The 57671-nt window shown below is 73.2% G+C and carries 29 protein-coding genes (1 of these 29 running past the window's edge); 16 read left to right on the forward strand and 13 right to left on the reverse strand.

The features are described 5' to 3' along the window. The first annotated feature begins 224 nt into the window (after nt 1-224). The 4 genes from ACFY0P_RS25440 (at nt 225) to ACFY0P_RS25455 (ending at nt 5705) form a co-directional block, all read left to right on the forward strand. Entirely contained in the window at nt 225-2936 is a 2712-nt protein-coding gene (locus ACFY0P_RS25440; RefSeq protein WP_388918155.1) for an SDR family NAD(P)-dependent oxidoreductase, read from the forward strand. A 188-nt stretch (nt 2937-3124) separates the two neighbouring features. Beyond that, the gene (locus tag ACFY0P_RS25445) at nt 3125-3583 is read left to right on the forward strand and encodes a hypothetical protein (RefSeq protein ID WP_388917314.1); all 459 of its coding nucleotides are present in this window, start codon (nt 3125-3127) and stop codon (nt 3581-3583) included. 34 nt (nt 3584-3617) lie between these two features. Then, the gene (locus ACFY0P_RS25450) at nt 3618-4640 is read left to right on the forward strand and encodes a 3-oxoacyl-ACP synthase III family protein (RefSeq protein WP_388917317.1); all 1023 of its coding nucleotides are present in this window, start codon (nt 3618-3620) and stop codon (nt 4638-4640) included. A 39-nt stretch (nt 4641-4679) separates the two neighbouring features. After that, nucleotides 4680-5705, forward strand: coding sequence for an LLM class flavin-dependent oxidoreductase (locus ACFY0P_RS25455; RefSeq protein WP_388917320.1), 1026 nt, complete (start codon nt 4680-4682; stop codon nt 5703-5705). An 89-nt stretch (nt 5706-5794) separates the two neighbouring features. On the opposite strand, the gene ACFY0P_RS25460 is transcribed toward ACFY0P_RS25455, so the two are convergent. The 4 genes from ACFY0P_RS25460 to ACFY0P_RS25475 are packed head-to-tail and all read right to left on the reverse strand — an operon-like array spanning nt 5795 to nt 11081. Further along, nucleotides 5795-7642, reverse strand: coding sequence for a dipeptide ABC transporter ATP-binding protein (locus ACFY0P_RS25460; protein WP_388917323.1), 1848 nt, complete (start codon nt 7640-7642; stop codon nt 5795-5797). After that, on the reverse strand, nt 7629-8507 hold the full coding sequence (locus ACFY0P_RS25465; RefSeq protein ID WP_388917326.1) for an ABC transporter permease: 879 nt from the start codon (nt 8505-8507) through the stop codon (nt 7629-7631). Before ACFY0P_RS25465 ends, ACFY0P_RS25460 begins: the two co-directional genes overlap by 14 nt. Further along, nucleotides 8504-9442: an ABC transporter permease gene (locus ACFY0P_RS25470; protein WP_388917328.1), complete on the reverse strand. Its 939-nt coding sequence runs from the start codon at nt 9440-9442 to the stop codon at nt 8504-8506. Before ACFY0P_RS25470 ends, ACFY0P_RS25465 begins: the two co-directional genes overlap by 4 nt. 1 nt (nt 9443) lies before the next feature. Beyond that, nucleotides 9444-11081, reverse strand: a complete 1638-nt coding sequence (locus tag ACFY0P_RS25475) for an ABC transporter substrate-binding protein (RefSeq protein WP_388917331.1) — start codon at nt 11079-11081, stop codon at nt 9444-9446. 213 nt (nt 11082-11294) lie between these two features. Between ACFY0P_RS25475 and ACFY0P_RS25480 the strand changes: the two genes are divergently transcribed. Genes ACFY0P_RS25480 through ACFY0P_RS25505 form a run of 6 tightly spaced genes read left to right on the forward strand, consistent with a single transcriptional unit; the run spans nt 11295 to nt 39315 of the window. Next, entirely contained in the window at nt 11295-12395 is a 1101-nt protein-coding gene (locus ACFY0P_RS25480) for an alpha/beta hydrolase (RefSeq protein ID WP_388917334.1), read from the forward strand. A 53-nt stretch (nt 12396-12448) separates the two neighbouring features. Beyond that, nucleotides 12449-17971: a type I polyketide synthase gene (locus ACFY0P_RS25485; protein ID WP_388917337.1), complete on the forward strand. Its 5523-nt coding sequence runs from the start codon at nt 12449-12451 to the stop codon at nt 17969-17971. Between the two features lie 49 nt (nt 17972-18020). Then, nucleotides 18021-23054, forward strand: a complete 5034-nt coding sequence (locus tag ACFY0P_RS25490; RefSeq protein WP_388918158.1) for a type I polyketide synthase — start codon at nt 18021-18023, stop codon at nt 23052-23054. Nucleotides 23055-23081: 27 nt separating this feature from the next. Continuing rightward, complete coding sequence (locus ACFY0P_RS25495) at nt 23082-33239, forward strand: type I polyketide synthase (RefSeq protein WP_388917340.1); 10158 nt, start codon at nt 23082-23084, stop codon at nt 33237-33239. A gap of 37 nt (nt 33240-33276) precedes the next feature. Continuing rightward, on the forward strand, nt 33277-37866 hold the full coding sequence (locus tag ACFY0P_RS25500; protein WP_388918161.1) for a beta-ketoacyl synthase N-terminal-like domain-containing protein: 4590 nt from the start codon (nt 33277-33279) through the stop codon (nt 37864-37866). A gap of 18 nt (nt 37867-37884) precedes the next feature. Further along, nucleotides 37885-39315: an FAD-dependent monooxygenase gene (locus tag ACFY0P_RS25505; RefSeq protein WP_388917343.1), complete on the forward strand. Its 1431-nt coding sequence runs from the start codon at nt 37885-37887 to the stop codon at nt 39313-39315. 74 nt (nt 39316-39389) lie between these two features. Here ACFY0P_RS25505 and ACFY0P_RS25510 read toward each other — a convergent pair whose 3' ends face one another. Continuing rightward, nucleotides 39390-40430, reverse strand: a complete 1041-nt coding sequence (locus ACFY0P_RS25510) for an MsnO8 family LLM class oxidoreductase (RefSeq protein ID WP_388917345.1) — start codon at nt 40428-40430, stop codon at nt 39390-39392. Next, nucleotides 40423-41382, reverse strand: a complete 960-nt coding sequence (locus ACFY0P_RS25515) for an ACP S-malonyltransferase (RefSeq protein WP_388917348.1) — start codon at nt 41380-41382, stop codon at nt 40423-40425. Before ACFY0P_RS25515 ends, ACFY0P_RS25510 begins: the two co-directional genes overlap by 8 nt. Nucleotides 41383-41878: 496 nt before the next feature. Between ACFY0P_RS25515 and ACFY0P_RS25520 the strand changes: the two genes are divergently transcribed. The 4 genes from ACFY0P_RS25520 to ACFY0P_RS25535 all read left to right on the forward strand — a co-directional run bounded on the left by ACFY0P_RS25520 (nt 41879) and on the right by ACFY0P_RS25535 (nt 47813). Beyond that, nucleotides 41879-44650, forward strand: coding sequence for a LuxR C-terminal-related transcriptional regulator (locus tag ACFY0P_RS25520; RefSeq protein WP_388917351.1), 2772 nt, complete (start codon nt 41879-41881; stop codon nt 44648-44650). A gap of 147 nt (nt 44651-44797) precedes the next feature. Next, nucleotides 44798-46711 (forward strand): HAD-IIIC family phosphatase, encoded by a 1914-nt coding sequence (locus ACFY0P_RS25525; protein WP_388917354.1) that lies wholly within the window; start codon nt 44798-44800, stop codon nt 46709-46711. Next, nucleotides 46708-46935: a phosphopantetheine-binding protein gene (locus ACFY0P_RS25530; RefSeq protein ID WP_388917357.1), complete on the forward strand. Its 228-nt coding sequence runs from the start codon at nt 46708-46710 to the stop codon at nt 46933-46935. The genes ACFY0P_RS25525 and ACFY0P_RS25530 overlap by 4 nt, the downstream gene beginning before the upstream one ends. Further along, nucleotides 46932-47813, forward strand: a complete 882-nt coding sequence (locus ACFY0P_RS25535) for a 2-oxo acid dehydrogenase subunit E2 (RefSeq protein ID WP_388917360.1) — start codon at nt 46932-46934, stop codon at nt 47811-47813. Before ACFY0P_RS25530 ends, ACFY0P_RS25535 begins: the two co-directional genes overlap by 4 nt. Before the next feature lie 85 nt (nt 47814-47898). Here the strand turns inward: ACFY0P_RS25535 and ACFY0P_RS25540 are convergent, their stop codons facing one another. Beyond that, on the reverse strand, nt 47899-48636 hold the full coding sequence (locus ACFY0P_RS25540; RefSeq protein WP_388917363.1) for a thioesterase II family protein: 738 nt from the start codon (nt 48634-48636) through the stop codon (nt 47899-47901). Nucleotides 48637-48638: 2 nt separating this feature from the next. Then, nucleotides 48639-49403, reverse strand: a complete 765-nt coding sequence (locus ACFY0P_RS25545) for a BTAD domain-containing putative transcriptional regulator (protein WP_388917366.1) — start codon at nt 49401-49403, stop codon at nt 48639-48641. 203 nt (nt 49404-49606) lie between these two features. Between ACFY0P_RS25545 and ACFY0P_RS25550 the strand changes: the two genes are divergently transcribed. Further along, the gene (locus tag ACFY0P_RS25550; RefSeq protein WP_388917369.1) at nt 49607-50944 is read left to right on the forward strand and encodes a carotenoid oxygenase family protein; all 1338 of its coding nucleotides are present in this window, start codon (nt 49607-49609) and stop codon (nt 50942-50944) included. Nucleotides 50945-51013: 69 nt separating this feature from the next. Continuing rightward, the gene (locus ACFY0P_RS25555; RefSeq protein WP_388917372.1) at nt 51014-52597 is read left to right on the forward strand and encodes an acyl-CoA carboxylase subunit beta; all 1584 of its coding nucleotides are present in this window, start codon (nt 51014-51016) and stop codon (nt 52595-52597) included. Nucleotides 52598-52616: 19 nt separating this feature from the next. Here the strand turns inward: ACFY0P_RS25555 and ACFY0P_RS25560 are convergent, their stop codons facing one another. From ACFY0P_RS25560 to ACFY0P_RS25580, 5 genes are all read right to left on the reverse strand, one after another. Beyond that, complete coding sequence (locus ACFY0P_RS25560) at nt 52617-53555, reverse strand: glutaminase (RefSeq protein WP_388917375.1); 939 nt, start codon at nt 53553-53555, stop codon at nt 52617-52619. A gap of 36 nt (nt 53556-53591) precedes the next feature. Further along, the gene (gene aspA / locus ACFY0P_RS25565; RefSeq protein ID WP_388917378.1) at nt 53592-55007 is read right to left on the reverse strand and encodes an aspartate ammonia-lyase; all 1416 of its coding nucleotides are present in this window, start codon (nt 55005-55007) and stop codon (nt 53592-53594) included. A 162-nt stretch (nt 55008-55169) separates the two neighbouring features. Further along, nucleotides 55170-56186, reverse strand: coding sequence for an asparaginase (locus ACFY0P_RS25570; protein ID WP_388917381.1), 1017 nt, complete (start codon nt 56184-56186; stop codon nt 55170-55172). A 43-nt stretch (nt 56187-56229) separates the two neighbouring features. Then, nucleotides 56230-57669: an amino acid permease gene (locus ACFY0P_RS25575; RefSeq protein ID WP_388917384.1), complete on the reverse strand. Its 1440-nt coding sequence runs from the start codon at nt 57667-57669 to the stop codon at nt 56230-56232. Beyond that, nucleotides 57666-57671, reverse strand: partial view of a FadR/GntR family transcriptional regulator gene (locus ACFY0P_RS25580; RefSeq protein WP_089105704.1) — the end only. Its footprint extends 672 nt past the window's final position; the window shows 6 of its 678 coding nt (coding positions 673-678); its start codon lies beyond the right edge, outside the window — the gene reads right to left on this strand; its stop codon occupies nt 57666-57668. The genes ACFY0P_RS25575 and ACFY0P_RS25580 overlap by 4 nt, the downstream gene beginning before the upstream one ends.

Genomic DNA, 57671 nt, shown 5'->3' on the forward strand with positions numbered 1-57671 from the left:
TCATCCACCAAACCCTCGACAACCCCACCACCATCACCACCCACCAACACCTCACCACCACCCTCGCCCACCTCCACACCCACGGCACCCCCATCAACTGGAACACCCTCCTCCAGGGAGCCACCCACACCGACCTCCCCACCTACCCCTTCCAGCGTCGGCGGTACTGGCTCGACGCTCCGCCGCCCGTTAGGCCGAGTGGTTCGGGGAACGGCCATCCGTTGTTGGACGGGGTCGTGGAACTGGCGGCGCCCGGCGGCGCGTTGTTCACGGGCCGGCTGTCGGAGGCGTCGCACGGCTGGCTCGCCGACCACACGGTGCTGGGGACGGTGACGGTCCCGGGCAGTGCGCTGGTGGACATGGCGTTGCAGGGGGGCGGCGTTCTGGAAGAGCTGACCCTCGATGCTCCGCTGGTCCTGTCCGGTGACGGTGGGATCGACCTCCAGGTGGCGGTCGGGGTAGCCGACGAGGCGTCCCGACGGGCGGTCTCGGTGCACGCGCGGCCGGTCGGTGGCGCCGAGCCGTGGGTGTGCCACGCCCGCGGTGTGCTGGGGACCGCTGCGCAGATCGGCGGCGACCGGCCGGACGCGAGCGGTTGGCGCCCCGGCGACGGCGTGCCGGTGGACGTCGACGCGCTGTACGGGGAACTGTCCGAGCGCGGTCTGGAGTACGGTCCGTCGTTCCGGACGCTGCGCAGGGCCTGGCGGCACGGCGCGGACCTGGTCTTCGCGGAGGTTGCTCTCCCGGAGGGGCTCGACGCGACCGGGTTCGCACTGCATCCGTCGCTGCTGGACGGGGCGCTGCACGCCATCGCCTCGGACGGTGACGGACGGCGAGCCCAGGTGCCGTTCGCATGGGACGGGGTGTCGGTCTCCGATGCCCTTCGGCCCGTGCGGTCGGCGCTCGTGCGGATCACGCGAAGCGGTCCGGGACGCTGGGAGCTGGACTTCGTCGACGAGGAGCGCCGGCCCGTGGCGGGCGTGCGGGGGCTGGTCGTGCGGCCGTTGGCCGCGGTGGCACCCGATGCGCTGTTCGGCCTGCGCTGGGTGCCGGCGCCCGCGGTGCTCGGGGAGGCCGGCCCGCCCTGGGTGCTGTTCGACGGTGCCGGGCGCGCGCCGACGGCGTTGGCAGGTGCGCGGCGGGTGGCGGAGCTGCCCGTGGCGGCCGACGGTCCGCTGGTCGTGTTCGCCCCGGTGGGGGGCGGGGGGACGGTCGCCGCATCGGCCGTGCCTGGGCAGCCGGTGGCGCGGGCGCACGAGCTGACGCGTGAGGTGTTGGCGCTGCTCGGGTCCTGGCGGTCGGCCGGGCGGTCACCGGATGCGCGGCTGGTCGTGGTGACCGGCGGAGTGGCCGGGGACGCGCCGGATCCGGCGGCGGCGGCCGTGTGGGGGCTGTTGCGCTCCGCGCAGGCCGAGGATCCGGGGTGCGTGACCTTGCTGGATCTGGACGACGGTGCCGGGGCGGACGCGGTCGCGGCGGCGCTGGCCACCGGGGAGCCCCAGGTGGCGGTGCGAGGTGCCGAGGTGCTGGTGCCGCGCCTGATGCCGGAGCGGCCGGAGGGCGAGCCGGACGGTGGCGCCCTCGACCCCGCGGGCACGGTGCTGGTGACCGGGGCCACGGGCGCGCTGGGCGCGGTGGTGGCGCGGCATCTGGTGGCGGAGCACGGGGTGCGCAGGCTGCTGCTGACCGGCCGACGGGCGGTGGACCGCGCGTTGGTGGCGGAGTTGACCGCGGCCGGCGCGGAGGTGGCCACGCGGTCGTGCGACATGGCCGACCGGGCGGCGGTGGAGGAGTTGCTCGCGGCGGTGCCGGCCGGACACCCGCTGACCGCCGTCGTCCACACCGCCGGTGTCCGGGACGACGGGGTGGTCGGCGTGCTGACCCCGGAGCGGCTCTCCGCGGTGCTGCGGCCCAAGGTGGACGCGGCCTGGCATCTGCACGAACTCATCGGCCCGCGCTGCTCGCTGGTGCTGTTCTCCTCGCTGGCCGGCGTGGTCGGTACCGCGGGGCAGGCGGCGTACGCGGCCGGCAACGCCTTCCTCGACGCCCTGGCCCAGGCCCGGCGAGCGGCGGGACTGCCCGGTGTGAGCATGGCGTGGGGCCCGTGGGCGGAGACCGGCATGGCGGAGTCGCTCGGTGCGGCGGACACGGCACGGCTGGCTCGTACCGGTGTGCTGGCGGTCTCCCGGGAAGAGGGGCTGGGCCTCTTCGATGCCGTCCTTGCGGCGCGGGCCGCGGCCGTGGTGGCACCGGTGCGGTGGGACCGCGCGGTGCTGGCCGACCGGTTGGCCGACGGCGGTCTGGCCCCCGTGCTGCGCGGTCTTGTGCGGTCGGCGCCTCGGGGCGGTGAACAGCCCTCCGGTGACGACGTGTTGCGGCGGACTCTGGTCGGACTCGCCCCACCGGCCCGGCGGTCGGCGCTGCTGGAACTGGTGCGGACGACGGCGGCCGAGGTGCTGGGGCACTCGTCGACGGCTCTGGTGGCGGCCGAGCGCGGTTTCACCGATCTGGGCGTCGACTCGCTGATGGCGGTGGAGCTGCGCAACCGGCTCAACGGTGCGGTCGGGGTGCGGCTGCCGAGTTCGGCCGTCTTCGACCATCCGACGCCGGCCCGGCTGGCCGAGCAGCTGGCCGAGGAGATCGGCGCGGCCGAGGGAGCACCGAAGGACGCCTCGCTGCTGGCCGAACTGGAGCGGATGGAGGCGGTGTTCGCCGCCGCTCAGGATCCGGGCGTGTCGGAGGGTGCGCGCAGCCGGGTGGCGGCGCGCCTGAGCCGGCTGCTGGCCGTGCTGGAGCCGCACGGCGGTCCGGCGGGCTCTTACGCCGATGGCGCGGACGGCGCCGACGAGACGGACTCGTCGCTGCTGTCGCGCATGGACGACGCGTCGGACGAGGACATCTTCGCCTTCATCGACGAGGAGCTCGGCTCCGACTGATCTGCGGCGGGGCCCGGCAGCCCGGGTCCCGCCGTCCGGGGCGGGCCGGTCCGGTGGTCGATAGCGGTTCCCAAGACCGACTTTAGCTCCGTCTCCCAAGATGGCTGTGCCTGCTCCGTCGCAACGGACCGACCGAGGCGGACGCCCGGTGGGCGGCACAGTCCGTCACAACCCAGAGAAGAGGGATCATGGCAGTTCAGACGACCGATCTCATCGTCATCGGCCCGCTGACGGAGGTGACGCAGGAACTGAAGATGGTCAACAGCGTCGACCAGGACGCCGTCGAGGGCGGGGACTACAACAGTGTGAAGATCGGTGACTTCGGCACCTACTACGACCACCTGATCGACGCCGACGGGAAGAAGGTCGGCGAGGTGCAGGGTCGCGCGGAGGCCGTCTACCAGCGCGAGTCGGACGGGCACTTCTTCAGCTGGTACCGGGAGGAGATCACCCTCCCGGACGGCACCGCGGTGTACGAGGGGCCGTTGGACACCACGCAGGCGATCCAGGGCGGCATCACGCGGGCCCCCATCATCGGCACCGGCGGTGCTTACAAGGGTCTGCTGGGGCTGCGCGAGGTCCGGGTGGCCAACGCCAAGCTCCTGACCGATGTGCGGTTCGTCTTCTTCCCCGGTTACGAGGCCTGACCGAGTCCGGTCCGATCAAGGAGGCGATGGGGACGTGGACACGCATCTGCTGGGTGTGGGAACGGCGCTGCCCGGTCCCGCGCTGGACAATTCCGTGCTCGCCCGGTTGTTCCAGGTCGGCGAGGCGTGGGAGCAGTGGGTCGAGGCGTTCATCGGTACCAGGACCCGGCATCTGTCGGTGGATCTGGAGACCGGTGAGGTCGACCAGTGGCTGGCCGACCTCGGGACGACGGCCGGGGCCGGCGCCCTGTCCTCCGCCGGGGTCGAGCCGGGTGAGGTCGATCTGGTCGTGATGGGCACCTCGTCGCCCGACCAGCTGATGCCGGCCACCGTCAACGTGATCGCCGACCGGCTGGGCATCGACGACGTGCCCAGCTACCAGCTCCAGTCGGGCTGCTCGGGTGCCCTCCAGGCACTCGACGTGGCCCGGCAGTTGCTGCTCGCGGGCCGGCACGACACGGCTCTGGTGCTCGGTGGCGATGTGTGCGCCAAGCACTACGACCTGTCGGTCGACCCGCGCAAGCTCGACCAGGCCGAACTGGTCAACGCCGTGATGTTCGGCGACGGGGCGGGCGCGGTCGTGCTCGGCCGGACCCCTCGGGAGGACTCCGTGGTCCTGCGCGAGGTCCGGGTCCGGCTGGCCGGCGGCGGCCGCCCGTCGGGGCACATGGTGGACTGGTTCGGCGTGGCCGACCGCCACCGGCTGAGGTCCGGGACGACCGAGGACTACAAGGCCATCGAGGCACTGGTGCCGGTGCTGGCCGTGGACGTCCTGGGCGAACTCCTCGACGAGCTGGGGTGGAAGCGCGACGACCTGGACTATCTGCTCCCACCGCAGCTGTCGGGACGGATGACGGTGCGGATCGTCCAGGCCATGGAGGTGCCGAGTGCGACCGAAATCAGTGTGGTCCGTGACATCGGCAACACCGGCAACGCCCTGCCGTTCTTCCAACTGGAGCGGCTGCTGCCGCGGATGACCTCGGGTCAGCGCGCGGTGGCGGTCGCCGTGGAGTCCAGCAAGTGGATCAAGTCCGCGTTCGCGCTGGAAAAGTCCTGAGCCGCTCATGAACCGATCGCAGAAGGAAATAATCCCCTGATGAGCCAGTTGAACCGCATCCGGTACTCGGTGCTCGACATAGCGCCTGTCATGTCTGGTTCCAGCAGTGCGCAGGCACTGCGCAACACCCTCGATCTGGCCCGGCGCGTCGAGGAGCTCGGCTACCACCGTTACTGGCTCGCCGAGCACCACAACACCGGGAGCATCGCCAGCTCCTCCCCTGCCGTGCTGGCGGGGCAGGTCGCCGCGACGACCGCGTCGATCAGGGTGGGCTCCGGTGGTGTGATGCTGCCCAACCACCAGCCGCTGGTGGTGGCGGAGCAGTTCGGAACGCTGGCGGCCCTGCACCCGGGCCGGATCGACCTGGGCCTGGGCCGGGCGCCCGGTGGTGACCCCGTGACCGCACGGGCACTGCGCCGTGACGCACGGGACGGCGCGGATTTCCCGGACCAGGTGCGGGAGATCCTGGGCTACGCCACCGGGGAGAACCCCATCTCGGCCAACCCGATCCCGGACGAGTGGCCGCCGGTGTGGATCCTCGGCTCGGGGGGCGGTGGACGGATCGCCGCCCAGCTCGGTCTGCCGTTCGCGTCCGCGCACCACTTCACCCCGCACAACACCGTGCCGGGACTGCAGCTCTACCGCAGGTCCTTCCGGCCCTCCCAGTGGTTGCAGGAGCCGTACGCGCTGGTGGCGGCCGTGGTGGTGCTCGCGGACAGCGATGCCGAGGCCCAGCGGCTGGCCGCCTCCCTGGAGATCGCGCATCTGAAGATGCTCCGGGGCAAGCTCGGCCCGTACGTGAGCCCGGAGGAGGCCGAACACGAGCCGTTCTCCGCGGCGGAGCGGCGGATGGCGAAGGACTCCTTCGTACCGCAGTTCATCGGCGGGCCCGACACGGTGCGGGAGTCGCTGGGAGCACTGGTGCGGGCATCGGGTGCTGACGAGATCATGGCGCTGACGATCGTGCACGACCACGCGGCGCGGGTGCGTTCGTACGAGTTGCTGGCGGAGGTGTGCGCGTCGCTGCAGGTCTCCGCCGAGTCGGCGGTGGCCGGCGCGGAGTGAGGCGGGCGTCCGTACGGACGTAGGGCGAAGGGCGGTGCCGTGGCCGGGGGCGACTTCCGGCCGCGGCACCGCCCTTGTGCTGGAGCCCGTCACCCCGCCAGCCCGTCCTCGGGGGTGGGCAGCGCGCTGAGCAGTTCCCGGGTGTAGGGGTGTTCGGGAGTTCCGTAGACGCGCTCGACCGGGCCGTGTTCGACGATCTCGCCGGCCCGCATGACCAGCACCCGGTCGCTGACGTGGTGGATCACCCCGAGGTCGTGCGAGATGAACAGGCAGGACAGGCCCATCCCCTCGCGCAGGCCGGTCAGCAGGTCGAGGATCTGTGCCTGGACCGAGACGTCGAGCGCGGAGACCGGCTCGTCGCAGATCAGCACGTCCGGCTCCGGAGCAAGGGCGCGGGCGATGGCGACGCGCTGCCGCTGGCCTCCGGAGAGCTGCGCGGGCCGCCGCTGGAGCAGGGCGGTGTCCAGCCCGACCAGGTGCAGGAGTTCGCCGATGCGGTCGCGGTTGCGGCGTGCGGACCAGCGGCCCGACGCGCCCAGTGCCTCGCCGACGACGCGTTCGACCGTGTAGCGGGGGTCGAAGGCGCTGAGCGGGTCCTGGGGGACGAACTGCACCCGGTGGCGGTCCGGTCGCCGTACGGCCTCCCGCACCCCGGACCAGGGGCGGCCTCGCAGCCGGACCGTGCCGTGGTCCGGTTCGAGCAGGCCGAGCACCATCTGGGCCACGGTGCTCTTGCCCGAGCCGGATTCGCCGACCAGGCCGAGGGTTTCGGCCCGGCGCAGTGTGAAGGAGACCGAGCGGACGGCGGGGCGGAGCTCGTGGTCGGGGCCGCGGAAGGACTTGCCGACGCCGTCGGCCTCCAGTATGACGTCGCCCGGTGTGCTGGTACGCCGGGCGCCGGTGCGGGCGGGGGGCTGCCACCCGGCGTCGGTGCGCAGACAGCGTGCCCGGTGGCCGGCACCGACGGTGACGCTCCGGGGGGCCTCGGTGCGGCAGCGGTCGGCGGCGAGCACACAGCGGTGGGCGTAGGGACATCCTCGCTGTTCCCGGTCACCGGCCGGGCGGACGACGGTGGCGGCCAGCAGGGTGCCCCGGGTGTGGGTGGCGGGCACCGCGGCGAGCAGTTCGCGGGTGTACGGATGCCGGGGCGCGCCCAGCACCTGGGCCGCAGGCCCCTCCTCGACGATCCGTCCCGCGTACATCACGGCGATCCGGTCGGCCAGACGGGCCACGACGGCGAGGTCATGGCTGATCAGCAGGATGCCGGTACCGGCGCGTTTGAGGTCACCGAGCAGGTCCAGGACGCGTGCCTGCACGGTGACGTCGAGAGCGGTGGTGGGCTCGTCGGCGATGAGCAGGCCGGGTTCGGCCGCCAGGGCGGAGGCGATCAGGGCCCGTTGGCGCAGTCCGCCGGAGAGCTGGAAGGGGTACTGGCGCGCCCGGACGTCGGGTTCGGGCATGTGCACGGCGTCGAGCAGGGCGTGGATCCGGGCGGGCGAGGAGTCCAGGCGGTGGGTGCGCAGTGGTTCGGCGATCTCGGCGCCGACCCGGCGCAGTGGGTCGAGTGAGGTGAGGGCGTCCTGGACGACGAGCCCGACGTGGCGTCCGCGGATCCGCCGCCAGTCGGCCGCGCGGAAGGCGGTGGCGTCCTCGCCCGCCACGGTGAAGGAGTCGGCGCGAACGTCGGCGTGCGGTCCGGCGAGCCCCACCAGGGCGCGTGCGGTGACGCTCTTGCCGGAACCGGACTCGCCGACGACCGCGAGGCATTCGTCGGCCGCCACGTCGATGCTGACGCCCCGGACCGCCTCGACGGGCCCGGCGGGACCGGGGAAGGCGACCCGCAGCCCGGTCACGGAGAGCAGTGCGCCGCCGGGCCGGGCGAGGGTTCGGGTACCGTCCGGCGGACGTTTCCCCAAGGTCGCGTCACGGTCGTGCATGAAGGTCCCTTCCGGCCAGGCGGCGCTGGAGGTCGCGGCCGACCACGTTGACCGCGACGACCGTCGCGGTGACGGCGAGCCCGGGGAAGACGGCCACCGCCCAGGAGACGGCGAGGAACGGTTCTCCCTGGGCGAGCATGGCGCCCCACTCCGGGGTCGGGGCGGCGGGTCCGAGCCCGAGGAAGCTCAGCGAGGCGCCCGCGATGATCGACACGCCGACGTTGATGGTGGCCAGCACCAGGAGGGGCGGCAGCGCGTTGGGCAACAGGTGCCGCAGATAGGCGGCCGGCCTGCCGCAGCCGAAGGTGACGGTGGTGCGGACGTAGTCGGCGTCCCGGATCGCCAGTGCCTGGCCGCGTACCAGCCGGGCGAAGCCGGGGGCGGCGGACAGGCCGATGGCGATCAGAGAGTGACCGGTGCCGGGGCCGAGCATGGCGACGACGAGCAGCGCCAGCAGGGTTCCGGGGAAGGCGAGCAGCACGTCGGTGAGCCGCATGAGTGCCTCGTCCGCCCACCGGCCGCCGAGGGAGGCGAGGCCGCCCACGACCGTGCCGAGGCCCAGGGCGAGCAGGGTCGAGCCGACGCCGACCTCGACGGAGATCCGGGCGCCGTGCACCACCCGGGTGTAGACGTCCCTGCCGAGCTGGTCGGTGCCGAACAGGTGGCCGCCGCCGGGTCCGCGCAGGGCCTCGGTGACGTGTGTGGCGTCAGGGTCGCCGGGGGCGAGCAGATGAGGCCACAGGGTGGCGACGGCGACCAGGGCGAGCACCAGCCAGCACAGGGCGAGCCCGGGGCGCAGCCCGCGCAGCCGCCCGGTGCGCGCGGGCGAGGCCGCGGCGGTCGGCGCGACGGTGGTGGCGGTCATGGCGCGACCTCCCGCAGCCGCGGGTCGACCACGCGGTAGAGCAGGTCGACGGCGATGTTGGCGAGAGTGAAGACGACGGCCGACACCACGGCGATCCCCGTGACCAGGGGAAGGTCCCGTCCGGTGATGGCACCGGCCATCACCCGGCCGATGCCCTGCCTGCTGAAGATGGTCTCCACCAGGACCGATCCGCCGAGTAGGGCGCCGACGACCCAGCCGGACAGGGTGATGACCGGCAGCAGGGCGTGGCGCAGCGCGTGCCGCAGCCGGACGGTGGTCTCGGTGCTGCCGCGGGCCCGGGAGCTGAGCACGAACGGCTCGGTGAGGACCTGGTCCAGGCCCTCCCGCATCACCTGGGCGAAGGTTCCCATCAGGCCGAGTGCCAGGGTGACGGCCGGCAGGACCAGCCCGGAGGCGCTGTCGCCGGAGACCACCGGGAAGAGGCCCAGCCGGAAGGAGAACACGGACAGCAGCAGCACCCCGACCCAGAAGCCCGGTGCCGAGATCATCAGCAGTTCGAGACCGGCGCCGACCCGGCGCAGCACCGGGTGCCCGGTGCCGGCCAGGGCGAGGACCAGCGCGCCCGCCAGGGCCAGGGTGAAGCCGACCGCGGTGAGCTGGGCGGTGGGCCACAGCTGTTCGGCGATGACCTTCCCGACCGGCTGATGCAGCTGGAACGACTGGCCCAGGTCACCACGTGCGAGGTGGCCGAGGTAGTCGAAATACTGGACGGTCACCGGGCGGTCGTAACCGAGTTCGTGACGGGTCTGGGCGACGACCTCGGAGCTGGGTGTGGAGCCGCCGAGAAGCACCACCACGGGGTCTCCGGGCACCATGTGCAACGCCGCGAAGGCGACGGTCGCGGCGCCCCAGACCACGAGGACTCCGGTGCACAGCCGGCGGGCCAGCCAGCGCAGTAGCTGGACGCGTCCCATCTCAGCCGAGCCACAGGTCGTAGAAGCTCAGCGTCGAGTCCGGGTTGAACGCCACGCCGTGCACCTTGCGCTGTGCCGCGAGCAGGCTCGCCGGCACCAGCACGGGTACTTCCAGACCGTGCTGGACGACGTACTTCTGCACCTCGGCGTAGTTCTTGGCGCGTACGGTCCAGTCGGTGGTGGCGATGGCGCCGTCGAGCAGGCTGTCGAGCCGCGCGTCCTTGAGGCCGAAGATGTTGCCGCCGCCCTTGGCCAGCGTCTCGTACGAGGCGAACGACGAGCGCAGGACGTCGGGTTCGGCGCGCTGGTTGCTGCCGGCCCAGATGTCGAGGTTGCCGGAGAGGATGTTCTTGGCGAAGGTGCCGGTGTCCTCGGACTCGTACCGGACGTCGATGCCGGCCTTCTTCGCGTCGGCCACGATGCCCTGGGCGACGGTGCCGCGCTGGTCACGGTCGAGTTGCGCACCGGTGCGCCAGTAGACGGTGAGCCGCTTGCCGTCCTTCGTGCGGTAGCCGGCCGCGTCCCGGCCGGTCCAGCCGGCCTGGTCGAGCATTCGGCCGGCCAGCGCGGTGTCCTGCGGCCAGGAACCCTTCAGGCTCGCGTCGTAACCGCGAGTGACCGGGGTGAGCGGGCTCCACGCCCGTTCGTACTGGCCGAAGTAGACCGACTTGACGAGGGCGTCGAGGTCGAGTGAACGCATGAACGCCAGACGCACCCGCTCGTCGGCGAACGGCCCTCGGGCGCTGTTCAGGCGCAGTCCGTAGACCTGTCCCGGTGAGTCGGTCTTGTGGAAGACGGCAGTTCCGGTTGCCTTGATCGTCTTCGCGTCGGAGGCCGGCACGTTCTCGATGACGTCCAGCTGGCCGCTGGTGAGCGCGCCGAAGCGGGCGGTGTCGTCGGCTACGAACTGGTAGTGGATGCCGTCGAGATAGGCCGGCCCGGTGTGGGCGGTGCCGGGAGGCGCCCACTGGTAGGACTCGTTGCGTTTGAGCACGAGGTCCTTGTTGGGTGTCCAGCTGACGAACGTGAAGGGCCCGGTGCCGACCGGGTGCAGGCAGGGCTTGCTCTGCAGCGACTTGGGCGACTGGATGCCGAGGTAGGGCGAGCCGAGGGATTCCAGCAGGGCGGCGTCGGGCCTGGCGAGGTCGATGCGGACGCTGAGCGTCCCCAGCACGGTGCTGCCCTTGTAGGCGGACAGCAGCGACGCCGCGTTGAGGGACTTCGTCTTGGGATCGACAGCGTGGTCCAGGGTCGCCTTCACCGCGGCCGCGGTGAACGGGGTGCCGTCCTGGAAGTGGACGCCCGGGCGCAGCTTGAAGGTGTAACTGCGGCCGTCGGAAGCCTCTTTCCAGCTGGTGGCGAGCCATGGCTTGGCCGTTCCGTCGGTGCCGACGGACACCAGGGAGTCGAAGACGTTGCGGTCGATCATGCCGGTGGCCGTGTCGGGCGCGAAGCCCGGGTCCAGGCAACTGGGCTGCTGTACCGATCCGTAGGTGAGTGTTCCGCCCGCTCTGGGCCGGGTGGACGTGGTGGCGGAGTTCCCGTCCCCGCCGTCACACGCCGCCGCCCCCATGAGCAGTCCGAGCGCGACGACGACGCCCGCTCCCCGTTGCACTGTTCGGCCCCGACCACTGTTCACTTCGCTGCTCCTCCTCGCAACGGCGCACCGCAATGACGCCATGGGCATCAGGAGAATGCACCTGATGGCCGGGGAGCACATCAGCAAAAACCCGTACGGCGCGGTTCGCGGCCGTACCTGAGCCGGGCTTTAGCCGCGCTTCAGCGACTTCCCCATCAGTGGAATTCGATGGTTCACCGGACCCTTAGTTGCGCTTTAGGGAACTTTCCCAGGATGACCGGACGACCATCACCCGGGGAGGCGCTCGTGAACGACCTCGACGAACTCAAACAGCATGTCGTGGTGCATGCGCGCACCCAGGGGATTCCACCGTCCGCCTACCTCGACGTACTCGGACGAATCGAGGACGACGGTGAGGGCGGGCCCGGATCATGGGTTGCCGAATGGAGCCGCGCGGGCGATCTCCAGCTTGCCGACGGTCGCCCATTCGAGGCCTTTCGTTTCTACAATATTGCACGATTCCCCTATCCCGCCGGGGAAACCCGGCGATCCGCGGCGCGAAACGCGGTGGCCGCGTTCGACACCTGGCGCAAGGACATTCCCGGTCTCACCCGCGTCGACGTCGACCTGCCCGACGGCCTGGTCCGCTGCTGGGCCGGTGGTCTGTCCACCGAGCAACCCAAGCCGCTGCTGTTACTGATGGGCGGCATCGTCAGCACCAAGGAGCAGTACGCTCCCGCCCTCGCCCAGGCTCCCCAGCTCGACATGGCGGGTGTGGTCACGGAGCTGCCCGGCGTCGGGGAGAACACGCTGCCGTACCGGAGCGACAGCTGGCGGATGATCCCCGCCGTGCTGGACGCGCTGGCGGACCGGGCCGACGTGAGCCGCACCTACGCCGTCGCACTCAGTTTCAGCGGGCATCTGGCGCTGCGCGCGGCGGTGCACGACAAGCGGATCCGTGGCGTGGTCACCACCGGGGCACCGGTTCACGACTTCTTCGCCGACACCCGCTGGCAGGCCCGTGTGCCCACCCTCACGCTGGACACGCTGGCCCATCTCACCGGCACCCGGCGGGCCGGGCTGGCCGACGAACTGCGGGACTGGGCGCTGACCGACGACGAACTCGGCGCCCTCGACATCCCGGTCGCCTACGCGGCCAGCAGCCGCGACGAGATCATCCCGCCGACCGACCCGGCCCGGCTGCACCGGACCCTCGACCGGCTGGAACTCATCGAGAAGGACGACGTCCACGGGTCGCCCGAGCATGTCGAGGAGATCCGGCTGTGGACGCTGCTGTCGGCGCTGCGCATGTGCGGCGACCGGCCGGCCCAGGTCGCCTTTCTGGAGTCCGCTCTCCAGGAAGCCGCGCACTGACGACCGCCGTAGCGGTGCGAGGGATTCCACCGGTCCTGGCTTAGGGGGCACAGATGACGACCAACGAGCAGAAGCTCCGCGAGTATCTCAAGCGCGTCACGGCTGATCTGCACCAGGCGCGGCGCCGCTTGCAGGCGGCCGAGTCCCTGGAGCAGGAGCCGATCGCCGTCGTCGGCACGGCCTGCCGGTTCCCGGGCGGCGCCGACACCCCCGAGGCCCTGTGGGAGTTGGTGGCGGCCGGCCGGGACGCCGTGTCGGGCTTTCCCACCGACCGGGGCTGGGACCTCGACCGGCTCTACGATCCCGATCCCGCCCACGAGGGCACCGTGTACACCCGGGAGGGCGGCTTCCTGTACCAGGCCGCCGACTTCGACCCCGAGGTGTTCGGGATCAGCCCGCACGAGGCGCTGGCCGTCGACCCGCAGCAGCGGCTGCTGCTGGAGGTCGCCTGGGAGGCGTTCGAGCGCGCCGGCATCTCCCCCACGTCCCTGCGCGGCAGCCGTACCGGCGTGTTCGCGGGTGTCATGTACGACGACTACGGCTCCCGGCTGTCACCGGCGCCCGAGGGGTTCGAGGGGGACGTCGGCATCGGCAGCGCCGGAAGCGTCGCCACCGGTCGGGTGGCCTACACCTTCGGCCTCGAGGGACCGGCCGTCACCATCGACACGGCCTGCTCCTCGTCCCTCGTCGCCCTCCATCTCGCCGCACAGTCGCTGCGCCGGGGCGAGTGCTCACTGGCGCTGGCCGGCGGGGTCACGGTGATGGCGACACCGGCCACCTTCATCGAGTTCAGCCGGCAGCGGGGACTGTCCCCCGACGGCCGCTGCAAACCCTTCGCCGCGGCCGCCGACGGCACCGGGTGGGCGGAGGGCGCGGGCCTGCTGGTCCTGGAACGCCTCTCCGACGCACGCCGCAACGGCCACCCCGTCCTCGCCCTGGTCCGCGGCTCCGCCGTCAACCAGGACGGCGCCTCCAACGGACTCACCGCACCCAACGGCCCCGCACAACAACGCGTCATCCGCCAAGCCCTGGAAAACGCCCGCCTCACCCCCACCGACATCGACGCCGTCGAAGCCCACGGCACCGGCACCCGACTCGGCGACCCCATCGAGGCACAGGCCCTCATCGCCGTCTACGGCGAGGACCGCCAACACCCCCTCCACCTCGGCTCGGTGAAGTCCAACATCGGCCACACCCAAGCCGCCGCAGGCGTCGCCGGCATCATCAAAATGATCCAGGCGCTGCGGGCAGGCGTGCTGCCCAAGTCCCTGCACATCGACCGGCCGTCGGACGAGGTCGACTGGTCGGGCGGCGCCGTCTCGCTGCTCGCCGAGAACACCCCGTGGCCCACTGTCGACCGGCCGCGCAGGGCCGCGGTCTCCTCCTTCGGGATCAGCGGCACCAACGCCCACGTCATCATCGAACAGGCCCCGGCCACGGAACCGCCCGGCCCCGAGGAGCCTGCCTCCTCCGGCCAGGGGCCGGGCAGCGTTCCCTGGCTGCTCTCCGGCGCGTCCACGCCCGCCCTGCGCGCGCAGGCCGACAGGCTGCGCACCTGGCTCACCGACCGGCCGGAGCCCGACCTCACGGCGGCCGCCACGGCACTCGCGACATCTCGTGGGGCCTTCGAGGAACGGGCCGCGGTCATCGGCACCTCCCGAGAGGAACTGCTCGCGGGCCTCTCGGCATTGGCCGAGGGCCACGACGACACACCGGGGGTGATACGCGGTACGGCGGTGGGCGCACCGAAGGTGGCGTTCCTGTTCTCCGGACAGGGCTCACAACGGCCGGGCATGGGACGGGAGTTGTACGACACCTACCCCGTCTTCACCGAAGCCCTCGACGAAGTCTGCGCACTCCTCGACCCCCACCTCGAACAACCCCTGCGCGAGGTCATGTTCGGCGACGACACCGAACTCCTAGGACGGACCCTCTACACCCAGACCGCGCTCTTCGCCTACCACACCGCCCTGTTCACGCTCCTGACGAGCCTCGGCGTACGACCCGACTACCTCGCCGGACACTCCATCGGCGAAATCTCCGCCGCCCACGCCGCCGGAGTCCTCACCCTGTCGGACGCCGCCCGCCTGGTCACCGCCCGCGCCACCCTCATGCAACAACTCCCCACCGGCGGCACCATGATCGCCATAGAAGCCACCGAAGACGAACTCCAGACCGAACTGAACGACCACGTCTCCATCGCCGCCATCAACAGCCCCCACTCCCTCGTCCTGTCCGGCGACGACGACACGGTCACCGCAATCGCCGACCGATGGAAGAACCAAGGCCGACGCACCCGCAAGCTCCACGTCAGCCACGCCTTCCACTCCCCCCACATGAACCCCATCCTCGACCAATTCCAAACCGTCGCCGAAGAACTCACCTACCACCAACCCACCACCCCCATCGCCTCCAACCTCACCGGCGAACTGGTGCACGACTTCACCCCCGACTACTGGGTCCGCCACATCCGCGAAGCCGTCCGCTTCCACCACGGCATCCACACCCTCCACCAAGCCGGAACCACCACCTACCTCGAACTCACCCCCACCCCCACCCTCACCCCCCTCATCCACCAAACCCTCGACAACCCCACCACCATCACCACCCACCACCCAAACCTCACCACCACCCTCGCCCACCTCCACACCCACGGCACCCCCATCAACTGGGGTGCCAAGGTGTCCGGGACGCCTCTGCGCGACCTGCCGACGTATCCGTTCCAGCGGGCGTCGTACTGGATTCGGGTGCCGCAGGTACGGAAGGACGCCGGTGGGCTGGGGCTCGACGGTGCGCGGCACCCGCTGCTGGGTGCGGAGTTGGCCATCGCGGGCCGGGGCGGGCACGTGCTCGTCGGGCGGATCGGGCTGGAGACTCACCCATGGCTGGCCGATCACGCGGTGCTGGGCGCGGTGGCGCTGCCCGGAACCGCCTTCCTGGACCTCGCCCTGCACGCGGCGGCACGCGCGGGCCTCGACCGGGTGGAGGAACTGACCGTCGAGGCACCGCTGGTGCTGCCCGAGCAGGGCGCCGTGGACGTCCAGGTCGTGGTGGGGGACGCAGACACCGACGGGCGGCGTTCCGTCGAGGTGCACGCGCGGGTGGGCGGGGCCGAGTGGCTGCGCCATGCGACCGGCACACTCGTCCCGGCCGGCGCGCCCGCCGAACCGGAGGCCGCGGCTGTGGCGTGGCCGCCCCGGGACTCGGTGCCGCTGGAGACCTCGGGCCTGTACGAACGGCTGCGGGACTTCGGGCTCGCCTATGGTCCGGTCTTCCAGGGCGTGCGCCAGGTGTGGCAGCAGTCCGACGGGCGGCTGTTCGCCGACGTGGCTCTGGACGAGGACGCCGCCAGGGCCGCCGGGGACTTCCTGGTCCATCCGGCCCTGCTGGACGCGACGTTGCACGTGCTGAGCTTCCTGCCGGGCGCGGACGAGGCGGTGCGGCTGCCGTTCGCCTGGTCGGACGTGACGGTGCACCGGCCGGGAGTCGCCGCCGTCCGGGTGGAGGTCGTGCCCGTCGGACCGGAGGCCGTCCGGCTGACTCTTTCGGACCCGGCCGGCGCGCCGGTACTGAGTGTGGGCTCGCTGACGCTCCGGCCGGTGTCGGCTCGGGCTCTGGCGGCTGCGGGAGGCGGACCGGGCGACGCGCTCTACGAGGTGTCGTGGTCGACCGCCCTCGCTGCCGGCGGCGCGGCGGACGGGTCATGGGCGCTGCTCGGCGCAGTGCCTGCGGAATGGCGCGCCGCCGGTGCGGACGTGAGGTGGTTCGAGGACCTGGCCGGGCTGCGCGCCGCGGTGGCGGCGGGGGCCTCCGTCCCGGGGACGGTCGTACTGCCGGTGTGGTCCGCGCCGGGCGGCACGGATGCCGACGTGGCGACCGCCGCGCGGGCGGTCCTGGACCGGTTGCTGGCGCTGGTACAGGAGTGGCTGGCCGACGAGCGGCTGGCCGCCGCGCGGCTGGCGGTGGTGACGCGGGGAGCGGTGGCCACCGCGGCGGACGCGGTGGTGGATCTGGTGCACGCCCCGGTGTGGGGGCTGCTCCGCTCGGCGCGGACCGAGAACCCGGGCCGTTTCGTGCTCGTCGACACCGAGGCCCCCGTCGACGCGCCGGCGGGCGGCGGCACCTCGGTCACGGCCCTGTTCGCCGCCCTGTCGGCGGCACGGGCGGCCGGTGAGTCCGAGGTCGCCCTGCGCGGGGGGACCGTTCTGGTGCCACGGCTGGTCCGGCTCGCCGCGGGGGCCGGTGAACCGGTGCCGTTCCCCGGCGCGGCCGACGACGGGACCGTGCTGGTGACCGGTGGTACGGGTGCCCTCGGTGGCCGGCTCGCCCGGCATCTGGTGGAGCGTCACGGTGTGCGGCGGCTCCTGCTGGCCGGGCGGCGTGGGGCCGAGGCGCCAGGCGCGGCGGCGTTGCACGCCGAGTTGACCGCACTGGGCGCGGAGGTGGCGTTCGCGGCCTGTGACGTGGCCGAACCGGGGGCCGCGGAGGCGCTGTTCGCGCGGGCCGGGAAGGTCGCGGCGGTGGTGCACACCGCCGGCGTGGTGGACGACGGCCTGGTCACCGGGCTCACCGCGGAGCGGCTCGACACGGTGTTGCGGCCGAAGATCGACGCGGCCTGGCAGCTGCACCGGCTCGCCGAACGCCACAAGGTGGCCGCCTTCGTGCTGTACTCGTCGATCGCCGGGGTGACCGGCAGCGGGGGCCAGGCGAACTACGCGGCAGGCAACGTCTTCCTGGACGCGCTGGCGCACAACCGCCGTGCCGCGGGCGGCTCCGCGACGAGCCTCGCCTGGGGCCTGTGGGCGCAGGAGAGCGCTCTCACCAGCGCGCTCGCCGCGGCCGACCGCGGCCGGATCGCCCGCTCCGGGCTCGTCCCGCTGTCCCCGGAGGAGGGGCTGGCGCTGTTCGACGCGGCGGTGGCCCGGGAGACGGCCGTGGTGGTCGCCGCCCGGCTGGATCTGGCGGCGGTCCGGGCTCGGGCCGCCGAAGAGGAACCGCCCTCACTGCTCCGGCAGTTGGTGGCGGTGCCGACGGTACGGCCCCGGCCGGCCGACGAGTTGGGGCCCGCCGGGGACCTGGCGGGGCTGCCGGGGCCGGAGCGCGAGCGTGCCCTCGCCGACCTGGTGCGGTCGCTCACCGCGACGCTGTTGGGTCATGGCTCGCCCGCCGCCGTGGACATGGACCGCGGATTCCTCGATCTGGGCGTCGACTCGCTGAGCGCGCTGGAGCTGCGCAACCGGCTGCAGTCCAGGACCGGGCTGCGGCTGGCGAGCACGCTCGTCTTCGACCATCCCAGTCCGCAGGCGCTGGTCCGTCATCTGGACACGGAGCTGGGCGAGGCCCGGACGGCCGAGGACCGGCCCGGGCCGGCCGATGTGGAGCGGCTGGCCCGGTCCCTGGCCGACCGGGCGCCGGACGACGGCTGGCGGGTGGACATGACCATCCGGCTGCGCAACCTGCTGGCAGACCTGGAGTCCGGGACCGGCACCGAGGCCGTACCGGCGGTGGACTCGCTGCGCACGGCGAGCAACGAAGAGCTGTTCGACCTGATCGACAACGACCTCGGCATCAGCTGATCCGACCGACGAACCATCCGACACCCGGTGACATCTCCGAGGGAGCGACATTCCGATGGCGGACGAAGACAGGCTGCGCGACTATCTGGCGCGGACCATCGCCGAGTTGCAGCGCACACGGCAGCGGCTGCAGGAGAGCGAGTCCGCCGGGCGTGAACCGATCGCGATCGTGGCGATGAGCTGCCGCTATCCGGGGAGTGTGGCCTCCCCGGAGGATCTGTGGCAGTTGCTCGCCGAGGAGCGGGACGCCGTCTCGGCGTTCCCCGCGGACCGCGGCTGGGACCTGGACACGCTGTACGACCCGGATCCGGACCACACCGGGACCTCCTATGTGCGTGAGGGCGGCTTCCTGTACGACGCCGGGGACTTCGACCCGGAGTTCTTCGGGATCAGCCCGCGTGAGGCGTATGCCATCGACCCGCAGCAGCGGCTGCTGCTGGAGCTGGCGTGGGAGGCGTTCGAAGGGGCGGGGCTGGATCCGCGCACACTCAAGGGCAGCCGTACCGGGGTCTTCGCGGGGGTGATGTACGACGACTACGCCTCGCGGCTGTTCCATGCGGTGCCGCGCGAGTACGAGCCGTACCTGGGCAGCGGCAGCGCGGGCAGCATCGCGTCGGGGCGGGTCGCGTACACCTTCGGCCTGGAGGGGCCCGCGGTGACCGTGGACACCGCCTGCTCGTCGTCGCTGGTGGCCGTGCATCTGGCGGCGCAGGCGCTGCGGCGCGGGGAGTGCTCACTGGCGCTGGCCGGCGGGGTGACGGTGATGGCGAGCCCGGGCGTGTTCATCGAGTTCAGCCGGCAGCGGGGGCTGGCTCCCGACGGCCGCTGCAAGGCGTTCGCGGAGGCGGCGGACGGTACGGCGTGGGGCGAGGGGGCCGGCCTGGTGCTGCTGGAGCGGGAGTCGGAGGCGCGGGCGAACGGGCATCCGGTGCTCGCGGTGCTGCGCGGGTCGGCGGTCAACCAGGACGGCGCGAGCAGCCAGCTGACCGCGCCCAACGGTCCTTCCCAGCAGCGGGTGATCCGGGACGCGCTGGCGGACGCCCGGTTGTCGACGGCCGACGTGGACGCCGTGGAGGCACACGGGACCGGCACCCGGCTCGGCGACCCGATCGAGGCGCAGGCCCTGCTGTCCACGTACGGCGCCGGGCGCCCCGCCGGGCAGCCGCTGCTGCTGGGTTCGGTGAAGTCCAACATCGGGCACACCCAGGCGGCCGCGGGCGTCGCCGGCATCATCAAGCTGGTGCAGGCGATCCGGCACGGCGTGCTGCCCCGGACCTTGCACGTGGACCGGCCTTCGACGCAGGTGGACTGGTCCGCGGGCGCGGTGCGGCTGGCGTCGCGCGCCGAGCCGTGGCCGGAGGTGGGGCGCCCGCGCCGGGCGGCGGTCTCGTCGTTCGGGATCAGCGGGACCAACGCCCACGTGATCATCGAGCAGGCGGTGGCGGAGACGGACCCGCACGGCGCCGGGCCGGCCGCGTCCGGGACGGGGGCGCACGACGCGGATCTGCCGGAGCCGGCGCACACCGCGCCCGCGCGGCACGACCCGGCGGGCCGGGACGCCGACGGGAACGCACCCGAAAACGGTGGGGCGTGGCCGGTCGTGCCCTGGCTGCTGTCGGGCCGGTCCGTGGAGGCGCTGCGCGGTCAGGCCGAGCGGCTGCACCGGCGGTTGACGGCGCGGTCCGCCGGCTCCGTGGTGGACGTCGCGCACGCGCTGGCCACCTCCCGCAGTGCCTTCGAGCATCGCGCGGCCGTGGTGGGCCGTACGGCGGAGGAGTTGCTCGACGGGGTCGCCGCGCTCGCCGACGGGCGGAGCGCACGGAACGTGCTGCTGGGGACGGCCGGCCGGCCCGGCCGTACGGTGTTCGTCTTCCCTGGCCAGGGGTCGCAGTGGCCGGGTATGGCCCGTGGCCTGCTCGCGGTGAACGATGTCTTCCGGGACCGGATCCGGGAGTGCCACGAGGCGCTGGCGCCGCACACCGACTGGTCGTTGCTGGACGTTCTGGAGGAACGGCCGGGCAGTGCCTCGCTGGACCGGGTCGACGTGGTGCAGCCGGCGCTGTTCGCGGTGATGGTGTCGCTGGCCGCGGTGTGGGAGTCGTACGGGGTGCGGCCCGACGCGGTGATCGGTCACTCCCAGGGGGAGATCGCCGCCGCGTACGTCGCGGGGGCGCTGTCGCTGGCCGACGCGGCGCGCGTCGTGGCGCTGCGGAGCAGGGCGCTGACCGCCCTGGCCGGACGGGGCGGGATGCTGTGGGTGGCGCGCGGCGCGGCCGAGGTCGCCGAGCGGATCGCCGGGCTGGACGTCCATGTGGCGGCGGTCAACGGACCGGGTTCCGTGGTCCTCTCGGGCACCCCCGAGGCGCTGGACGCCTTCGCCGTGGCGTGCACGGCCGAGGAGATCCGTACCCGCCGGGTGCCGGTGGACTACGCGTCCCACTCTCCTCAGGTCGAGGAGATCAGGGAGCGGCTGCTGGCGGAGCTGGCCGGGGTGGCGCCCACGGCCTCCGGGCCCGTCTTCGCCTCCACGGTGACCGGGGGCCCGCTGGACCCGGCGGAGCTGGACACCGGCTACTGGTACCGGAACCTGCGCGAACCGGTCCGGTTCGAGGAGGCCACGAGGGAGCTGCTGCGGGACGGGCACGGGCTGTTCGTGGAGTGCAGCCCGCATGCCGTGCTGACGGCGGGGGTCCAGGAGACGGCCGACGCGCTGGGCGTGCCGGTGATCGCCACCGGCACCCTGCGCCGGGACCACGACGCGGAGGGGTCGCTGGTCGAGGCCGTGGCCCGGGCACACGTCCAGGGCGCCGCGGTCGGCATCGCGGTGCTGACGGCCCCGCACGGTCCCCGGCCGGTGGAGTTGCCCACCTACGCCTTCCAGCGGCGGCGTTACTGGCTGGAGGAGTCCCCCGCCGGCCGCAGGCTGCGAGCGCGGGCCGAGGGCGACGACGGGGCGTTCTGGGAGGCCGTCAAGGAGGGCGACGTGGCGGGCCTGTCCCGCACGCTGCAACTCGAAGCGGCCGAGGGCGACACCCCGCTGGCCGAGGTGCTGCCGGCCCTGGCGGCCTGGCGGACGCGGTCCGAGGAGCGTGCGCTCGGGGACGGCTGGCGTTACCGGGTGCAGTGGCGCCCTGTGCCGGAGCCGCCCGCCCCGGCGTTGTCGGGGACCTGGCTGCTGGTGGTGCCCGAGGGGTACGAGGAGGACGCGGCGGCCGAACTGTGTCACAAGGCGCTCACGGGCCACGGGGCGCGGGTGCGGCAGGTGGTGGCCGACCCCGCCGGCGCGGGACCCGAGGAGTACGCGCAGTTGATCGCGGAGGGCGCGGAGGAGCCGCCGGCGGGTGCGGTGTCGCTGCTGGCGCTCGCCGACCGGCCGCATCCGGAGCATCCGGCGGTGCCGCTGGGTGTGGCCGGGACACTCGCCCTGGCGACGGCGCTGTCCGGCGCGGCGGTCCCGCCGCCGCTGTGGGCGGTCACCCGGGGCGGTGTCTCGACCGGTCTGCCGGATGACGGCCCGCTCGCCCCCGCCCAGGCGCAGGTGTGGGGCCTGGGCCGGACCGTGGGCCTGGAACAGCCGCGCCTGTGGGGCGGTCTGCTGGACCTTCCGGCGGTGCCGGGCGACCGGACGGCGGGCCAGATCGCCGCGGTCCTCAGCGGTGGCGCCGTGGAGGACCAGGTGGCGGTGCGCGCCTCCGGTGTGCACGCCCGGCGCTTGGTGCCCGCGCCTCGTGGTGGCATGGCGCCCGAGTGGCGGGCGCGCGGCACCGTGCTGGTCACGGGCGGCACCGGCGGGATCGGCGCCCATGTGGCCCGCTGGCTCGCCGGACGTGGCGCGCGGCACCTCGTCCTGGCCGGGCGGCGCGGACCGGCGGCGCCCGGCGCCGCCGAACTGGCGGAGGAGTTGACCGCGGCCGGGGTGGGCGTGTCGGTGGTCGCCTGCGATCTGGGCGAACGCGCCGACGTCGAGCGCCTGTTGGACGCGGTGCCGAAGGACGTCCCGCTGACGGCGGTCTTCCACGCGGCGGGGCTGCCGCAGGAGGCGACGCCGTTCCAGGACACCGACGCCGACGGCTACGGGCGGGTGGTGGCGGGGAAGGCCGTGGGAGCGGAGCTGCTCGACGAGCTGCTCGCCGATCGTGAGCTGGACGCGTTCGTGCTCTTCTCCTCCAACGCCGGGGTGTGGGGCGGCGGCGGGCAGGCCGCGTACGCGGCGGGCAACGCCCATCTTGATCTGCTCGCCCACCGGCGGCGGGCCCGGGGGCTGCCGGCCACGTCGGTCGCCTGGGGTTCGTGGGCGGACGGCGGCATGCTGGCGCGTTCCGCGGCGGCTGGTGAGCTGGCACGACGCGGTCTGCGGGCGATGGCTCCCCGGACGGCGCTGGGTGTCCTGGGCGAGGCGCTCGCCGACGGCGAGACGGCGTTGTCGGTCGCGGACATGGACTGGCAGCGGTTCGCGCCGAGTTACACCGCGCTGCGGCCGAGCAGGTTCCTGACGGAGATCCCGGAGGCCCGCGCGGCCACCGAGGAGGCCGAGAGCGCCGGTACGCCGGACGGGGACGTGCTCGCGCTCCTGCGTGAGCGGCTGGCACCGCTGTCCGCGGCGGGCCGGCACGAGCTGGTGCTGGGCCTGGTGCGGGCGGAGGTGGCGGCGACGCTCGGGCACACCGGAGGGGACGCCGTCGCCGCGGAACGGGCGTTCACCGAACTCGGCTTCGATTCCGTGACCGCCCTCGAACTGCGCAACCGGCTCGGTGCGGCCGTCGGCCTGCGACTGCCCGCGGCCGTGGTCTTCGACTTCCCGACCTGCGCCGCGCTGACCGCCCATCTGGTGGCGGAACTGGTCGGCGCCGACGACGGCGCGCAGGCCCTGGCCGCGCAACTGGACCGGCTGGAGCGGACGCTGCTGGGCGAGCAGCCCGGCAGCGAGCTGCCGCCGGGCATCGCCGACCGGCTGCAGTCGCTGGTGTGGCGGCTGACGGGCGACCACGGCGCGAGCCCGGAGCGGGCGGACGACACGGCACTGCTGACGGCCACGGACGACGAGCTCTTCGACGCCCTGGACAGCGAACTCGGATCTCTCTGACGTACGGACGAAGGGTTGGACGTGGCCATGTCTCATGGGTCGAACGAGTCGCACCAGTCGAACGAGGAGAGGCTCCGCGACTATCTGCGGCGGGCGACAGCGGATCTGCGCCAGGCCCGGCGCAGGCTCCAGGAGGCGGAGGCGGAGCAGTACGAGCCGATCGCCGTCGTGGGGATCGGCTGCCGCTTCCCCGGCGGGGTGCGCACCCCCGAGGACCTGTGGCGGCTGGTGGCCGCCGGCGGGGACGCGATCGGCCCGTTCCCCGCCGACCGGGGCTGGGACCTGGCGGCGCTCTACGACCCGGACCCGGAGACGTCGGGCACGTGCTACACCCGTGAGAGCGGATTCCTGTACGACGCGGGCGACTTCGACGCCGAGTTCTTCGGGATCAGCCCGCGTGAGGCGCTCGCCGCCGATCCGCAGCAGCGGTTGCTGCTGGAGGTCGGCTGGGAGGCGGTGGAGCACGCCGGGATCGACCCGACCACGCTGCGCGGCAGCAGGACCGGCGTCTTCGCGGGGGTGATCTCCCACGACTACCGTCCGCAGTCCTACCGGGAGGGCGACAGTCTCGAAGGCTACGTGCTCACCGGGACCACCAGCAGTGTGGCCTCCGGGCGGGTGGCGTACGCCCTCGGTCTCGAGGGGCAGGCGGTGTCGCTCGACACGGCCTGCTCGTCCTCTCTGGTCGCCATCCATCTCGCGGCGCAGGCATTGCGGCGCGGGGAGTGCGTGCTGGCCCTGGCGGGCGGGGTGACGGTGATGGGCAGTCCCGGCGCCTTCGTCGAGTTCAGCCGGCAGCGCGGGCTCGCCCCGGACGGGCGCTGCAAGGCCTTCGCGGCGGCCGCGGACGGGACCAACTTCGCCGAGGGCGTCGGGGTGCTGGTCCTGGAGCGTCTCTCGGACGCCCGCCGCAACGGGCGGGACGTCCTCGCGGTGGTCCGCGGCTCCGCGGTCAACCAGGACGGCGCGTCCAACGGGCTGACGGCACCGAACGGACCGTCACAGCAACGTGTCATCCGGCAGGCCCTGGCCAGTGCGCGGCTCGGGCCGGCCGACGTCGACGCCGTCGAGGCGCACGGCACCGGGACCCGGCTGGGTGACCCGATCGAGGCGGAGGCGGTCCTGACCGCCTACGGCCACGGGCGCGAACGGCCCCTCTACCTCGGCTCGGTGAAGTCCAACATCGGCCACACGCAGGCCGCCGCGGGGGTCGCCGGGGTCATCAAGATGATCGGGGCGATCCGGGAGGGCGTGCTGCCGCCGACCCTGCATGTAGACGAACCGACGCCGCATGTCGACTGGTCCTCGGGTCAGGTCACGGTCGTCACCGAGCCCACGCCCTGGCCGGAGGCAGGGCGGCCGCGCCGGGCGGGAGTCTCCGCGTTCGGGATCAGCGGCACGAACGCGCACCTGATCCTGGAGCAGGCGGAGGAGCGGGCCGGAGCCCAGGCGCAGGACCGGCCCACCGGACCGGCCCTGCCCCTCGTGCTCTCGGCGAAGAGCGGGTCGGCGCTGCGGGCGCAGGCCGGGCGGCTGCTGGCGCATGTCGGGGACCATCCGGAGCTGGGCGTCGCGGACCTCGCCCACTCCCTGATCACGACCCGCGCGGCGTTCGAGCAGCGCGCGGCGGTCCTGGGGTCGTCGCGGGACGAGCTGGTCCAGGGTCTGACGGCACTGGCGGAGGGCCGCGCACACGACCGGGTCGTGACCGGCACCGCCGAACGGCCGCCGAAGACGGCGTTCCTGTTCTCCGGACAGGGCTCACAACGGCCGGGCATGGGACGGGAGTTGTACGACACCTACCCCGTCTTCGCCGAAGCCCTCGACGAGGTCTGCGCGCTCTTGGACCCGCACCTCGCACAACCCCTGCGGGAGGTGATGTTCGGCGACAGCGACGAGCTGCTGGGACAGACCCTCTACACCCAGACCGCGCTCTTCGCCTACCACACCGCCCTGTTCACGCTCCTGACGAGCCTCGGTATACGACCCGACTACCTCGCCGGACACTCCATCGGCGAGATCTCCGCCGCCCACGCCGCCGGAGTCCTCACCCTCCAGGACGCCGCCAAGCTCGTCGCCGCCCGCGCCACCCTCATGCAGCAACTCCCGCCCGGCGGCACCATGATCGCCGTCGAGGCCGGCGAGGACGAGCTCCTGCCGGGCCTGGAGGAGTTCCACGACCGCGTTGCCGTCGCCGCCGTCAACGGCCCGCGTTCCGTGGTCCTGTCCGGCGACGAGGGACCGGTCACCGAGCTCGCCGAGTTGTGGCGGGAACGCGGCCGGCGCATCCGGCGTCTGGACGTCAGCCACGCCTTCCACTCCCCCCACATGGACCCCGTTCTCGAACAGTTCCGGTCCACGGCACGGGAGCTGACCTACCGTCCGTCCACGGTGACCATCGCGTCCAATCTCACCGGTGCCCTCGCGACGGCCGAGGACCTCACCTCGCCCGAGTACTGGGTCCACCACATCCGCAACGCCGTCCGCTTCCACGACGGCGTGCGGACCCTGGCCGGCGCGGGCGCCACCGTCCATCTGGAGCTCGGTCCGGGTGCGACCCTGACGCCCCTGGTACACCAAGCCCTCGACGACGCGGTGGTGGTGCCGGCCGAGCATCCCGGACTCGTCACCGCGCTGGCCCGGCTGCACGTCCACGGCGTCGCCGTCGACTGGGCCCCCCTCCTGACCGGGGCGCGGGCGGTGCCGCTTCCGACGTACGCGTTCGAGCACCGGCGCTACTGGATCGACTCGGCCTTCCACGCGGCCGGCGGGGCCACGACGGAGCAGGCGGGGGACACGGAGTTCTGGGCGGCGGTCGAGCACGGCGACCAGGACGCGCTGGCGAGCCGGCTGGAGGTCGGCGAGAACGCCTCGCTGGGGGAACTGCTGCCCGCCCTCGCCGGCTGGCGACGCCGTACGCAGGAGGCCTCGCGGGTCGACCGGTGGCGCTACCGCGTCGCCTGGCAGGCCGCGCCGCACCCGGCGGGCACGGCCGTGCCGGGAGGGTCCTGGCTGGTCGTCGTGCCCGCCGCGCACGTGGACGACGAGGCGGTGGACCTGGTCCACACCGCGCTGCGCCGGCACGGGGCGGCCACCACCACTCTGACCGCCGACGGCACAGCGGACCGCGCCTGGTTCACGGACCGCCTTCGCGCCGCGGGCGAGGCCGTCGACGGCGTGGTCTCCCTGCTGGGCTTCGCCGAGGAGCCGCATCCCGAGCATCCGGCGGTCCCGCTGAGCGTGGCGGGAACCCTCGCGCTCGTGCAGGCGCTGGCCGGCACCGGCTCCGCGGCGCGGCTGTGGACGCTGACCCGCGGGATCGCGCAGTGCGGTGTGGAAGGGGACGGCGAGGCGTCGGGGAGCGGGGCGCAACTGTGGGGCCTCGGCCGGGTGATCGCGCTGGAGCAGCCGCGGCTGTGGGGCGGCCTGGTGGATCTGCCCGCGACGGCCGAGCAGCGTACCGGCGGCGATCTGGCCGCCGTCCTGGCCGGGCTCGGCGACGAGGACCAGGTGGCGCTGCGCCGTTCCGGACCCTTGGTCCGGCGGCTGGTGCGAGCACCGCTGCCCCGCCGTACCGTGCGGCCCGCGCCCTGGACACCGCGCGGCACGGTCCTGGTCACCGGCGGCACCGGCGGTGTCGGCGGTCATCTCGCGCGCTGGCTGGCCGAGCGCGGTGCGGAGCACCTGGTGCTGGCCGGGCGGCGCGGGCCCCGGGCCCCCGGTGCGGCCGAACTCGCCGCGGAGCTGGAGGCGTCCGGCACCCGGGTGACGCTCGCCGCGTGCGATGTCGCCGATCCGGACGCGCTGGCCGCGCTGGTGGCCGAGCATCCGCCCACCGCGGTCTTCCACGCCGCGGGCGCCGCACAGGCGTACACGCCGGTGGTGGAGACGGAGGTGGCCGAGTACGCCCGGGTGGTGACGGGCAAGGTGGCCGGTGCCGAACGGCTGGCCGCGCTGCTGGCCGGCCGGGACCTGGACGCCTTCGTCCTGTTCTCCTCCAACGCGGGGGTGTGGGGCAGCGGCGGCCAGGCCGCGTACTCCGCGGGCAACGCCCATCTGGACGGGCTGGCCGAGCGGCTGCGGGCGCACGGCCGCCGGGCGGTCTCGCTCGCCTGGGGTTCGTGGGCGGACGGCGGCATGGCCGATTTGGAAGGTGCCGCCGACCTGCTGGAGCGGCGCGGCATCCGCGCGATGGCGCCGGCCCTGGCGCTCGGCGTGCTGGGGCAGGCGCTCGGCGACGACGAGACCCTGCTGTCGGTCGCGGACATGGAGTGGGAGCGGTTCGCCCCCAGCTACACCGCGATGCGCCCGAGCCCGCTGCTCGACACCGTTCCCGAGGTGCGGGCGGCGCTCGCGGAGACCGCCGGCGCCCCCGCCCGCGACGCCGCCGCTGACGGACTCGCGACGAAACTGGCCTCGCTGTCACCGCGCGAACAGCGGGCGCTGGTCGGGAGGCTGGTGCGCGGCGAGGTCGCCGCGGTCCTCGGCCACGCCTCGCTCGACGCGGTGCCGCCGGACCGCGCGTTCAAGGACCTGGGCTTCGACTCCCTGACCGCGCTCGAAGTCCGCAACCGGGTCAACCGGGCCACCGGCCTGCGGCTGCCCGCGGTGGCCGTCTTCGACCACCCGACGTCGGCCGCGCTCGCCGGTCACATCCTCGCCGAACTGCTGGACGGCGACACCGTGGCAGGCGCGCCGGCCGTCCGGGAGGCCGTCGCGGACGGCGAGCCGATCGCCATCATCGGCATGAGCTGCCGTTACCCCGGTGACGTGACATCGGCGGACGGGCTGTGGCGACTGGTGCGCGACGGCCGGGACGCGATCTCCGGCTTCCCCACCGACCGCGGCTGGGACCTGCCGGGCCTGTACGACGCGGACCCGGACGGCGTGGGCACCTCCTATGCGCGGCACGGCGGATTCCTGTCCGGCGCCGCCGACTTCGACGCCGCGTTCTTCGGCATCAACCCGCGCGAGGCGCTGGCCTCCGATCCGCAGCAGCGCATCCTGCTGGAGAGCGCGTGGGAGGCGGTGGAGCACGCCGGGATCGACCCGACCAGCCTGCGCGGCAGCCGCACCGGCGTGTTCGTCGGCGTCTTCGCGCAGGAGTATGCGGCCCGGCTGCGCGGAGTGCCGGAAGGCGTGGAGGGCTATCTCGCGTCGGGCAACGTCACCAGCGTCGCCTCCGGCCGGATCTCGTACACCCTCGGCCTGGAGGGGCCGGCGGTGTCGGTCGACACGGCGTGCTCGTCGTCGCTGGTGGCCCTGCACATGGCGTGCCGGGCGCTGCGGGGCGGCGAGTGCGACCTGGCACTGGCGGGCGGCGCCACGGTCGTCGTGACGCCGAACATCTTCACCGAGTTCAGCCGCCAGCGGGGGCTGTCCCCCGACGGCCGCTGCCGCTCCTTCGCCGCCGGCGCGGACGGCACCGGCTTCGGTGAGGGAGCCGGGCTGCTGCTGGTGGAGCGGCTCTCGGACGCGGTGCGCCGCGGCCACCGGGTGCTCGCGGTGATCCGGGGCAGCGCGGTCAACCAGGACGGTGCCTCCAACGGCCTGACCGCGCCCAGCGGCACCTCGCAGCAGCGGGTCATCCGGGACGCCCTCGCCGACGCACGGCTGACGACGGCGGACGTGGACGCGGTCGAGGCGCACGGCACCGGCACCGTCCTCGGCGACCCGATCGAGGCGCAGGCGCTGCTCGCCACCTACGGGCAGGACCGCGAGGAGCCGCTGTACCTGGGGTCGTTGAAGTCCAACATCGGGCACACCCAGGCCGCGGCGGGGGTGGGCGGCGTCATCAAGATGGTCCAGGCGATCCGGCACGGCGTGCTGCCGAGGACCCTGCACGTGGACGCGCCGTCGCCGCACGTGGACTGGTCGGCCGGCAAGGTGGAACTGCTCACCGAGCAGCGACCGTGGCCCGAGGCGGGCCGGCCGCGCCGGGGCGCGGTGTCCTCGTTCGGGCTGAGCGGCACCAACGCCCATGTGGTGCTGGAGCAGGCGCCCGGGGCGGCCGTCGGCGAGGAGGAGAACAAGGAGAAGGAGGGCGGCGGGACCGGGGATCCGGGCGGCGAAGGTGCCCTCGTGTGGCCGCTGTCCGCGCGCACCGGGCCCGCCCTGCGCGCACTGGCCGGGCGGCTGCACGCACTGGCGTCGGAGCTGCCCGACGCGGCGCTCGCCGACGCCGGGCGGGCCCTGGCGGAACAGCGCACCGCGTTCGGGCACCGGGCCGTCGTGGTGGCCGGCGGGCGCACCGCACTGCTGGACGGCCTGGCGGAGCTGACGCAGGGGCGGGAGAGCGAGGCCGTGGTGGTGGACACCGCGGCCGACCCCGGCGGTACCGTCTTCGTCTTCCCCGGCCAGGGCTCCCAGTGGCCGGCGATGGCCCGGGAGCTGCTGACGTCCTCGCCGGTGTTCCGGGAGCGGATCGAGCAGTGCGCACGGGCGCTGGCACCGTACACCGACTGGTCGCTGCAGGACGTCCTCACCGAGCGGCCGGGCAGTGCGTCGCTCGAGCGGGTCGACGTGGTGCAACCCGTGCTGTGGGCGGTGATGGTGTCGCTGGCCGCGGTCTGGGAGTCGTACGGGGTGCGGCCGGACGCGGTGGTCGGCCACTCGCAGGGCGAGATCGCCGCCGCCACGGTCGCCGGTGCACTCGGCCTGGACGACGGCGCGCGGGTGGTCGCGCTGCGCAGCGCCGCGCTGAGGGCGCTGTCCGGCCGGGGCGGCATGATGTCGGTGCAGCTGGCGGCCGAGGCGGTGCGGGAGCGGTTCCCGGAGGACTCCGACCTGAGCGTGGCGGCGGTCAACGGACCGACCTCCACGGTGGTTTCGGGCTCCCCGGACGCCCTGGACGCCCTCGCCGCGGATTGCGAGGCGGCCGGGGTGCGGGTACGGCGGGTGCCCGTGGACTACGCCTCGCACGGGCCGCACGTCGCCCGGGTCGAGGCCGAGGTACGGGAACTGCTCGCGGGGATCAGGCCACGCTCGACGGACGTCGTCTTCTACTCCACCGTCACCGCCGGCCCGCTGGACACCGCCGCACTCGGTCCGGAGTACTGGTACCGCAACCTCCGGCAGCCCGTGCTGCTGCTGCCGACGGCCCAGGCGCTGATCGCCGACGACCACCGGCTCTTCGTCGAGGTGAGTCCGCACCCGGTGCTGACCGTCCCGCTCCAGGAAGCGGCGGAGGCGGTCACCGAGGCGCCGGTGACGGTGACCGGGACGCTGCGCAGGGACCACGGCGGTGCGGCCGAGATGCTGACCGCGCTGGGGCGGGTGCACGCGGCGGGCGGGCCGGCGGACTGGTCCGCGGCCCTCGGCGGGTTGGCGCGCCGCCCGGTCGACCTGCCGACCTACCCCTTCCAGCGGCAGCGCTACTGGCTGGACTCCCCGGCCGGCACCGGTGACCTGTCCGGGGCGGGCCTGGCCGACGCCGGGCACGCGCTGCTCGGCGCGGCGGTCGACCTCGCGGACGGCGCCTCCCGTGTGCTCACGGGACGGTTGTCGACGGCCACCCACCCCTGGATCGCCGACCACGCGGTCGCGGGGAGGGTGCTGCTGCCCGGGACGGCGTTCGTGGACCTCGCGCTGCACGCGGCGGCCAGAACGGGCGGGGGCGGGGTCCGTGAACTGACGCTGCACGCCCCGCTGGTGCTGCCCGCGGACGGCGCAGTGGACCTCCAGATGGCGGTCGCCCGCGGCGACGAGGAGGGCGTCCGGTCCCTGACCGTGCACGCCCGGCCGGTCGACGCCGACGAGCTGGACGGCGCCGGCTGGACGCATCACGCGACAGCCGTTCTGGCCCCCGCGCCGGGTGCCGCTCCGGAGGCCGTGCCGGGCCCGTGGCCGCCCGAGGGGGCCGAGGCCCTGGACATCGAGGCGTTCTACGACGGGCTCGGCGAGGCCGGCTACGAGTACGGCCCCGCGCTCCGCGGGCTGCGGGCCGCCTGGCGGACCCCGGACGCGATCCTCGCGGAGATCGCCCTGCCCGAAGGGGTCGGCGCGGACGGCCACGGCGTCCATCCGGCGCTGCTGGACGCGGCGTTGCACGCCATCGCGGCGGACGGCCTGCGCACGGCCGCCGACCGGCGGATACGGCTGCCGTACGCGTTCGGGGACATCACCCTGCACGCGACCGGCGCCACCGCCCTGCGCGCCCGGCTCGCGGTCGTCGCCGAGCAGCCCGAACAGCTCACCGTCGCCGCCGAGATCACCGACCCCGACGGCCGTCCGGTGCTGTCCGTCGGCACGCTGACGCTGCGCCAGATGTCGGCCGCCGGTGCCGTCCGGCCCCGCTCGCTGTACGAGATCGTGTGGCCCGAGCCGGCCGTCGACGGCACCGCCGTCCCGGGCCGCTGGGCCCTGCTCGGCGACGACCCGCAGGGTCTGGTGCCGCAGGAGGCGGCGCACACCGGCCTGGCGGCGCTGTCCGCCGCCGTGGACGGCGGGCTGCCGCTGCCGGAGGCGGTGCTGGTCCCGCTGCCGGCGTTCGTGGCGGAGCCCGTGCCGGGCGCACACGCGGCCGCGGCGCAGGTGCTCACCCTGGTCCAGGAATGGCTGGCCGATCCGCGGTACGCGGCGGCGCGGCTCGTGTTCGTCACCCGCGGCGCGGTCGCCGTCCACGACGACGACGGGCCGTCGGACCCCGCCTGGCTGGCCCACGGCACGGTGCCCGGCCTGCTGCGGTCCGCCGGGGCCGAGAACCCCGGCCGTTTCGTCCTGCTGGACCTCGACGGCACGGACGCCTCCCGCACCGCCGCGCCCGCCGCGCTGGCCGGCGCGCTGGCGCGGGACGAGCCGGAGGTGGCGGTCCGCGAGGGCGAAGCCCGGGTACGCAGGCTCGGCAGGGCGGTTCCCGCGGCCGCGGCGGGCCTGCCACGGTTCGGTGCCGAGGGGCCGGTCCTGGTCACCGGTGGCACCGGCACGCTGGGCGGGCAGGTGGCCCGGCACCTGGTCGCCGCGCACGGCGTGCGCCGTCTGCTGCTCCTGGGCCGGCAGGGCCCCGAGGCACCCGGAGCGGCCGGACTCCACGCGGAACTGACCGCGCTGGGCGCCGAGGTGGAGATCGTCGCCTGCGACGCCGCCGACGCGAGCGCGCTGGCCGCGCTGACGGACGGCCGTGTGCTCGGCGGCGTGGTGCACGCAGCGGGCGTCCTCGACGACGCGACCGTTCCCTCGCTGACTCCCGGACAGCTGGCGCGGGTGCTGCGGCCCAAGGTGGACGCGGCCTGGAACCTGCACGCGCTGACGGCCGGCCGGCCCGGGACGCCGTTCGTTCTCTTCTCGTCCGCCGCGGCGGTGCTGGGCAGCCCCGGACAGGCCAACTACGCGGCGGCGAACGCCTTCCTGGACGCGCTGGCCCACCACCGCAGGACTCGGGGGCTGGAGGCGGTGTCCCTGTCGTGGGGGCTGTGGGCCGACGCCAGCGGCATGACCGGACACCTGGACGACGCCGACCTGCGCAGGATCGGGCAGGGGGGCATCCTGCCGCTGGACAGCACCGAGGCGCTGGACCTGCTGGACACGGCCCTGGGCCTGGGGCGTCCGGCGCTCGTGCCGGTCCGGCTGGACGCACCCGCGCTGCGCGCGCGGGCGGCCGAGACCGGCACGGTCCCGGGGGTGTTCCGGACATTGGTCCGGGAGACGCAGGGGCGGCCGGACGCCGGGGACGACCTGCTGCGGCGGCTGCGCGGGCTGGACCGGGAAGGCCGCCGGACCCTCGTCCTCGGCCTGGTCACGCAGACGGCGGCCGCCGTGCTGGGCCACGCCGACCCGCAGGCGCTGGAGGAGGAACTCCCGTTCAAGGACCTTGGGTTCGACTCGCTCACCGGGGTGGCGCTGCGCAACCGGCTGGGCGCGGCCACCGGCCTGCGGCTGCCGGCCACGCTTGTCTTCGACCATCCGACCCCGCGGGCACTGGCCGACCTGCTGCTGTCCCGGCTGGCCGACGAGGAAGCGCCGGCCGCGCCGATCCTCACGGACCTGGACGGCCTCGCGAAGGAGCTCACCCGGCTGCCCGCCGACGCCGGCCTGCGCGAACAGGTCGCCGACCGGCTGCGTGCGCTGCTGCGCGACGTCCTGCCGGACGACGGGAACGGCGGCGGGGACACCGGGGGCGAGCGGATCGCGTCGGCCTCCGCCGAGGAGATCTTCGACCTGATCGACAACGAGCTGGGCGTCGCGTGATGGCCACGGGCACGCCGGCGAGCCGAGGGAAGGGCAACTGATGGCCAGCGAAGAGGAACTCGTCGCCTATCTGCGCCGGGTCACCGCCGATCTGCAGCAGACCCGCCGCAGGCTGGCGCGGGCCGAGGCGAAGGAGCGCGAGCCGATCGCCGTGGTCGGCATGAGTTGCCGCTACCCGGGCGGGGTGACCACACCCGCCGAACTGTGGCGACTGGTCGACGACGAGGTGGACGCCATCGGCGGCTTCCCCGCCGAACGCGGCTGGGACGTGGCGGAGCTCTACCACCCCGACCCCGACCGGTCAGGCACGGTCACCACCAAGCAGGGCGGTTTCCTGCGCGACGCCGACCGCTTCGACGCGGCCTTCTTCGGGATCTCGCCCCGGGAGGCCCTGGCGATCGACCCCCAGCAGCGCATCCTGCTGGAGACCGCGTGGGAGGCCTTCGAACACGCCGGGATCGACCCGCACGAGCTGCGCGGCAGCCGGACCGGTGTGTACGCGGGCGTGATGTACAACGACTACGGTGCCCGTCTCCAGCACCGCCCGCCCGAGGAGGCCGAGGGCATGCTCGGCAGCGGCAGCGCCGGCAGCGTGGCCTCGGGCCGGATCGCGTACACCTTCGGCTTCGAGGGGCCGGCCGTCACGGTGGACACCGCGTGCTCCTCCTCGCTCGTCGCCGTGCACCTGGCCGGGCGGGCGCTGCGGGCCGGTGAGTGCTCGCTGGCGCTGGCCGGCGGGGTCGCGGTGATGGCGACCCCGGCGACCTTCGTCGAGTTCAGCCGGCAGCGTGGGCTGGCGCCCGACGGCCGCTGCAAGGCGTTCTCCGCCGACGCCGACGGAACCGGCTGGGCGGAGGGCGCCGGGCTGCTGCTGCTGGAACGGCTCTCCGACGCCGAGGCGAACGGCCACCGCGTGCTTGCGGTGATCCGCAGCTCCGCCGTGAACCAGGACGGTGCCTCCAACGGCCTCACCGCGCCCAACGGCCCCTCCCAGGAGCGGCTCATCCGGCAGGCCCTCGCCGACGCGGACCTGGCGCCGGCCGACGTGGACGTCGTCGAGGCGCACGGCACGGGTACCCGGCTCGGCGACCCGATCGAGGCGCAGGCGTTGCTCGCCACCTACGGGCAGAACCGCGCGGAGCCGCTGTACGTGGGGTCGCTGAAGTCCAACATCGGGCACACCCAGGCCGCCGCCGGAGCCGCCGGCATCATCAAGATGGTCCACGCCCTGCGGGCCGGCGTGCTGCCGCGCACGTTGCACGCCGACCGGCCCACGCCGCAGGTCGACTGGTCGGCGGGCAAGGTGAAGCTGCTGACCGAGCGGGTGCCGTGGCCGTCGGTGGACCGGCCCAAGCGGGCCGCGGTGTCTTCGTTCGGCATCAGCGGCACCAACGCGCACGTGATCCTGGAGGAGGCCCCGGCCGAACGGGTTCCGGCGGCGGGAGCCGACTCCGACGGCGCCGCGGCGGACACCGGGACCGGTTCCCCGGCCGGGGCCGGACGTGCGGAACCGGTCGGTGTCACGCTCCCCTGGCTGTTGTCGTCCCGTACCGAGGCCGGGCTGGCCGCACAGGCCGCGCGGCTGCACGCCCATCTGACGGCCCGTCCGCGGCTCGGGTCGCGGGAAGTGGCCCGCACGCTGGCCGGGCGTACCCGTTTCGGCCATCGGGCGGCCGTCGTCGGAGCCGACGGGGACGAGCTTCTCGCCGGGCTCGCCTCGCTCGGCCGGGGTAACCCGGACGGCGCGGTTCCGGTCGGTTCCGGGCGGGCCGGCGGCACGGCGTTCCTGTTCACCGGGCAGGGCGCCCAGCATCCCGGCATGGGGCGGGAGCTGGCGGCGGCCTTCCCGGTGTTCGCCGACACCCTCGACGAGGTGGCCGCACTGTTCGCCGTGCATCTCGAACGGCCGTTGAAGGACGTGCTGTTCACTCCCGGCGAGCCGCTCGACGACACCCTGTACACCCAGCCGGCCCTGTTCGCCTACGAGATGGCGGTGCACCGCCTGCTGCGGCACTGGGGCATCGCTCCCGACTACCTGGTCGGACACTCCATCGGGGAACTGGCGGCCGCCACGGCGGCGGACGTGCTCGATCTGCCGTCGGCGGTACGGCTGGTCGCCGCCCGGGCCCGGCTCATGGCGGGGCTCCCGCCGGGAGCCATGGCCGCGCTGGACGCCGACGAGGCGACAGCCGCCGGGTTGCTGGCCGGGCGCACGGACCTGCTGGCCGTGGCGGCGCTGAACGCCCCGGGGTCCGTGGTCGTCTCCGGCGACCCGGCGGCACTCTCCGAGGTCGAGGAGGAGTGGCGGGAGCGGGGCGGCCGCAGTCGACGCCTCACCGTCGGGGGTGCTTTCCACTCGCCCCTCATGGACGGCGTCCTCGACGAGTTCGGCGCGGTCGCCGCGGAACTCGCGTACCGACCGCCGTCGGTTCCGGTCGTGTCCACCCTGACCGGCCGCGTCGCGACCGGGGACGATCTGGTCACCGCCGGCTACTGGACCCGGCAGCTGCGGCAGACCGTGCGGTTCCAGGACGCGGTGAGCGAACTGCGTCGGCTCGGTGTCACCACCCTCCTGGAGACCGGTCCCGCGCCGACCCTGACCGCGCTGGCCCGGCGTGCCCTGGAGGCGGACGCCGCAGCTCCCCCGGTACGTGCCGTCGCCACCGCCCGGCCGGGGCGCGACGAGGCGACCGCGCTGCTGGGGGCGGTGGCCGAGGCGCACGTGCACGGCGTGCCGGTCGACTGGGCGGCGGTCCACGGTGCCGGTGACACCGTGGTGGACCTGCCCCCTTACGCCTTCCAGCGGGAGCGGTACTGGCTCGACACGCCCGCCCTGTCGACGGCCGTGGCCGACGGGGCGGAGTCCGCGTTCTGGGACGCGATCGACCGCGCCGACGCCGGATCCGTGGCGGAGCTCCTGCACCTGGACCGGCCGGGGCCGCTGGCCCCGCTGGTGGACGCGTTGTCCGCGTGGCGCCGTCGGCCGAACTGGCCGCACCGGCCGGCCTGGCGCCACCTCGCGCTGCCGGACCGGGTGACACCGGCCGCCGGCGGCTGGGCGCTGCTCGTACCGGCCGACCCGCTGCACGGGGACGCGACGGTGGGCGCCGTGGCGGACGCGCTCGCCGCGTACGGGGCCGAGGTGGTCCGGGTCGCCGACGCGGGGAGCACGGTGCTCACCGGGCGGTCCTGGGCAGGCGTGCTCGCCTTTCCCGCGCGGGGCGCGGCCGGTCCCGTCCCGGCCGTGCTGGAGACGCTCGACACCCTGACGGCCGCCGGCGTCACGGCGCCGTTGTGGGCGGTCACCGCGGACGGGGTGACGGTGGACGACGACGGGCCGGGACCCGACCTCGGGCAGGCCGCCGTGTGGGGGCTGGCCCACGGACTGTCCGTCGAACGCCCGCAGGCGTGGGGCGGTGTCGTGGATCTGCCGCCCGACCCGGCCGGCGCGGCGCGGGCCGGCGCGCGGCTGGCCCGCTTCCTGGCCGCGTCGGACGGCGAGGACCAGGTGGCCGTGCGCGGCCAGGACCTGTACGGACGGCGGCTGGTGACGGCCTCGGTGCCCCGCCACGACGACCTCAAGGTGCCGCCGGGCACGATCCTGGTGATCGGCGGCACCACGGGGCTGGGCCGGGAGGCCGCACGCTGGCTCGCCCGGCACGGCGCCGAGCATCTGCTGCTGACCCACGCACCGGGTGATCCGACGGAAGCCGACCCGTATCCGGCGGAGTGCGGCGCCCGGGTGACCGTCACGGCGTGGGACCCGGCCGGCCGGGGGGCCGCGGACCTCCTGCCGCTCCCGGACTCGGCACCCGCGGCGGTCGTACAGGTCCTGGTACCGCCCGAGCCGCCGCCGGCCGCGTCGCTCGGCCCGCAGCGGGCGGAGCAGGCGCTGGCCCGGGTGCGGGCGCAGGCGCGGACGGCCGCCGAGGTGGCCGACCGGACGCCCGGCGCGGTACTGGTCCTGCTGGGTGCCGCGAGCGGGGTCCTGGGCGGTCACGGCACGGCCAACGAGGGCCCGGCGCAGGCATGGCTCGACGGGCTGGCCCGGCAGCGGACCGCCGACGGCCGGCCGACCTCGGTGCTGTTCTGGGGTCCCTGGTCGCGGGAGGGCGTGGTGGAGGGCCCGCGCGGCCACGGTCTGCGCCCGGTGGCCGCCGCGGCGGCGATGGACCACCTGGCGCGCGCCTTCGGCGACGGCGGTGCCCGGCTGCTGCTCGCCGACCCCGACTGGGAGAGGCTGCTGCCGGAGTTCGGCGGTGAACGCCCGCGCCCGCTGCTGCGCGAACTCCCGCGGGCGGCACGGCTGCTGCGGGCCGCGGACGAGGGCCGTCCGCTGTCCTGGCGGCGGCGGCTGGCCGAGACCGAGGGCGAGGACCTCCGCTCCGTGCTGCTGGAACTCGTACGCACCCAGGCAGCCGCGGTGCTGGGGCTGCCCGGACCGGAGGACGTGCCCGAGGACGTGGAGTTCCTGCACATCGGGTTCGCCTCGCTGACCGCGCTCGAACTCAACAACCGGCTGCGGGACGTGGCCGGGCTCACCGTCCCGGCCACCGGGATCTACGACTTCCCGACACCGGCCGCGCTCTCCCGCTTCCTCGGCGACTCGCTCGCCACCACCCCGTGAGGAGTCCGAATGACCCGCGTGAACCGCACTGTGATCATCGCCGGCGGCGGCCCGGTCGGGCTGTTGCTCGCCGCTGAGCTGCGGCTGAACGGCGTGCCCGCCGTGGTGCTCGAGCGGCGTGCCCGCCGCGATCACGAGGCGTTCTCCCGGCTGTTGCACGGCCGGTCCGCGGACGTCCTGGAGCGGCGTGGCCTGCTGGCCGGACTGGGTGAGCTGCCGCGGTGGCCGGCGGTGCACTTCGCCCATCTGCCGATGGATCTCGGCAAGGCCTCCCCCGACGACTACTGGCTGATCGTGCCGCAGCACCGGGTCGAGGCGGCCCTGGAGGACCGTGCGGTGGCCCTCGGCGCGGACCTGCGGCGCGGCCACGAGGTGGTGGCGGTCGGCCAGGACGCGGACGAGGTGGCGGTCACCGTGCGCGGGCCGTCGGGCGAGTACTCGCTGCGTGGTGCCTTCCTGGTCGGGGCGGACGGTGGCGACAGCACCGTCCGGGAGGCCGCGGGCTTCGCGGCACCTCCGCGCGGCCCGTCGTGGTACGGCGTGGTGGCACAGGTGGAGGATTACCGCGGGCCGGAGGGGGCGGGCACCGGCGCGGCCGGGCTGTACGGCGTGATCCCCGACGCGGGTTTCCACCATGTGATGACCACGGAGTTCGCCCGCGAGACACCCGGCCACCAGGTGCCGGTGGGCTTCGAGGAGGTCCAGGCGAGTGTTCGGCGGGTTGCGGGTGCGCCGGTGACCGGCGGCCGACCGCGCTGGATGGCCCGCTACGGCAATGTCACCCGGCTTCCCGACGCCTTCCGCAAGGACAGGGTCCTGCTCGCGGGCGACGCCGCGCACACGCATTTCCACGCCGTCGGGCACGGGCTCAACACCGGCCTCAACGACGCGGTGAACCTTGGCTGGAAGCTCGCCGCCGAGGTCAACGGCACGGCGCCGGAAGGCCTGTTGGACACCTACGAGGCCGAGCGGCGGCCGGTCGGGGAGCGGGCGGTCGAGGTCATGCTGGCCCAACTGGCCCTGCTGCACCCGCTGGAGGAGCCGGCGCCGCTGCGCGCGCTCGTTGCCGAACTGGTCCGGCTGCCGCAGGTCGTGGAGCATCTGGTCGGCGCGGTCACGACCGTGCGCTATCCCCTGGAGCGGATCCTGCCCGAGGCGTCGACCGGCGTCTCGCCGCTGGTCGGCCGTCCGCTGCCGGTCCTGCCCGAGGCCGCCGCCGGGGCCGTGCACAGCGGGCTCGGCGTCCTGCTGGTCCGCGAGGGGGACCCGGATGCTCCCGGCGACGTGCCCGGCTGGTCGGACCGGGTGGCGCGGGCCGCTGTCCCGGCCGTCCCCGGACTCGACGCACCGGGCCTGCTCGTCCGGCCCGACGGCTACGTCGCGTGGGCCGGGTCCGACGAGAAGGGCCTGCTGACCGCCCTGGAAACCTGGTTCGGCCCCGGAGCGTAGTCCACACAGCGCCGTCCCGCCACGAGGCCGGTTCCCCGTGGCGGGACGGAAGCTGCCGTCGCCGTACGGCGCTTTCAGCGGAGCGCTCGGGTCCGCAGATCCGCGGCGACCTCGGCGAGCAGTTCGTAGGAGCGCAGCCGGGCCGCGTGGTCGGTGACGATGGTGATCGCCATGATTTCGTCGGCGCCCGTACGTTCGAGCAGCGTGGCGAGGGCGCGGCGCGCCGCCACGGGGTCCCCGACCACCTGGCTGTCGAACTGGGCCCGCACCTCGGCGCGTTGCCCGGCCGGACAGCCGGCGGCAACGGCCTCGGCCTCCTCCGGGCGCAGATAGGGGCCGAGCCGCCCCTCGCGCATCTGGAGGGCGGCCACTTCCAGCGGGCCGGCCAGGTACCGGGCCCGTTCCCCGGTCTCGGCCAGCAGCACCAGGACGTCGAGCACGACGTATGGTTTCGGCCATCGTTCGCTGGGCCGGAAGGCCGACCGGTACGCCTTGAGGGCGGCGTCGACGGTGTGCGGGCTGAAGTGGTAGCCGAAGACGAAGGGCAGCCCGCATCGGCCGGCGAGCACGGCGTCGGTCTCGTCCCGGCCCACCATCCAGACGGGCGGCCCGCTGTCCGGACTGGGCGTCACCAGGACACCGCCGGCCGTGTCCGTCGCCGGATCCAGCAGCCGCAGCAGTTCCTCGGTGCGCGCGGCGAAGTCCTCCGCGGTGCAGGGGCCGGCCCCGCCGCGCAGGGCGATCTGGACGGCCGGGTTCAGGCTGCCGGTCGCCGGGCTGACGCCGAGGTCGATCCGGTCGGGGTGGAACGCGGCCAGCGTGCAGTACTGCTCGGCGACCAGCAACGGCCGCTGGTGGGCCAGCAACACCCCGGCGGCCCCCACCCGCAGCGTGCGCGTGGCGTGGGCCGCCTCGGCGACCAGCAGGGCGGGCGCGGAGGCCGCCAGGCTGAGCGTGCTGTGGTGTTCGGAGAACCAGTGCCGCAGGTAGCCGAGCCGTTCGGCATGGCGGGCGAGGTCGAGCGTCCGGGCCATCGTCTCCGCCACGGTGGCCCCTTGTACGACGGGTGCGATGTCCAGGACCGAGAGCGGCACTCCGGCCCGGCGGTCAGACACGGGCCCCGCTGTCGGCCACCTGGGTCGCGGCGGTCACCGCCTGCTCCACGTCGGCCGGTTCCTGCACGTGCACCACGGGAAAGGGAAAGTCGATGACCCCCTTGGGTATGGATCTGCCCAAGACCACCCCCAGTCGGGTGCCCAGCCGCCCCAGTTCGGCGAGCATGCCAGGCATGGTGATGGGTGCGACGGGGTTACGGTCGAACAGATCGCGCACCTGCTCGGCGGTGGTCAGTGCCCGGGCGTCGGGCTGGACCGCGGAGCAGACCGGCACGGGGGGATCGGTGAAGGGCATGGCGTTCACATACGCCGAGAGGAACTCCCGTTCGTGTGCGCGCAGTTCGGTGTGGGCGGCGATGGTCTGCCCCTCCAGGACGAGCACGGTCCGCTCCGGCAGGGATGCCGCGAGCTTCTCGATCGCGGTGCGTCGGCCGCCTAGCAGCAGCATCCGCTTGGTGCCCTCCAGCACCGGGCCGAAGTCCCCGGCGAGGTGGACCCCGGGCCGGGCGGCGCCGTGATAGCCGGCGGGGTCGTCCTCGGCCGGCACGAAGGCACGGGCGACCGCCTGCTCCGGGGCGTCCGGCGGCAGGTGCGGCACCAGTCGCTGCTGGTGCAGGAAGCGCAGGTAGTGGTCCCGCCCGAGGCCACCTGCCAGGACCCCTGCGGTCATGCCGCCGAGACTGACGCCGCCGGTGACGGAGGGGGTGACGCCACGCTCGGCGAGCACGTCGGCGAGCCCGAGGACGAGGGCGGCCTGGCGCAGCGATCCGCGGCTCTGCCGCTCCTCCGGATCGTCGGGCAGCTCGTCGGTGAGCAGCTGGGGAACCGTCAGGCCGGTCCACCGTGCGGCACGGTCATAGGCCTCGCGGACGGCGGCGAAGGCCTCATGGAAAGGGACGGTCGTCGCGGCGTCCAGGTTGACGCGGCCTCCGACCACGTAGGCAACGGTCATAAAGGCAGTCCACAACACACCGCCAAAGTCTCACTAAAGGAGATACCCAGCATGATTATGACATGCCGGAAGATGCGGCATTCCTTGCCCGACTTGGGGCACCTTGACATTCACTATCCGTTTGATCTAAATTTGTGATGCGGATTACGATCAAGCAGAAAGGCTGGACGGTGCGTCTTCCCGCCACCCCCCGGGCGAGCCTGCGCCTTTCGTCCGATAGAGACGTTGCCCTCCCGCTCGGATCCGGTCACTGTCGATGTACGAGTGGCGGCGCACCTCGACCGCCGCGACCGTAGCACGAGTGACCGTGACACCCGAGCTCAATGGCGAGCACAGCCGCGGGCCTTCGGCCCATGGCGCCGGGACCGTCGCCGCGACCGTGACATGATCGACGTCACCGCGGCCGACCACCGCTTTCCTGGAAATCAACGGGGGCACCATGACGTCTGGCACGATCGCCGCAGAAATTCCCGTCCCAATATCCCAACGAGCGGAGATGGACAAACTCCACAGTGCCCTGATGGCACTGAAAAGCGGACAGGGGCGCGTCATCGAAATTGCCGGGCCGCCGGGCACCGGAAAATCCAGGATGCTGGCCGCGATATCCGCGAAAGCGCAGCGCCTGGGCATGGCGGTTCTCAATGCGCACTATACGGAAGCGGAAATTCCGGAAAACGTTCCGACGCCCGCCGAAACGCCGGAATTCGTCCGGGTGGCCGGCGAAGCGCTGTTCCCGGGTGCGTCGCTTCCAGCGAACGGACGGCTGCTGCACGAGGCGCTCGGCGCCCTGCCGTCCCCGGCCCGCGACTGCCGGGCGGTGGTCCTGCTCGACGACTTCCACTGGGCAGGCCGCGGCGCCGCCGAACTGGTCGAGCAGCTGATGCGGCGGACCGCCGCCGTCCCGCTGCTCCTCGTTCTCGCCCACCGGCCCAAGCAGCTGCCCCACGGCCCGCGCACCGCACTGGCCCGCGGCGTCGAGCAGGGCACCGTCGAGCGGGTCGACCTGGGGCCGCTGGCTCCGGCCGAGTCCGCACGCATACTCGGGCTGCCCGTCTCCGACGCCCGCCTGCTGGAACTGCACCGGCAGAGCCAGGGTGTCCCGCTCTTCCTGCTGGCCCTCGCCGAGGCCGGGCCGGACGGCGCCATTCCGGAGCGTTACGCGGCTCCCGTACTCGCGGAGATAGCCCGGCTGCACCCCGACGAACTGGCCGCCGCGCGGGCCGCGGCCCTGCTCGGCAGCCGGTCGTTCGACCTCGAATCGATCGCGGCGGTCGCCGAGTTCGACATCCCCCGCGCGGTCCGGGCACTGGACGGCCTGCTCCACCGCGACCTCCTGTGCGCCGTGGGTATCCGGCTGTCCTACCGCCACCCGCTGCTGCGCAAGGTCGTCGAGCAGGGGACCGACCCCGCCTGGCTCGCCGCGGGGCACCGCCGGGCCGCCGACTTCCTGGCCGCACGATCCGCCTCCCCGGTCGAACTCGCCGCCCACGTCGAGCACTGCCTCGGCGACCCCATGCCCGGCGACGTGGAACTGCTGCACCGGGCGGCCCAGGAGGCGCTGCGCACCGACCCTGGATCGGCCGCGCGCTGGGCCCGGGCGGCGCTGCACGTCACTCCGGCCGAGGACGACGAACTGCACCGCGCCCTGACCACCATCCTGGCCACGTCGGTGGGGACCGAGGGGCGGCTGGAAGCCGGCCGTGACCTGCTGCACGCCCTGCGCTCCCAGCACGAGTTGGCGCCGGCCGCCACCATCGCGCTCTACGCCCAGGTGGAGACGCTGCTCGCCAACTACCCAGAAGCGGAGGCGCTGCTCACCGCGGAGCTGGCCCGCTTTGAGCAAATGCCCCAACCGCCGCTGGACACGGTCGAGATGATCGTGACCGAGGGATTGATCGCCGCCCTCGACGGCCGCCCGCCGCAGCCCGGGCGCATCGACCTGGCGCTGCGCGTCGCCCGCGCCCACCGCTCGGGCCTCGCCGAAGCCGGGGCGCTGGCCCTGCAGGGCCTCGGTGCCGCCCTGGAGAGCCGGATGGACAGCGCACGGGCCGCGCTGTCCGAGGCGTCCGCCCTGATCGACCGCTTCACCGACCTCGATCTGGCCGCCCGGCTGTCGTATCTGATGGCGCTGGCCTGGAGCGAGGCGCTCACCTACGATTTCCACAACGCCCAGCGGCACTTCGCACGCGGGGTGTCCATCGCACGCAAGTACGGCCGGTGCCACCTGCTGCCCGTGCTACTGCTCGGCATGGCCGTGACCCACCTGCAGATTGGCCGGCCCGCCGTCAGCCGTGACCTCGCCCGTGAGGCCGGGGCCCGCGCCCGGGCCTCGCAGGCCCGGCACGTGCACGGCCTGGCTCTGGCCGTCGAGGCGCTCGGGGCGGCCTGGACGGATCCCGGCGAGGACGCGCTCCGGCTCGCGGAAGAGGCCGTGACCGTCCTGCAGGGTGCGCAGTTCAGCTGGGCACTGGCCGCCCCGCTCGTCCTGGCGTCCGTGGCACGGTTGCGCGGGGACCGGCGCAGGGCGGTCACCCTGGTCTTCGACAGCGGCGGCGGCCCGGCACTCCAGGAGCTGCCGACGGTGCTGCGGGCCCGGTCCTACGAACTGCTGGCCGGAGCGGTGATGGAGTCGGGGCGGGCGTTCTCCGCGCCGGCCGATCCGGTGCAGACGTCGGACGGCTGGGCGAGCCGTGCCGAGGAGGCCGCGCGGGCCACCGGCCTGGCCGCACACCGGGCGCACGCCGGCATCGCCCGGGGACACGCGCTGCGCACCCGCGACGACTTGGCGGCCGCTCTGGAGAGCTACCGGACGGCGGGCATGCTGTTCTCCTCGGCCGGCATGACCCGCGACCAGGCCCTCGCCCTGATGGCCGGCGCTTCGTGCGCCGCGGCGGCGGGACGCGCCGACGACGCCGCGTCGATGCAGCAGTTCGCCGTCGAACTCGCCCATCGAATCGGCTCCGAGACCATCGGCACCTATCTGCGGCAGCTGCGCACGCCCACCGCCGAGCCGGTGGCCATGTCCGAACTCACGCCCAGGGAGCGGCAGATCGCAGCCATGGTCGGCGACGGGAAGAAGACCAGGGAGATCGCCCGCCAGCTGTCCCTGAGCCCGCGCACGGTCGAGGTGCATCTGACGCGGATCTACCGCAAGCTCAACATCGACTCACGCACCTCGCTGGCCCTGCTGCTGGCGGGAGCGGCCGGGCAGAGCGGGCCGGCCGGGGAGCGGGTTCCCGGGGACGAACGGGCGGCCCAGGCTTGGTGAGCCGGGCCGTCGCGGCCGCCCGGCGGCGGGCCGCGGCGGCACCCGGGAGGGAAACGCGGCAAGGGACGCGTAAGAGCGTCTTTAGGGCCGTCTCGGAATGTGGAGACACACCCCGAGTACGACCACCCGTTTCCCGGAAGGACCGGAATGGTGACGAGCCGACCGGACGCGCTGGACGAACTGCTGGCCCTGCACCGGGACGGCAGACTGCTCTCGGAGTTCCCCGGGATCGGACCGCTGCTCGACGTACTCGACGACGGCCGGCGGATCACGGCGGGCCGTCGGCTGGCCATGCTCGACCCGGCGGCCCTGCGGGCAGCGCACCCGGGGCTCGCCGCACTCACGGTGGCCGTCACCGGACACGGCACCCTTGCGGACCTGGTTCCGGCCCTGACCGCCGAGTTCGCCGCCGCCGGGATCGTCACCCGCCCCGTGGTCTCCGACTTCGACTCCTGGATCTTCGACCTCGCCGACCCGGAGAGCGGTCTGTACGCGGCCGACCCCGACCTGGTGCTCTGTCTGCTCGACCATGCCGTGGTGGCGGACACGCTCCCCGGACCGTGGGACGTCGACGACATAGAGAGGGCTCTCACGGAGACCCTCCGCACGATCGAAGGGCTGACGGACCGGTTCACGGAACGCAGCAAGGCCGTGCTCGTCCTCAACACCCTCCCCCTGCCCGCCTCGTTCACCGCCCTCTGCACCGACGAGGCCGCCCGTGCCCGGCTCGGCAGGCTCTGGTACGAGGCGAACGCCAGGCTGCTGGCCCTGCCCGAGCGGTACCCGTCGGTGGTCGTGGTGGACCTCGCCGCGCTGACCGCCGAGGGCGTCCCCGTGGCGGAACCCCGGCTGCGCGCCTACGCCCACGCGAACCTGTCACCCGCACTGCTCGGCCGGTACGCACGCCGGATCGGCCCGGTCGCCCGCCGGCTCACCGGGCGCACCCGCAAAGTGCTCGTCCTCGACCTCGACGGCACCCTGTGGGGCGGTGTGCTCGGCGACGACGGACCCGACGGCATCGAGCTGGGCGACGGCTACCGTGGTACGGCCTTCCAGGACTTCCAGCGCGTGGTGAAGCAACTCGGCGCACAGGGCGTACTGCTGGCCGCCGTCAGCAAGAACGATCCGGAGACGGTGCGAAGCGTGCTCCGCGACCATCCCGGCATGGTCCTGCGGGAGGAGGACTTCGTCAGCGTGGCCGCGAGCTGGCGGCCGAAACACGAAAGCCTGCGCGAGCTCGCCGAGGTACTCAACCTGGGCACCGACAGCTTCGTGTTCGTGGACGACAGCTCCTACGAGTGCGGGCTGGTCCGCCGGGAACTGCCGGAGGTCGCGGTCGTCGAACTCGACGGCGAGCCCGCGCTCCACGCGGAACGGCTGCTGGCCGGGGGGTACTTCGACGTGGCCGGACTGACCGCGGAAGACCGGGCCCGCCCGGCCCGGTACCGCCAGGAGGTCGAGCGCAAGTCGTTCCTGGAGAGCTTCGACTCCCTCGACGGCTATCTGCGCGAGCTGGACACCCGAGTGCTGCTCGCCCCGGCCGAACCCGGCGATGCCGCCCGGGTGTCCCAACTGACCCTGCGGACGAACCAGTTCAACCTGACCACGGTACGGCTCCAGCCGGCCGCGGTCGAGCGGCTGCTGGCGGATCCGGACGCCAGGGTCCTGACCATCCGTGCCGCGGACCGGTTCGGCGACCACGGGCTGGTCGGGGCGGTGCTGCTGCACCGCGAGGGCACCCGGCTGAACATCGACAACTTCCTCCTGAGCTGCCGGGTGTTCTCCCGCGGCATCGAACACGCCTGCCTGGCAGCGGTGTTGCGCGCCGCCCACGACAGCGGTGTCACGGAGGTGACCGGCAGCCACCGGCTGACGGCGAAGAACGGCAAGGTGCGGGACTTCCTGGAACGCGGTGGGTTCACCGTCGTCGAACAGGACGACACGGTGACCGCCTTCCGGCACGGGCTGACGGAGCTGCTCGCACCGCCGCCGTACATCACGCTGGACGACCGGGCCGGTGCCGGCCCGGCCTCCCCGGCCCACGAGGAGAGCACGCTGTGAACAGCATCGACGACTTCGTCGTCCTGGTCCGCGACGAGACCGGGCTGGAGGTGACGCCGGAGAACGTCCACGCCGTCTTCGACGAGGTGCCCGGCTGGAACTCGCTGCATCTGCTGACCCTGCTGACCGTCCTGGAACGCGAGACCGGCCGTACCCTGTCCCTGCCCGACGTGCTGGAGGCCCCCAGCCTCGCGCACGTCTACGAACTGGCGGTCCCCCGGTGAACGGCGCGCCCTTTCCCCGCGCCCGGCTGCACACCCTCTACTTCCTCGGCCACGTCGCGGACTTCTCGCCGGTGTTCCTCGACACCGAGGTCGACATGACCCGGGTGCTGGCCCACCGGGAGGCATCTCGCGTGAACGGGGAGGCCTGCTCACCGCTCACCTACGTGCTGTACACGGCGGCACGGGTGGTCGCCGCTCATCCCGACGCCAACGCGGCGGTGCACCGGGGGCTGTTCGCTCATCGCGTCCGGCAGTTCACCGGAGCCTCCGGCAAGATCACGTTGGACAAGCGGCTCAGGGGGCGCAGGGTGGTGCTGTCAGCGGTGCTGCCCGGGCTGGACACAGTGTCGCTCACGGAGATCCAGCGGCAGGTCGCCCACTACCGGGACGGCGATCCGGAGACCATGGCGGAGTTCGCGCCGGTGCGGTCGCTGCAGCGGCTGCCGGAGCCCGTCGGCCGCACGCTGTTCCGGCTGTCCCGGCGTTCACTGGCGCGGCGGGAGGCGATGATGGGCGGCTTCGCGGTGACCTCGCTCGGTCACCGGTCCGTGCAGGGCTTCCACTCCGTGGGCGGAACGACGCTCACCTTCGGTCTTGGCCGGGTGGAGGAACGTCCGGTGGTCCGGGGCGGTGAGATCACCACCGCCCCGCTGCTGCGGCTCAACCTCGCCTTCGACCACCGCGTGGTGGACGGCGCCGAGGCGGCGGACGTACTGCACGAGGTCAAGGAGGCCCTGGAGGGCTTCACGGCGGAGGCGGCGGAGCATCCGGGGACCCGGGTGCCGGGGACGGTGACGGAACCGGCGCGAACGGCGCCCAAGGCGCGGGGCGGCGACGGCATCGCGGCCGGACCCGCCGTGGATCAGAGGGCCACCTGACCGGTTCCCCTGCCGTGGCCCGCCACGGATCTCACCGCCCGACGGGGGTCACCCGCTCCGCAGGACCCGGCGACCCCCGTCGCGTTCACACCCGGCTCCTGACCGCGTCCCGGATCAGCCGGACCACCTCGTCCTGGTGCTCCGCGAGGTAGAAGTGGCCGCCGGGGAACACCGCGGACGCGAACTCGGCGGTGGTGTGCTCCCGCCAGGCGAGAGCGTCCTCGACCGGTGTGACGGGGTCGCGATCGCCGGTCAGCGCCACCACGGGGCAGTCCACGACCGCCTGCGACGCCGGGTATCCGGCCAGTGCCCGGTAGTCCGCGCGGATCGCCGGGAGGATCATGGCGAGCAGCTCGGGGTCGCCGAGCACCCGGGCGTCGGTACCGGCGAGCCTGCGCAGTTCCAGCAGCACGCCGGCGTCGTCGCGCCGGTGGACGGTCTCGGGTACCTGCCGGGACGGTGCCCTGCGGCCGGAGACGATGAGCACCGCGGGCGGCCGGCCTGCGGCCGACAGACGCAGTGCCGTCTCGAAGGCGACCACCGCGCCCATGCTGTGCCCGAACAGGGCCAGCGGCCGGGTGTCCTCACCGCTCAGCGCGTCCACCACGTGCTGCGCGAGCCGCCCGATCTCGGCGACCGGCTCCTCGCTCCGCCGGTCCTGGCGCCCGGGATACTGCACGGCGAGCGTCTCCGTCTCGGCCCCCAGGCGCTGCGCCAGCGGGTAGTAGAAGCTCGCGCTGCCGCCCGCGTGCGGCAGACAAAGGAGTCGGGGCACGCCGGGCGGGGCCTGCACGTAGCCGCGGAACCAGTTGCTGCGCGGCACGCTCACACCACCTGCCGGATGCCGCCGTGGTCCGTGGCCAGGATGCCCTGGTGGAGCTCGCGCAGTCCGCGCCCCGGCTCCAGTCCCAGCTCCCGGTGCAGCACCGTGCGGGCAGAGCGGTACACCTGGAGCGCGTCCGCGCGCCGCTCGGAACGGTACAGCGCGAGCATGAGCTGACGGTAGAAGGCCTCGTGCAGGGGGTGTTCGGCGATGAGCGCGAACAGCAGGGGGATCAGTTCGTCGTGCAGCCCCAGTTCGAGGTTGGCCTGGACGAGCTTCTCGGTGCACTCCAGCCGCATCTGGTCCAGCCAGGCGGTGAACCCGGTGATGATGGGGCCGCTGCTGATGTCGACCGGGGCCGGTCCCCGCCACATGTCCAGCGCCACGTTGAAATGGGCCACCGCGTCGGCGTGGTGCTGTGCCCGGGCTGCCGCCCGCCCCTGGTTCACCAGGTGCTGGAAGGTCTGGAGGTCCAGCTCGCCCTCCCGCGGCGCGATGACGTAACCCGGCGCGCGGGTGACGATGATCCGGGGACCGCCGGGCCGTTCCAGGGTCTTGCGCAGTTGCGAAATGTAGACGTACAGAGCCGCGGTGGCCTGCCGGGGCGGTTCGTCGCCCCAGATCTCCGCGATGAGCTGCTCACAGGAGACGATCTCTCCGGAGCGGATGAGCAGCGCTGCCAGCAGCACCTGCATCTTGCGTGCGCTGACGGTGACGACCTCCTCGTCGTCTGTGACGCGGAGTGGACCGAGGATCTCGTAGCGCATGTACATGCCCCCGTCAGGTGTTCGATTCCTACGATGTGGCCCGCCCACCCTGACACGGGCGAAGATTCGTACGCATCAGCGAAAGCACGTACGTGGCCGGGCCGGTGACCCAAGTCACAGAGCCCCTCGGTAGCCGCACCCAAGGTGGTCTTTAGCCCCCGCTGTGAGCATCGGCCCATCGGACCGACGCTACGGGAGCACCCATGGGCAACCGCTACCTCGAAGGACCCTTCGCCCCGGCCACGGAGGAGACGACGACGTTCGATCTGCCGGTGACGGGCCGCGTTCCGGCCGCACTGAACGGGCGCTACCTGCGCAACGGCCCCAACCCGCTGGGGCTGGACGACGCCGAGGCCTACCACTGGTTCCTCGGGGCAGGGATGGTACACGGTATCCGGCTGCGGGAGGGGCGGGCCGAGTGGTACCGCAACCGCTGGGTGCGCTCGCAGGCCATCGCCACGGCGCTCGGTGAGGAGTGGACGCCGGGCCCCCTGTTCTCGGACATCGACGCGGCACCGAACACCCATGTCATCGGGCACGCCGGACGAACCTTCGCGCTCGGCGAGGGTGGCGCGACCCCCTACGAACTGGGTTACGAGCTGAACTCGTTGGGGCCGACCGACTTCGGCGGCACCCTGCCGGGCACCTACTCCGCGCACACCAAGCGCGACCCGGCGACGGGCGAACTGCACGCCATCGCCTACTTCTGGGGCTGGCCGCACATCCAGTACTCGGTGCTGAGCCCGGCGGGCCTGGTCAGCCGCACGGTCGACATCCCGGTCCAGGACAGCCCGCTCATCCACGACTTGGCCCTCACCGACCGGTTCACGGTGGTCTACGACCTGCCGGTCACCTTCAGCATGGACCTGGCCATGAGCGGCGCGTCCTTCCCCTACGCCTGGAACGACGCGCACCCCGCCAGGGTCGGGCTGTTGCCGCGGGACGGCGACGCCGACGGCATCCGCTGGTTCGACGTGGAGCCGTGCTGGGTCTTCCACACCCTCAACTCCTATGACGACGAGGAGCGTGTGGTGATCGACCTGGTGAAGTTTCCCAGGATGCTGCAGGGCGGGCAGCTCGACGGCAATCCGCCGCCGGTCCTGGAGCGCTGGACGCTCGATCTCGGCAGCGGCAAGGTGGTCCAGGAGACTCTCGACGACCGGGCACAGGAGTACCCGCGGATCGACGAGCGCCTGGTGTCTCGCCCGCACCGCTTCGGCTACACCGTCTCGGGCCTCGGCACCTTCCAGCTCAGGAGCGGAGAGGCCATCCTCAAGCGCGACTTCCGCACGGGCCGCAGCGAGGTGCACACCTTCCCGGCCGGGCACGCGGTGAGCGAGGCGGTATTCGCGCCGGCCTCCCCGGACGGCGCAGAGGACGACGGCTATCTGCTGTCCCTGGTCGCCGACCCCGACCGCGGCGCGACCGACCTCGTCATCCTGTCGGCCCAGGACGTCGCCGGGGCACCCGTGGCGGTGGTGCACCTTCCCGTCACCGTCCCCCTGGGGCTGCACGGCAGCTGGATCCCCGATCTCATCTGAGCCGGCCGCCGCCGGGAGCAACGCCGCTCCCGGCGGCCGCTGCGCACCGACCGACGAACAGGAGCGGTGATGACGGACGTACTGACGGCTGCCGACCCCTCGGCGGCGACCCGGCTCCGGGTCGCCGAGCTGCACGAGATCCGTGCGGCGGCCGTGGCGGGCCCCAGCGAGAAGGCGACCGAGGCGCAGCGCGCCAAGGGCAAGCTGACGGCCCGGGAGCGCATCGAGCTGCTCCTGGACCCGGGTTCCTTCCAGGAGGTCGAGCAGCTGCGCCGGCACCGCGCGGTCGGCTTCGGCCTGGAGGCCAAGAAGCCGTACACCGACGGTGTCATCACCGGCTGGGGCACGGTCGAGGGCCGTACCGTCTTCGTCTACGCGCATGACTTCCGGATCTTCGGCGGCGCTCTGGGCGAGGCCCATGCCACCAAGATCCACAAGATCATGGACATGGCCATCGCGGCCGGCGCCCCGCTGGTCTCGCTCAACGACGGCGCCGGCGCCCGTATCCAGGAGGGTGTCTCCGCCCTCGCCGGCTACGGCGGCATCTTCCAGCGCAACACCAGGGCGAGCGGTGTCATCCCGCAGATCAGCGTGATGCTCGGCCCGTGCGCCGGTGGCGCGGCCTACTCGCCCGCCCTCACCGACTTCGTCTTCATGGTCCGCGAGACCTCGCAGATGTTCATCACGGGGCCGGACGTCGTCAAGGCGGTCACCGGCGAGGAGATCACCCAGAACGGCCTCGGCGGCGCCGACGTCCACGCGGAGACCTCCGGTGTCTGCCACTTCGCGTACGACGACGAGGAGACCTGCATCGCGGAGGTCCGCTACCTCCTCTCGCTCCTCCCGCAGAACAACCGCGAGAACCCGCCGGACGCACCCTGCGACGACCCGGTGGACCGGCGCGGAGAAGTCCTGCTCGACCTGGTCCCGGCCGACGGCAACCGCTCCTACGACATGCGCCGGGTCATCGAGGAGATCGTCGACGACGGCGAGTACCTGGAGGTCCACGAGCGCTGGGCGCGGAACATCGTCTGCGCGCTGGCCCGGATCGACGGCAGGTCCGTCGGGATCGTCGCCAGCCAGCCGGCGGCGCTGGCGGGCGTGCTGGACATCTCGGCGTCCGAGAAGGCGTCGCGGTTCGTGCAGTGGTGCGACGCGTTCAACATCCCGCTCGTGACGCTGTTGGACGTCCCCGGTTTCCTGCCCGGCGTCGGCCAGGAGCACGGCGGGATCATCCGCCACGGCGCGAAGCTCCTCTACGCCTACTGCAACGCGACCGTGCCCCGGATCTCCCTGATCCTGCGCAAGGCCTACGGCGGTGCCTACATCGTCATGGACTCCCAGTCGATCGGTGCCGACCTGACCTACGCCTGGCCGACGAACGAGATCGCCGTCATGGGCGCCGAAGGCGCCGCCAACGTCATCTTCCGCCGGCAGATCGCGGAGGCGGACGACCCCGAGACGATGCGCGCCCGCATGGTCAAGGAGTACAGGGCCGAGCTCATGCACCCCTACTACGCGGCCGAGCGCGGCCTGGTCGACGACGTCATCGACCCGGCCGACACCCGCGCGGTACTGGCCTGCGCCCTGGCGATGCTCCGCACCAAACACGCCGACCTGCCGCTCCGCAAACACGGAAACCCCCCGCAGTAGCAACCCGGTCGGTGGAGCACTAGAACACAGACAGCCCCGTGAGCGTCGTGAACCTGTCCAGCGCCGCCACTCCCGCCACCGAGTTGCCCCGCTCGTCCAGGCCGGGACTCCATACGCACAGCGCACAACGCCCCGGCACCACGGCGATGATCCCGCCCCCGACCCCGCTCTTCCCCGGCAGCCCCACCCGGTACGCGAACTCGCCCGCCGCGTCGTACGTCCCGCACGTCAGCATCACCGCGTTGACCTGCTTCGCCTGGCTTCTGGTCAGCAGGCGAGTGCCGTCGGCCCGGATGCCGTGGCGGGCCAGGAAGGTGGCCGCCAAGGCGAGGTCGGCACAGGAGGCGGCGACGGAGCACTGGCGGAAGTACTGGTCGAGGAGGACCGGGATCTCGTTGTCGATGTTGCCGTACGACGCCATGAAGTGGGCCAGCGCCGCGTTGCGGTCGCCGTGCTGGGACTCGGAGGCGGCGACCTCCTTGTCGAAGTCCAGGGAGGCGTTGCCGCTCTCGGCCCGCAGGAAGCCCAGCAGCTCGCCGGCCGCGTCGCCGGTACGGGTCTGGAGGCGGTCGGTGACGACGAGGGCGCCCGCGTTGATGAAGGGGTTGCGCGGGATGCCGTTTTCGTACTCCAGCTGGACCAGGGAGTTGAAGGGGTTGCCGGAAGGCTCCCGGCCCACGTGCTCCCAGAGTTCGTCGCCCTCACGGGCCAGGTCGAGGGCGAGGGTGAAGACCTTGGTGATGGACTGCGTGGAGAACGGCTGCCGCCAGTCGCCGACGCCGTAGACCGTGCCGTCCAGCTCGGCGACGGCCATGCCGAAGCTGCGGGGATCGCAGGCGGCGAGCGCCGGGATGTAGTCGGCGGGGCGGCCGCGGCCCGGTGTGCGCTCTATCTCCTCGGCGATACGCTCCAGGACCGGCAGGAAGGCTTGGGACGACGTCATTGCCATGATCACCATTGTGCCTCCGGGCCGGTCCTGATGCGTACTCGCAGGTCAGGCGAGGGGCGAGCCGCTGCCGGCGACGACCTCGGGGCGCAGCAGGTCGGCGAGCCGCTCTGCGGGCAACAGGCCCTTCTCCAGGACGAGTTCGGCCACGCCCCGGCCGGTGACGAGGGCCTCCTTGGCGATGTCGGTGGCCGCCGTGTAGCCGATGTACGGGTTGAGGGCGGTGACCAGGCCGATGGAGTTCTCGACCGTGGCCCGCAGCACCTCGGTGTTGGCGGTGATGCCGTCGACGCATCGCTCGGCCAGCGTGCGGCAGGCGTTCCGCAGGTGCGTGATGCTCTCCGACAGGGAGTGCAGGATGATCGGCTCGAAGGCGTTCAGCTGGAGCTGCCCGGCCTCGGCCGCCATGGTGATGGCGACGTCGTTGCCGATGACCTCGAAGGCGACCTGGTTGACGACCTCGGGGATCACCGGGTTGACCTTGCCCGGCATGATCGACGAACCGGCCTGCACGGGCGGCAGGTTGATCTCGCCGAGCCCGGCACGCGGCCCGGACGACAGCAGCCGCAGGTCGTTGCAGCTCTTGGAGAGCTTGACCGCGATCCGCTTGAGCACGCCGGACATCTGCACGAACGCCCCGCAGTCCTGGGTCGCCTCCACGAGGTTGGCGGCGGTGACCAGGGGCAGCCCGGTGATCTCGGCGAGGTGCCGGCGGGCCGACTCGGCGTACCCGGCGGGTGCGTTGAGCCCGGTCCCGATCGCGGTGGCGCCGAGGTTGATCTCGTGGATCAGCTCGACGGCCTCGGCGAGCCGGCTGCGGTCCTCGTCCAGCATCACGGCGAAGGTGGAGAACTCCTGCCCGAGCGTCATGGGAACCGCGTCCTGCAACTGCGTACGGCCCATCTTCAGGACGTCCCGGAACTCGACGGCCTTGCGCCCGAAGGAGTCCTGCAGCACCGCCATCGCCTTGAGCAGGCCACGCACCGCGAAGACCGTCGCGATCTTGACGGCGGTCGGATAGACGTCGTTGGTCGACTGACCGAGGTTGACGTCCTCGTTGGGGTGCAGGTGCTGGTACTCGCCCTTCCGGTGCCCCATCAGCTCCAGCGCCCGGTTGGCGACGACCTCGTTGGCGTTCATGTTCGTCGACGTCCCGGCGCCGCCCTGGATGACGTCGACGACGAACTGGTCGTGCAGCTTGCCGGCCCGTATCTCCCGGCAGGCGACCACGATGGCAGCGGCCTTCGCGGGCGCCAGCAGCCCCAGCTCCTCGTTGGCGAGGGCGGCGGCCTCCTTGACGGCGGCGAGGGCGTCGATCAGGTGCGGGTAGGCGGAGATCGGCGTGCCGGTGATCGGGAAGTTCTCGGTGGCCCGCAGGGTGTGCACACCCCAGTAGGCGTCGGCGGGCACATCACGGTCACCGAGCAGATCGTGTTCGCTACGGGTGACGACGGAGGTGGTCATGAGGGTGGGATTTCCTCTTTCGGAGGGAGTGATTTTTCAGGACCGTGACTGAGGCGCCCCGATAGGGGCGCTGGGGGTACCCACGGCCGAAGGCTGGGGGAGGAACTGCGCGACCAGCCACAACGGACCCGCAGCCGCCGACCGACAAGCCGGCCCGCCCCACTAGGCGCACACAGCCGCCTCTACCGGCTCCAGCGATCGAACGGGCCGCACACACCCGACCGCTCGCCCGCCCCCGAGCAGCGCCTCACCGGCGAACTCGGTAAGCAGTTCCGGAGAGACCCCGGCCCGCGCCAACGCCGCGGCCGTCACAGGAATCCGCGCCCGGTCCGCCCCGTCCGCGATCTTCACGGCAACGGCCCGCCCGTCCGGCAGCGCAGCCACCTCGACGCCCTCGAAGCCGTCCTTGGCCAGCAGCCCCGGCACGGCCGCCATCAGCGCGGCCACGTCACGCCCGGCACCGGACGCCATCTCGGCGTGCTCCCGCATCGCGTCGGCGACCCGAGCCTCCGGCGTACCCGGCGCGGCGGACACGATCCGCGACACCGCGCGCGCCAGCCCGTGCAGGGAGATGGAGAACAGCGGCGCCCCGCAGCCGTCCACGGTCGTCGCCGCGACCCGCTGCCCGGTCAGGTCCTCGACGATCTCGGCGATCGCCTGCTGGAGCGGATGGGCCGGGTCGAGATAGTCGTCCAGCGACCACCCGTTCAGCTTCGCCGTCCACAGCATCGCCGCATGCTTCCCGGAGCAGTTCTGCGCGAGCCGCGACGGCTGCCGGCCGGCCCGGATCCACTCGTCCCGCACGGCGGAGCCGTACGGCATGTCCGGCACGTTGCGCAGGTCGGCTTCCGTCAGTCCGGCGAGGTCGAGGATGCGCCGGGTCCCGGCGAGGTGCCGCTCCTCGCCGGAGTGGCTCGCGGCGGCCAGCGAGAGCAGGTCACCGTCGAGCGGCAGCCCCGCCCGCAGCATGGCCACGGCCTGGACGGGCTTGAGGGCCGAGCGCGGGTAGAACGCGGCCTCGATGTCGCCGAGCTGGAACTGGACCTGCCCGTCGGCGCCGAGGACGACGACGGAGCCGTAGTGGATGCCCTCGACGACCCCGCCGCGGATGAGGTGGGCGACGGGGGCGTGGAGGGGTTCACGGACGATGGGTGCGCCCGCGGGGGAACTGCTGTACATCACTGCCTGGTCTCGGGTGAGTCGGGACGGACCGGTACGCGGTTCACGCGTCGGTTCCGGTGGACGGGCGCGCGAGGCGGCCGCGGATGGCGTACCAGCCGGCGACCAGCGCGGCGACGATCAGCGGCAGGCACAGCACGGTGGTGCGTCCGGCGCCGCCGTCGGCGTACATGAGGACCAGGACGGCGGCGAGGAACGCCAGCGTCACGATCTCGGTCCAGGGGGAGCCCGGCAGTCGGTAGCCGGGGCGGGTGAGTTCGCCGTTCTGGGTCTTCCGCCAGAACAGCAGGTGACAGAGCATGATCATGCCCCAGGTGCAGATGATGCCGATCGCCGCGAAGTTGAGGACGATCTCGAACGCGTCGGCGGGGACCACGAAGTTGAGGCCGACGCCGAGGACACAGATACCGCTGGTGAGCAGGATGCCGCCGTACGGGACCTGGCTGCGGCTCATCTTCGCGGTGAACTTCGGGGCGGAGCCGTTGACGGCCATGGAGCGCAGGATGCGGCCGGTGGAGTAGAGGCCGGAGTTGAGCGAGGACATGGCCGCGGTGAGGACGACGAGGTTCATCACGCCGCCGGCCGCCGGGACGCCGATGTGCGAGAGCACGGTGACGAAGGGGCTCTGTCCCGCCGTGTACTTGTTCCAGGGCAGGAGCATCGAGAGCAGGATCACCGAGCCGACGTAGAAGAGGCCGACGCGCCACATGATCGAGTTGATCGCCTTGGGCATGATCTTCTCGGGGTTCTCGGTCTCGCCCGCGGCGACGCCGACCAGCTCGACCGAGGCGTACGCGAAGACCACGCCCTGGATGATCAGCAGCATGGGCAGCAGGCCGTTCGGGAAGACGCCGCCGTTGTCGGTGATCAGGGACGGGCCGGGGGTCGCGCCGTCGACCGGGTGCTGGGTGACCAGCAGGAAGATGCCGATGACCATGAAGATCACCAGGGCGCTGACCTTGACGATCGCGAACCAGAACTCCAGTTCGCCGAAGATCTTGACCGAGATCAGGTTCACGGTGAGGACCACGGCCAGGGCGATCAGGGCGATCACCCACTGGGGTATGTCGGAGAACATCCCCCAGTAGTGGGTGTAGGTGGCGACCGCGGTGATGTCGGCGATGCCGGTGGTCGCCCAGTTGAGGAAGTACATCCAGCCCGCGGTGTAGGCGCCCTTCTCGCCCAGGAACTCCCGGGCGTAGGAGACGAAGGCGCCGGAGGACGGGCGGTACAGGACGAGTTCGCCGAGGGCGCGCACGACGAGGAACGCGAAGACGCCGCAGACCGCGTACGCGACGAAGAGGGAGGGTCCTGCGTCGGCGAGGCGGCCGCCGGCGCCGAGGAAGAGGCCGGTGCCGATGGCGCCGCCGATGGCGATCATGTTGACGTGCCGGTGCTTCAGCGACTTGCTGTAGCCGTGGTCCCCGGCGTCGACATGACGGGACGAGGGGCGCGTCTCGTCTTTGAGGTGCTGTTCGCTCACGC

Source organism: Streptomyces sp. NPDC001714 (assembly GCF_042892755.1).
In the GTDB taxonomy this organism is placed as follows: Bacteria; Actinomycetota; Actinomycetes; order Streptomycetales; family Streptomycetaceae; genus Streptomyces.

Excerpts from the sequence above, each read along its gene's own strand:
- ACFY0P_RS25495 (WP_388917340.1), top strand. The coding sequence starts at position 23,082 with ATGTCTCATGGGTCGAACGAGTCGCACCAGTCGAACGAGGAGAGGCTC.
- ACFY0P_RS25480 (WP_388917334.1), top strand. The coding sequence starts at position 11,295 with ATGACCGGACGACCATCACCCGGGGAGGCGCTCGTGAACGACCTCGAC.
- ACFY0P_RS25485 (WP_388917337.1), top strand. The coding sequence starts at position 12,449 with ATGACGACCAACGAGCAGAAGCTCCGCGAGTATCTCAAGCGCGTCACG.
- aspA (WP_388917378.1), bottom strand. The coding sequence starts at position 55,007 with ATGACCACCTCCGTCGTCACCCGTAGCGAACACGATCTGCTCGGTGAC.
- ACFY0P_RS25515 (WP_388917348.1), bottom strand. The coding sequence starts at position 41,382 with ATGACCGTTGCCTACGTGGTCGGAGGCCGCGTCAACCTGGACGCCGCG.
- ACFY0P_RS25570 (WP_388917381.1), bottom strand. The coding sequence starts at position 56,186 with ATGTACAGCAGTTCCCCCGCGGGCGCACCCATCGTCCGTGAACCCCTC.
- ACFY0P_RS25555 (WP_388917372.1), top strand. The coding sequence starts at position 51,014 with ATGACGGACGTACTGACGGCTGCCGACCCCTCGGCGGCGACCCGGCTC.
- ACFY0P_RS25545 (WP_388917366.1), bottom strand. The coding sequence starts at position 49,403 with ATGCGCTACGAGATCCTCGGTCCACTCCGCGTCACAGACGACGAGGAG.
- ACFY0P_RS25520 (WP_388917351.1), top strand. The coding sequence starts at position 41,879 with ATGGACAAACTCCACAGTGCCCTGATGGCACTGAAAAGCGGACAGGGG.
- ACFY0P_RS25460 (WP_388917323.1), bottom strand. The coding sequence starts at position 7,642 with ATGCACGACCGTGACGCGACCTTGGGGAAACGTCCGCCGGACGGTACC.
- ACFY0P_RS25550 (WP_388917369.1), top strand. The coding sequence starts at position 49,607 with ATGGGCAACCGCTACCTCGAAGGACCCTTCGCCCCGGCCACGGAGGAG.
- ACFY0P_RS25455 (WP_388917320.1), top strand. The coding sequence starts at position 4,680 with ATGAGCCAGTTGAACCGCATCCGGTACTCGGTGCTCGACATAGCGCCT.
- ACFY0P_RS25525 (WP_388917354.1), top strand. The coding sequence starts at position 44,798 with ATGGTGACGAGCCGACCGGACGCGCTGGACGAACTGCTGGCCCTGCAC.
- ACFY0P_RS25445 (WP_388917314.1), top strand. The coding sequence starts at position 3,125 with ATGGCAGTTCAGACGACCGATCTCATCGTCATCGGCCCGCTGACGGAG.
- ACFY0P_RS25465 (WP_388917326.1), bottom strand. The coding sequence starts at position 8,507 with ATGACCGCCACCACCGTCGCGCCGACCGCCGCGGCCTCGCCCGCGCGC.
- ACFY0P_RS25470 (WP_388917328.1), bottom strand. The coding sequence starts at position 9,442 with ATGGGACGCGTCCAGCTACTGCGCTGGCTGGCCCGCCGGCTGTGCACC.
- ACFY0P_RS25560 (WP_388917375.1), bottom strand. The coding sequence starts at position 53,555 with ATGGTGATCATGGCAATGACGTCGTCCCAAGCCTTCCTGCCGGTCCTG.